This is a genomic window from Dickeya sp. CFBP 2040, assembly GCF_012273755.1.
Lineage (GTDB): Bacteria > Pseudomonadota > Gammaproteobacteria > Enterobacterales > Enterobacteriaceae > Dickeya > Dickeya poaceiphila.
Genome location: NZ_JAAVXH010000039.1, coordinates 1 through 57,671, shown reverse-complemented (window position 1 = coordinate 57,671; position 57,671 = coordinate 1). Strand labels below are relative to the sequence as shown.

The following is a 57,671-nucleotide window of genomic DNA, read 5'->3' as shown; positions in this document are numbered from 1 at the left end:
CGGGCTTACCGCCAGCGCCGTCATCTCCAGCAGACGATCCGCACTCAGCGCTTCGCCATGCAGCGCCAGTCGCCACCGACTACCGGCGGTCAGCTCGGTTTGATCCTCTTTTAGCCGTTCGATACGTTTTTCCATCTGCTTGGCCTTGCGCGCCAGGTCTTCGTTATCATAGACCTTGCCCCACATCGCCAGCCGCCTGGCACTGGCGGTCACACGGTCGATTTCCTTCTGTTCCGCGTTGTGACGCAGTGCATCACTGCGATCACGCTCCGTCAGCGCGGCACGGGCAGCGCTACAGGGCAATCCAAAGTAATGCAACTGTTGGTCACGCAGGATGTAACTGCCGTTGGTGACGTTATCCAGCAACTGGCTGTCGTGAGAAACCAACACAAAGCTGCCGCTCCACTGTTGCAGAAACTGCTCCAGCCACAATAATGTCGGCAAATCCAGATGGTTGCTCGGCTCATCCAGCAGCAACAGATCCGGCGAAGTAATCAGCGCTCTCGCCAGCAGCAGCCGGGTATGCTGGCCGCCGCTCAACGTGCCGGAGGGCAGCAGCCAGTCCTGTTCGCCAAAGCCCATTTCCGCCAGCAAGGTTTCCGCCCGCCAACGTTCGCTGACGCGCTCCATTTCAGGAAGGCGTGCCAGCACCGCCTCCAGCATCGTCAACGAATGCAAATCCACTGGCAGATGCTGCTCAACGCGTGAAAGCAGACAGTGATTAGCGAGCGTCACATTGCCGCGATTTGGCGATAACGTACCGTCCAGTAGTTTTAACAGTGTGCTTTTGCCGCAACCGTTATGACCGATAAGACCAAGGCGGTCGCCCTGATTCAGGGTAAAAGAAATGTCGTTCAGCAGAGGGCCGAAAGGGGTATCCACGCTCAAAGCGTGTACTGTCAGTAAAGTGCTCATTGCTTACTCAAGAGTTACAGGCACAATTGTGCCTCGTCAACACAACGCCGACGATAACCCGGTAAGGCTGAGAGAAGGGAAAATACGGTTTGCTTCGCTCAAGCCACCGTTATCGCAGCACGATATCGATAACGCTTGAGCAGCGGCGATCACCAAGAAGATGTGAAGTGTTAAACATTTCACAGAGCAGCATAATTATCCTCCTTAATTGTTATCCAAAGGTTAATCGATGCCCGGATTGTAACGGCAACGGGCGGGCTACGCCACCCGTTTGCAGATTATTTCCCTGCCAGCATCACCAGCGCCACACCTATCAGCACCAGGCAGAATGCCAGCCGCAACACCACCACCGGCAGTTTGTGCGCCAGCGCCACCCCCCACGACACACTGAGAATGCCGCCAATCGCCAGCGGGATGCCGGTCGCCCAGTCTACATTACCGGCCTGAGCGTAAGATGCCAGCGCGGCCAGTGCGCCGGGCACCACCAGCGCCAACGCAATGCCCTGCGCCTGCGTTTGGGTGAAACCGAACAGTGTCACCAGCGCCGGCACCACCACCAGCCCGCCACCCACGGTAAAAATACCGGACATGAAGCCGCTCGCCACACCGAGCGCAGGAAGATAACGTTTTGATAATACTGAGGTCGGCGTGCGACTGCGCTGGCTGTTGACCCACTGCCAGATGTAGTACGTCGCCAGCACCAGCAGGAAAATGGCAAACGCCTGTTGCAGGTTATCAACCTGAATGGCGGCAGCCATGTGCGCGGCAACATAGGCCGACACCGTAGCGAAAGCGCACAGCATCAGCGTCATGCGGGTATCTATCTTGTTGCGCTGTCGGTAGCGCAAAAAGCCTATCAGCACGTTCGGCGTAATCATAATCAACGCCGTACCCTGCGCGAGGTGCTGGTTCATACCAAACAGCATCCCTAACACCGGAATGGCGATCAGCCCGCCGCCGATGCCTAACATCCCGCCGCACACCCCAAGTCCCATCCCCAGAATCAAACACAACACCACATTGGTCATCAGCAAACTGGCCATAACTCACCACCACACCCGTTATATCGCTTGTTTATTATTCGATTATTTATTATTCAATTGATGGCTGAACGATTGCTCGCTGACCAGCAGCCCAACGGCTCGGCCAGCAGTTGGCCAGCGTAGCTCGAACAATGCGCCGCCTGATGGCGCAGGGCCACAACTCACCTGCCCGCCATGCGCCTGAGCAATCGCCTGCACCACCGCCAGCCCCAACCCACTGCTTTTGCTGTTATCCACACGCGACTGTTCACCACGCTGAAACGCCTCAAAAATCAGCCCGGCGAACTGCGGGTCAATACCAGGACCACTGTCTTCAACCCGCAGATACGCCCACCCACGTTCTACCGCTGTCCGGATGTGTAACGGTCCGGGGGTGGCATGTTTTTGCGCATTCTCCAACAATGCCAGCAGCGCCTGACGAATCCGCACCGGATCACATTGCACCACCCGGTCTTCCAACGCCAGCGACAGGCTAAACCCAGCGCTTTGCAGCGTGGGACCAAACGCATTGACGACCTCGTTCACCTCGTCAGATAAATGGGTTGAAGCCCAGCGCAGTTCAAGATGACCACTCTCTGCCAGCCCGACCACCCGCAAATCCTCAATAAGCCGTCCCAGCCCTTCTACCTGCGTCAGCAGATTGCGAAACAACCCGATATCGGGTTCGAATACACCTTCGGTCAACCCCTGCAGCCGGCCACGTAAAATGGTGACCGGCGTGCGCAGTTCGTGCGCGATGGCGGCATTCCAGAACGCCCGTTCCTGCGCCATGCGCTCCAGTCGCTCCGCCATGGTATTAAAGTCACGCACCAGCAATGCGGCTTCCCCCAGCGAGTAATCGTCGGTTTCGGCGCGCGCATTCAGCTCACCTTCGGCGATTTGGCGCAAACTATGCGCTACCGAATTCAACGGCACCAGAATACGGCGCGACAGACGAACCGCCAGCACCGATGCTATCATCAGCGCCAGTAGCGTGGTGCCCCCCATCCAGAACCACTCTATCGTGGTCGGCATCCACTGATCATTCGGCGACAGGCTTTCTGGCGAAATCGTCAGCATAAATGCATAGAAAATATAAGAGCCAACCACCATCACCAGCGTGACGGACAACGCCAGCAGCGTCATGGAGCGCAGAATTTGTCGGCTTAAGCTGCCTTTGTGCTTCACGATGATTCACCCAGCCGGTAACCAACGCCGCGCACGCTGGACGGCACGCCGATAAGCCCCAGCCGCTCCAGTTTCTTACGCAGTTTGCTGATGTGGCTGTCTACAGTGCGTTCCAGAGAATCCCCTTCCGGCAGGCAAGATACCAGCAGTTCCTCACGGCTGAAGACCCGCCGCGGCGCACGGGCCATATGGGCTATCAACCGAAATTCGGTTAGCGTCAGATCCAACGGCTGGCTAACGCCATTGCATTCCACAACCACTTCATGGCTTTCCAGATCGATTTGAAAAATACCGGTACGCAGGAAACGCGGCGACTGACGCTCGGCTCGCAGCCCGGCGCGGCGCAACACCGCCTGCACCCGCGCCACCACTTCAGCAGGATTGAATGGTTTAACCACGTAATCGTCAGCGCCAATCCGCAAGCCCATCAGTTTGTCGATATCCTGATCCAGCGCAGTCAGCATAATCACCGGCGTATCGCCACGCAGGCGAATCCCCGACAGCACCTGCCAGCCATCAACCTGCGGCATCTGCACATCCAGCAGCACCAGATCCGGTTTCATGGAAAGATGAAGCTCCAGCGCCTGACGCCCGTTGGCGGCATGAAGGGTGCGTAAACCGCTACGTGTCAGGTAAGCCCGGAGAATATCGGCAATTTCTGGTTCATCTTCGGCGATAAGCACCAATCCATGGATCTCGTCAGCCATTGGCATGGATGGCGTATGCACAATCATCAGTCATCTCATTAATAAAAAATGCAAGGTTCTCCATCATATCTCCATATTTCCCCAACGAAAACCGCACACAACAGGCGCACACTCCCGCAGTCTGGCCGCCCTATGGCCGATAACCAGAGATTACGACGTTATATGAATATCAGGAAAACGCCTCCATACCCGGTCGCCTATATTTTATCGGTGCTGCTGCTGGCAACGCCCGGTGAAACGCAGGCGAACGGCGAAGTCACTCGCCTGCCCGTGTCACTGAAGCAGTTGTGCCGCCACGGCGTACTGCTGGCGCTGGTAGGTCTGCTACTGGCCGGCTGCGACCAGCGTGACGCGCCAGTCGAATCACCGCCGGCGAAAGTCACCGTCATGGCCGCTAAACCGATGCCCATCACCCTGACCGACGATCTACCTGGCCGGGTCACCGCCGTGCGCACGGCAGAAATTCGCCCGCAGGTAGGCGGCATCATCCAGCGCCGCTTATTTGAACAGGGTGCAGAAATCCGTGCCGGACAGCCGTTGTTCCAGATTAACCCGGCGCCGTTCAACGCTGATGTCGATACCGCCAGCGCCGCGCTGCAACGCGCCCAGTCGGTGCTGAACCGGGCGCAAATTCAGGTCGCCCGGCTCAAGCCATTACTCAGCACCGGCGCTATCAGCCAACAAACCTATGATGATGCGATAGCACAACGCGACCAGGCTGCCGCCGATGTGGCACAGGCTCGCGCCACGCTGGCGCGTCGCCAGCTTGACCTGACCTTCGCTACGGTCGAGTCCCCGATTGCGGGTCGTATCGACCAGGCGCTGATTACCGAAGGCGCGCTGGTCAGCACCAACGACAGCACGCCGCTGGCACGAGTTCAACAAATAGACCAGGTATATGTTGATGTACGGCAACCCGCGTCTTCACTGGAGCAACTGCGCGACATGCTGAACAAGCACGCCGGCAGCAGTGACGGCATCCCGGTGGTGATACTGCGCAGCGACGGCACCCCCTACCCGATGTCAGCACGTATTCTGTTTTCCGGCATGAATGTGGATACCGGCACCGGCGACGTGCTGCTGCGAATTCTGGTCGATAACCCACAGCGACAGTTACTGCCGGGGATGTTCGTACGCGCTCGCATCCCGTTCGGCCATTACCCGGATGCTCTGCTGGTGCCGCAACAGGCCGTCACACGCAACGGCGGCGAGGCCAAAATCTGGGTCGTTGATGAGCAAAACACGGCGCACGCCATCACGGTTGAACCTGCCGAGCTGATCAACCGGCAGTATCGTATCCGTGCCGGGCTTAATGCCGGTCAACAGGTGGTGATCGAAGGCGGGGAAAGGTTGAGCGAAGGTAGCTGTGTGGCGACCCAACACTGGAAAAAGGTGCCGTCTGCCACTGATGTGGCGTCACGCTAAGAGTCGGGGAGTTTAGGTATCATGCCGCAATTCTTTATCCATCGCCCGGTGTTTGCCTGGGTGATCGCCTTGTTCATCGTCCTGCTGGGAACCCTCGCTATTCCCCAGTTGCCTGTCGCGCGTTATCCGTCCGTCGCGCCGCCGATGATGACAATTAACGCCTCTTACCCCGGCGCAACGCCCCAAACGATGAACGATTCGGTAGTCGGGTTGATAGAACGCGAGTTGTCCGGCGTAAAAAACCTGCTGTATTTCGAATCATCCGTGGATACGTCCGGTTTGGCGCAAATTAATGTCACGTTCAAGCCGGGCACCGACCCGGAATTGGCGCAGGTGGACATACAAAACCGCATCAAATCGATTGAACCCCGGCTGCCGCAAACGGTCAGGCAAAACGGCCTGCAGGTAGAGTCCGCCTCATCCGGCTTTTTGATGTTGGTCAGCCTGACCTCCGATAACACACGTTACGATCAGGTAGCGCTGAGCGACTACATGGCGCGCCACATTGTCGAGGAATTGCGACGGGTTGAAGGGGTTGGCCGCATCCAGTTATTTGGTGCAGAGCAAGCTATGCGTATTTGGGTTGATCCGAACAAGCTGCTGTCTTACGGACTGACCATGAACGACCTGTCAACCTCCATCACCCAGCAGAACGTGCAAATCGCCCCCGGACGGGTTGGCGATGCCCCCACTCTGCCGGGACAGCGCGTGACCATTCCGCTGACGGTGCAAGGGCAACTGGAAACGCCGGAGCAATTCGCCGCGATGATACTGCGCGCCAGAGAAGACGGTTCACGGGTGGTGCTGGCCGATGTGGCGCGCATCGAGCTGGGTGCGCAATCTTACGGCTTTTCCGTGCGTGAAAACGGTAAGGACGCCACCGCCGCCGCCGTTCAACTGGCGCCGGGTGCCAATGCGGTACGTACCGCCAACGCCATCGCACAACGTATGGCCGAGTTGAAAATATCCATGCCGGCAGGCATGAACTATTCATTGCCGTTCAACACCGCCCCATTTGTCAAAATCTCTATCGAGCAGGTGCTCAGAACGCTGATTGAGGCGATGGTGCTGGTGTTTCTGGTGATGTACCTGTTTTTGCAAAATGTTCGTTATACCCTGATCCCGGCGATTGTTGCGCCCATCGCTCTGCTCGGCACCTTCATGGTGATGCTGGCCGCGGGTTTCTCCATCAACGTGCTGACGATGTTCGGCATGGTGTTGGCGATAGGCATTATCGTGGATGACGCTATCGTGGTGGTGGAAAACGTTGAGCGGCTGATGGCGCAGGAACGGCTGTCGCCCAAAGCGGCGACCATCCGCGCGATGAAGGAGATCACCGGCGCGATTATCGGCATCACGCTGGTGCTGTCTGCCGTGTTTATTCCGATGGCGTTCGCCAGCGGCTCCGTGGGGGTGATTTACCGACAGTTTACCCTGTCGATGGCAGTTTCGATCCTGTTCTCGGCATTTCTGGCGCTGACGCTGACACCCGCGCTATGCGCCACGCTGCTGACGCCGATTGCCGACGGTCATCATCAGAAACGCGGTTTTTTCGGCGGCTTTAACCGCCGCTTCGAACAACTCACGCAGCACTACGCTACCGGCACCCGCGCACTGCTGCGCCGTTCCGGCAGCATGTTGCTGCTGTTTGCCGCACTGACCGGCGCACTGGGGTGGCTGTTCCAGGCATTACCGTCCGACTTTCTGCCGGAAGAGGATCAAGGGTATTTTATGGCCTCATTCCAGCTACCGTCGGACGCCACGCAAGCGCGTACGCTGGACATCGTCAAAACCTACGAACACCATGTCGCTTCTCGCCATGGCATTGAGTCCAACATGTCGATTCTCGGCTTCGGTTTTTCCGGCTCCGGCCCTAACGCCGCCATGGCTTTCACCACGTTAAAAGACTGGTCTGAACGCGATAATACCACCACCCGCGCCGAAGTGGCGCTGGCGCAACAGGCGATGTCATCAATCCGGGAAGGCACCGCCATGACGCTGATGCCGCCGGCTATTGATGAGCTGGGCACCTCATCAGGTTTTACCCTGCGCCTGCAAGATCGCACCGGTCAGGGTTATCCGGCGCTCAAAGCGGCGGAGGCTCAACTGCTGACGCTGGCGGCGCAGAGCCACATCGTCACCAGCGTCTACCCGGACAGCCTGCCGCCCGGTAGCACAGTGCGACTGGATATTGATCGCCAAAAAGCGCAAGCGCTCGGCGTGTCGTTCAGCACGCTTAGCGATACGCTATCGGCCGCCATCGGCTCACTGTATGTAAACGACTTCCCGAACGCTGGCCGGATGCAGCAGGTGATCATTCAGGCCGATGCGCCGGCACGTATGCAACTGGATGACGTGCTCAAACTGTATGTGCGCAATACCGCAGGCGGTATGGTGTCGCTGAAAGAAGTGGTCACGCCGGTCTGGAGCGATACCCCGTTGCAACTGACGCGCTATCAGGGCGTTCTGGCGGCGCGAATCTCCGGCATTGCCGCACCGGGCGTCTCCAGCGGCAAGGCAATGGCGGAGATGGAACGGCTGGCCGCGCAACTGCCGCCAGGTTTCAGCATCGAGTGGACCGGGCAATCGCTACAGGAACGGCAATCCGCCACACAAGCGCCGATGTTGCTGCTGCTGTCGATGGTGGTGATATTTCTGGTGCTGGCGGCACTGTATGAAAGCTGGTCGATTCCCCTGTCAGTGATGCTGGTGGTGCCGCTGGGGCTGCTCGGCGCCGTGCTGGCGGTACTGCTGCGCGATATGCCAAACGATGTGTTCTTCAAGGTGGGACTGATTACCGTCATTGGGCTGTCCGCCAAGAATGCCATCCTGATCGTCGAGTTCGCCAGACAGCTGCGCGAGCAAGGGTATGAACTGGCTGATGCCGCAGTGATGGCAGCACGCCTGCGCCTGCGCCCGATCCTGATGACTTCGCTGGCGTTTGCGCTGGGAGTGGTACCGTTAATGTTGGCGTCAGGCGCCAGTGCGGAAACCCAACACGCCATCGGCACCGGCGTATTCGGCGGTATGGTCAGCGCCACCGTACTGGCGGTGTTTTTCGTACCGGTGTTTTTTGTGGTGGTGATGAACCTACAGGAACGCTATGACCGCTGGCGCAAAGCCCGTCGAACTCAAAACATGACCGATCACTAAAACGATGGGAACGGCGACCAGCCCGAAAGTCACGGCAGGTCGCCGAACGGGAAAAGAAACGCAAGCTGTTGCTCGCCCGGCATCCACGTAGTAATCAATGCACGTAGTAATCAATGATAGTAAAAAGCCCATCGGCACCAGTGCCGACGGGCTTTTTACATCAGAACAGACCTCAACGACAAACATTAGCGACCAACCGAGGCACTAGCGGGCAAGCACCCGCCGGGTCGAAGCCGGGTTATTCACCAGTTTTTCCGCAGGCCGGACAGGTCGCCGAACCAGTTCGCCGCCACAGTTGGGACAGTGGCCGTGCAGTCTCTCCTGCGCACAATCAGCGCAAAAGGTGCATTCAAATGAGCAAATCCGCGCCAGCAATGAATCCGGCGGCAGGTCAACATCACAACATTCGCAGTTAGGCCGTAATTCCAGCATAGTGTGTACTCCTGTTGTTCAGGGGTTATCCCGTTATCATGCCTGCCTGAGGTTACGCTGTCAGCAATCGGCTTGCCAGCCAGTCATCCGCGCTTTTTACCCCCGGCAGTACAAAGAAATAACCGCCGCCAATCGGCTTGATGTACTCCTCCAGCGGTTCGCCATTGAGCCGTTTCTGCACCGTCAGAAAACCTTTTTCCAGATCGGCCTGATAACAGACGAACAGCAGCCCCATATCCAACTGGCCGGAATTGGAGACGCCCAGCGAGTAGCTGTAGCCGCGGCGCAGCATCAGGTTGGCGCGGGTTTCCGGGGTACGCGGATTAGCCAGACGAATATGCGCATCCAGCGGAATCACCTTACCTTGCGGGTCGCGGCTGTAATCCGGTTCATCATGTTCGTGGGCCATGCCCAGCGGCGCGCCGCTGTGTTTTTCCCGACCAAAAATGGTTTGCTGCTCCTGCAGTGGCGTGCGATCCCAGAATTCAACATGGAAACGGATGATCCGCGCCGCCTGATAACTGCCGCCCACCGCCCATGCGGGTTCACCGGACTCTGCGCCAACCCACAGGATCTGATCCATCAACGCCCTATCTCTGGTATCAGGGTTAGCAGTGCCGTCTTTGAAGCCCAGCAGATTAACCGGCGTTTCCTTGCCTTTACTGCGTGCCGCGTGCGCGGAGATAAATCCTTCCCGCTTCCAGCGCACACTGAGCAAGTCCGGCGTCTGTTTGATGATATCGCGCAGCGCGTGCAGCACCGTTTCGTTAGTATTGGCGCAAATCTGCAACAACAGGTCGCCATGACACAAGCTGGCGTCCAACGCATCATTGGGAAAGCGGGTCATGCGTTGCAGTTTCAGCGGCTTGAGCGCCTGCAAGCCAAACCGCTCATCAAACAGCGATGCGCCAACCGACACGGTGATGGTGAGATTGTCCGGATAGATCTCCGGTCCCATGATGCCGGAGTCCAACGGCGGCAGGCGCGGATCAACGTCCGGCACCTTGCCGCCCTGCGTCAGAAACGCGATACGCTGAGTCAGCAACTGGAACAACCGGTTTAGATCGGGCTTGCTGGTCGCCAGCACATCAAACGCCACCAGCATCATCGCCGCCTGTTGCGGCGTGACGATCCCCGCCTGATGTTCGCCAAGAAACGGCTGTTTTTCCCAGCGTTCATCCTGCGGCGCCTGCGGTTTATCTTCCGCCTGCGCCAGCCGGTCAGCGCCGAGCGCCAACGCCCCGCCCATCATGCCCAGCCCCTGCAACAAGCGACGACGCGACGGCGAGGCAATGTCCGGTTGCGCCGCCGGACAAGCAGAAGGGTGAGAAGCGTGTGGCCCGTCCTGCGGGCCAGTGGTATGACTCATGATAGCTCGCCTCAGTCCAGTCCAAGCACGCCACGCAATTGCGCCAGGTCTTCCGCCAGTGTGGTGATCGGCCCTTTCAGCGCCGTGCGGTCGGCATCACTCAGTTTTTCGTAGGATTCAAATCCGTCTTTAGTTTTGTACTTCGCCAGCACGCCATCGACTGTTTTGAAGTTGGCGTCGATCTTGCCAAGCAACGGCTTATTGGCTTTCTCCAGCAGTGGGCGCAGCAGGTTGACAATTTTCTGCGCGCCGTCAACGTTGGCCTGGAAATCCCACAGATCGGTGCGGCTGTAGCGATCTTCCTCGCCGCTGATCTTGGTTGCGGCGACTTCTTCAATCAAGCCGGATGCGCCGCCCACCACCTTACTCGGCGGGAATGTCAGGCTGGCGATGCGTTTTTGCAGTTCCTGTGTATCGGCATACAGTTGATCGGCGTAATGCCCCATACCTTTGGTGGAGTGATCGGCAAACAACGCTTTCTCCAGCCGGTGGAAACCGGTGAATTTCGGGTCATCGGCTTTCTTCTCGTAGTCGTCTTCACGGGCATCGATACTGCTGTCCAGATCGGAGAACAGTTCGGCAATCGGCTCAATACGTTCGTAGTGCTGACGGGTCGGCGCATACAGCTTACGTGCCTCTTCCAGCTTGCCGGCTTTGATAGCGGCGGTGAACAGTTTGGTCTGCTGCACCAATCCTTCCACTTCTTTGGTAACGTACACTTTGTATTCGGCAATCGGCCCGACCAGATCCAACACGTTGGTTTTTGCGACGGCGGCATCATCGCTGGCAGTCACTACCAGTTTACCTTTCGGGTTGCTAAGCAGACCGCACGTCATGTCGTACTCTCCCGGCTCCAGGTTGGCAGTCATTTTCTGGGTAAAGCCCGGTGCGATATTCTCACGCTCTTCCACCACCATCACCCCTTTGAGGATTTCCCATTCCAGGTTTTTCTGGCTGGCGTTGGTGACGACAAACTGCGTTTTACCCGCGGCTACCGTGACTTGCATCGGCTCGCACTGCTTGTCATTAACCGTTATCTTAACCTGCGGAATATCCGCGGCCAGCGCATTGAATGCAGGAAAAACCAGCAGGGCAGCGCACAGCGCTGAGCGGCGGAACAATGGTGTAGACATAGAATTATCCCTTTTACATTAATTGTTAACTGTGATAGTTGTTAGTTGTGACAATAATTAATGGTGATGCTTACGCGCCATCGGCGCCGTGGCTGGCTCCATACGTTGCGGCATGAAAAAGAACACCAGCGCCGGAGTCAGATACAGAAAATAGACCACCACTTCGCTAACCGTCGGGGTTTCCTGATAGCCAAACATCCCTTCCAGCAGCGTGCCAGTCAGGGTATGGGTTGACAGCGTGGCGCTAAAATCGAACGCGATTTGCTGAAATTGATTCCACAACCCCGCTTCGTGAAAAGCGCGGATTGCTCCGGCTGCCAGACCGGCGGCAACAAACAGAATGAACAGGCTGCTCCATTTGAAGAACTGGGCCAGCCGCAGTTTCACTCCCCCCCAATAGATCATCATCCCGACCACGACGGCACACAGCAGCCCCAGTACAGCGCCGAGCGGCGCGTAAATGCCGACATCCTGCTGGAATGCCGCCAGCAGAAAGAACACCGACTCCAGCCCTTCACGCGCCACGGCGAAGAACACCATCGCCACCAGCGCCCACCCCTGACGTCGGCTGGCACTGAGCGCCTGATCGATAGCGCCTTCCAGATGAAGGCGTACCGAACGCGACACCTTGCGCATCCAAAACACCATGTAGGTCAGAATGATCACCGCAATAACCGCCACTATCCCTTCAAATAGTTCCTGTTGTTTTTGCGGAAACTCGCCGGTAGTGGCGTTGATGAACACCCCAAGCGCTAAACATAACGCCAGTGCCAGCGCAACCCCTATCCAGACCGCCCCTAACCACTGTTCACGCTGGGTGCGTTTCAGGTAGCTGGCAATCAGGCTGACGATCAACGCGGCCTCCAGTCCCTCTCGGAACATGATGAGTAATGGAACGAACATGGATGAATACTCCTTCAGGCAAACCCAGCACGCAGACGAGCACACTGCGCAGGAATACAAATAGGATAAAGAATGATAATAGTTCTTATTAATGAGAAAATGTAAGGTGGGGTAAAGTAATTTTTTCTAATCAAATATTTCAGCGCCAGCGGGCAACGTTTCGGTTTCATTCGTCGCCGCCCAGCGCTGGGGCTGGAACCATTTACTTAATTGCTAACAGCCACTTATTTCATCGGTAACTGCTTTTCCACTAACGCCACCCACATGGCAACGCCGTGCGGAATCAACGCGTCATTAAAGTCATACCTGGCATTGTGCAATGGGTGGGATGGGGTATCACCATCTGCCCCCAACCAGAAATAAGCGCCGGGACAGTATTCGAGCATACAGGCGAAATCTTCAGATGCCATAGAAGGAGCGATGTCCCAATGTACCTGATTCGCACCAAATATCGTTTCCGCTACCTCGCGTACCGTTTGCGCACTCCGCGCATTATTGCAAGTCACCGGATAACCAGGGTAATAACTCATCGACCCCGTCACGCCGAACACCTCAGGAATTTGCGCCACAAACTGCGCAATTAATGCCTTTACCTGTTCACGCACCGAGGCTTGCAGGCAACGCAGCGTACCACGCAGCACCACTTTTTCCGGAATAACGTTGATGGCCTCGCCACCCGCAATCTGCGTGATACTGATCACTACAGACGACTGAGGCGACAGGCGTCGGGAAGGGATAGTCTGTAACGATAACACCAACTGAGAAGCGGCCACGATAGGGTCAGCGCCATTTTCCGGCATAGCGGCATGACAGCTTTTGCCGGTCAGTACAATTTCAAACGAATCAAGCGAGGCCATCATGGCGCCGCAGTTCAATCCGGCATGTCCAACAGGCAGTCCCGGCCAGTTATGCAATGCATAAATGCCATCCATCGGGAAACGGGTAAACAGCCCTTCTTCCACCATACGACGCGCACCGCCAAGGTTTTCTTCCGCCGGCTGGAAAATGACTCGCACCGTCCCGCTGAAACGGCGAGTCTCGCTGAGATGGCTCGCCGCCGCCAGCAGCATCGCGGTATGCCCGTCATGACCACAGGCGTGCATCACGCCGGGGTGTTGAGATTTATAGGGAAGACTGCCCAGTTCCGTAACCGGTAGCGCATCCATATCGGCACGCAATCCGATGATCGGCCCAGGGCCATTTTCCAGCGTTCCCACCACGCCCGTTTCCGCCAACCCGGTATGGACCTGAAAGCCAAAGCGAGACAGCAACGTCGCTACCATTTCGGATGTCTGGCGTTCATGATAACCCAGTTCCGGATTAGCATGTAATTTGTGCCGCCACTCAATGGCCTGCGCAATCAGCGCCGGAGAAATCCCCATACTCTCCTCCTCATTGATTCACACCTCAGCCACCTGCTCCGATGTGTATTTTGCCCCAGACTCAGTCACCCTAATGATGACTTACTCTACCCCAGCCACCAATACGGACAAAGATTATCTGCCGGACAGTAAAGATACTTTTGGCATAACGCTTCGTGAACAATCCACCCTGCTTTGCGTATAACGCCTATGGCGACTGACGTAGCACAGATTGACATGACGTGGCACAGACTTACGTGGCATAGATTTTTTCAGGAAAAATAAGAGGTGAGTGCGTGTTTCATCGCTATACAAACACAACAACATCAACAAACTGACTTTTCAAATTCACGTTTCTCCCATCGTGCCGTGATGTGTGGTGTGCCACAATGAACCCCACAGTATGGCATTAGCCATCGCATCAGAAGAAAGGAGTAAAAATGAGTGACGCACCTGCCGCTGGCCTGTCTGCCAGCGAGGCGCTGGACCGACTGGAAGCGCTGTATGATGGCGCAGTCAGAGCGCTGCGTACCGCAATCGGCGATTTCATTAACCACGGCACCCTGCCGGATGCCGCCGCTCGCGCCAATGGGCTGTTTGTGTATCCGGAACTGCGCATTACCTGGGACGGACTGTCGCAAAAGCACAGCAAAACCCGTGCGTATGGCCGCCTTACCCACGGCGGCAGCTACCGCACCACCGTCACCCGTCCACAGTTGTTCCGGCATTATCTGGCGGAACAACTGGCAATTCTGGAAAACGATTATTCGGCCACTATCGACGTCGCACCATCGGACAAAGAGATCCCTTACCCCTATGTGATCGACGGTGCCAATCTGAAGCTGGAACGCTCAATGAGTGCTGCTCTGGCGCAGCATTTCCCCACCACATCGCTGGCGCTTATCGGCGATGAAACCGCTGATGGTCTGCTACAGACGCTTGACCATTTCCCCTTGTCACACTTTGACGCGCTGCGTACTGACTTTTCTCTGGCACGCCTGCGCCACTACACCGGCACCCGCGCCGAGCACTTCCAGCCGTTTGTGCTGTTTACCAACTATACCCGTTACGTTGATGAGTTCGTACGCTGGGCTTGTGATCAGATTGCCGATCCCTCCAGCCCGTACCGGGCATTGGCCTGCGCAGGCGGCGCAATGATCACCGCCGACACCGAGAACCCGCAGCAGGCGGTATCCGATCTGGCATGGAAAAATCATCAGATGCCGGCCTATCATTTGATCTCGCGCGAAGGGCGCGGCATTACGCTGGTGAACATTGGCGTCGGGCCGCCTAACGCCAAAACCATCTGCGATCATCTGGCGGTACTGCGACCACACGCCTGGCTGATGATCGGCCACTGTGGCGGCCTGCGGGAAAGTCAGAATATCGGTGATTATGTGCTGGCACATGCCTACCTGCGCGACGATCATGTGCTGGATTCGGTGTTGCCGCCGGATATCCCAATCCCCAGTATTGCCGAAGTACAACGCGCCTTGTATGACGCCACCAAGCAGGTCAGCGGTATGCCGGGCGAAGAAGTGAAACAACGGCTGCGCACCGGTACCGTGGTCACCACCGACGACCGCAACTGGGAATTACGTTATTCCGCCTCGGCGCTGCGCTTCAACCTTAGCCGGGCGGTGGCGGTAGACATGGAAAGCGCCACTATTGCCGCGCAGGGATATCGCTTTCGCGTGCCATACGGCACGTTGTTGTGCGTGTCGGATAAACCGCTGCACGGTGAGATCAAACTCCCCGGTCAGGCAAACCGCTTTTATGAAGGGGCGATTTCTGAGCATTTGCAGATTGGCATCCGTGCGGTAGATTTGCTGCGTGCTGAAGCCGAACACCTGCACTCGCGCAAACTGCGCACCTTCAACGAGCCTCCATTCCGCTAAATAAAATAAAACCGCTCTCAGGCTAACGAGAGCGGTTATCGATTGTTCATTCACAGAATCGTTTTATAAAGGGTTGCTGGCCCGCTGCGCCGAAACGGCGTAGATGAAGTAAGAGTTTCTGGTCTATGATGAAAAATGACCGGCAAGTGAACACCGCCGGCCTGATATTCATAGCGAACCAACATGCGATTGACAGAAAAGGAGAGCGTTATATGTCAGGCAGTAAAAAGAAAAAGAGTCCGATTGGTCTGGATGTGCAGCAGTCTGAAAAGATTGCCGCCAAACTGAACACGTTGCTGGCTAACTACCAGATTCTTTACATGAATGTGCGCGGTTATCACTGGAATATTTCCGGCGCGGCTTTTTTCGAACTTCACGCCAAGTTTGAGGAAATCTACAACGAACTGCTGCTGAAAATTGATGAACTGGCGGAGCGTATTCTGGCACTGGGCGTGCAGCCGCTACATGCCTACAGCGACTACCTGGAAGTAGCGGATATCAAAGAAGACGTCAACGCCACCGATGGCAAAAAAACGCTGCAAGGGCTGCTGGCCGGTTATGCGGTGCTGCTGCAACAGCAGCGGGAAATCCTGCCGCTGGCGGCGGATGCCAGCGATGAAGGCACGGCGTCGCTGATGACTGATTACATCAAAGAGCAGGAAAAACAAATCTGGATGTTCAATGCCTACCTGAAATAACCCCGGCCTGACGCCTCGTCACAATCACTACCCCGTCCAGGACGGGGTTCATGCATTAACGGCGTCCAACTAACTGACCAGCAGGACGCCGTTAGCAAGGCTCAATGACGATTAAAAATCGACATTGACGCCCAATTGGAAGGTGCGTCCCGGCATCACCGCCAGTTCACGGTTGTAACTATCCTGATTAGTGCTCAGCGTCAGCTGGCGGCTGCTCAGATAATCCCAGTATTTCCGGTCGGTCAGGTTATAAACGCCGCCGCTCAGCCGCACATTCGGCAGCACGCGCCAGTAGGCAGTCAAATCCACCAGCCCGTAGCCCGGAACGCGCATGTACTGAACGGTCGAATCGGTCAGCGCCGCGCCAGTATTGTTATACCCCTGACGGTTGGTGGCGGTGGCGCGCTTGCCTTTCTGGAAAGTCGTGGTGATGGCGGCACCGTAGCGGTTATCCGTCTCGTCCCAGGCCAGACCGACCACCGCTTTCACCGGCGCTACGCTGTCGAGGTCAACGTATTTGTCGCCCAGATAGCGGGATTTTGACTTGCCTTCGTTATAGCCGACCGCCAGCGTAGTACTGAACCCACCGAGCGCGTCGAACCAGGTGCCCCACTTCACGCGACTGCTGAATTCCGCGCCGTAGATGTAAGCCTTGTCACGGTTTTCCATCTGGTAAGCGGTATAGATATTCGACGGTACGTTGGCGAATTTTTCCGGATTGGCGGCGCGGGTGTAGCGGGTGCTGGCGATAAAGTTCTTGTAGTCGTTGTAGAACACGGCGGTGCGGAAGTTGACCCCGTCGGTCACGTCGCCTTTCACCCCCCACTCATAGTTGTTGCTGGTTTCGGTTTCCAGATTACTGTTGCCGATCAGCGCGTACTGCGCGCGGCCAGCATAGTTGGAACCCAGGCTCCAGGAACCGTACAGCTGGCTGGCATCCGGGAACTGGGCGCCGCGGCGATACTGCAGGTAAGTACTCAGGCGCGGCGTCAGTTCATACTGCAGGCTGAGCGACGGCAGCACTTCAGTATCACGGGTGGTCTTGCCGTACAGCGACTGCACATCGCTCGCGGTGATCACACTGCTGCCCGCACTCAGGCTGGACAGGTTGCGTGACTTCGTGCTCTGGTGCGCCACCCGCACGCCAGGGGTGATAGCCAGCGTCTTGCCGGCCAGCTCGACCTCCATCTTATCCTGCACGAAACCGCCCAGACTATAACTGCGGCTGTCCGCCTCCGGCTGCATAATGGCGTTGGGACCGGTCTGTACCGGTGTTTGATGGAACGGTCGTTCGGTGTCGGACTGCTGAGCGTTAACACCCCAGGTGAACTGGTGCATACCCCAGGATTTCAGCAGGCTGGTTTCAGCGCCGTAGGTTCTGACGTTGTAGTCGGAGTTGACCTTCTGCATACTGCCGTCGTCCAGCGGCATGTCGGTGTCGTCTTTTGCACTGGAGCGCTGGGCGTAGACACGAGAATCCACCGCATCCACCCAGCCGGTGTTGGTGGCGGAGGTCCAGCTGTGGCGCAGGCTGCCGCTCCAGCGTTCGCTGTCGCTGTCCTGCTGTGAGGTACCGACGATGCTACTGCCTGTGCTATTCCAGCCATCGTAATGGGTGTGAGACGTCTTGTTGTAATAGTCGAGCGTTCCGGTGAAACGGTGCTGCTCGTTAGGTTGCCAGATAGCCGAGGTCATCACCGCCGTCGAGTGCCAGTTGAGCGGATAGGCCGACAGACGATCACTGTTAGTGCGGGTCTCCTGACCATCACGGCGGCTGACCACCGCAATGCCGCGCAGGGTTTGGTCGCCGCCAGCAACGGTAACGCCATTGTGCCAGCTGCGGCTGGCGGAGTCGTAGTCGCTCTGATAACCGACATAGTGATCTTTCTGCGCGGATAAGTACTGATCGGGCGATTTGGGACGGAACGACACCGCGCCGCCGATGGCGTTATTGGCGCGTTCGATCGGGGTCGCGCCCGCGTCGATGCTGACCAGACCGTACATGTAAGGGTCAATGTAATCGCGGCCAATACCAAAGGTATTCAGCCCCGGACGCCCGGCATAACTGCGGCCAGTGGCGTTGGGTTGCGGGATGCCATCCACATCGATCGCCACCCGATTACTCTCCAGACCGCGGATGTTGTAACCGGTATAGCCGCCGCGATCAAACCCGCTTTTACCGGCGCCGGAACCGCCGCTGACGCCGGTGGCGCTCACCAGCGGTTGATAGCGCATGATAGAACCGAAGTCGTTGCCTCCGTTCTTTTGCATCTCACTGTCGGTAATCGTAATAGTGGTACCCGCCTGGGTGACTCGCGGCGACATCACCGTCATCTGATCGCCGGATGAGCCGGTAGCAGCATTGTCCGCCGACGCCGCGTTTTTCTTTCCGGCACCCGTCGTGGCCGAGGCTGCCGTCGTCGATGATGTCGAGGTATTCACGTCCGCCGCCAACGTCGGGCAGGCAAGACCGGTCAATACGCCGGTCAAAATAATTCGGTTTAACCCGATGCGATGCGTTTCTTTATTGTGCAAGAACATACTGCAACCTCAATAGTAGATGTCATTATCTTCTTGCTCAGTGATTGCCAAACAGTATTATTTCAACCCGTTACGGTCGTGTATCCGTTATCGTTCCGGTTGCCGGTGCGCTAACCGCCCTGTCGCAACCGGAGCACTTCCGGGTAACGTTGTTATTATTATGATTGTCGTGCTTTGGGCGTCATCAATGCGCCACCTGCCGCTTAACGCCGCAACGCCACCTGCGGCGTACCGGCATCGAGGTGACGACTGACCCACACTTCCGCCTGGTACCAGCGCTGAATCGCCGTTTCGGTCAGCACCTGCGCCGGCGCGCCTTCCGCCACTTTGCAGCCGCCCTGCATCACCACCACCCGATCAGCCCATAACGACGCCAGATTGAGATCGTGCAATACACAACACACCGCAAGATTTTCTTTTATAGTCAACGACTTCAGCAATCGCAGCAACCGCTGCTGATAAAACAAATCCAGCGCCGAGGTCGGTTCATCCAGAAACAGCCAGCCTTGCGGACCGTGGCCCCGCCAGAGCTGGGCCAGCGCCTGCGCCAGTCGGACACGTTGCTGCTCGCCGCCGGACAATTGGGGATATAACCGACGGCGTAGATGCTCGCAACCGGTCAACGCCAGCACTGCAGACACCACGTCCGGCTCCGGCGTATCACGCCAGGGGGCTCGCCCCATCGCCACCACCTCTTCCACCAGAAATGACGCGGTTAGCGTATTATCCTGGCGCATCACCGCACGCAGACGCGACAGCGCGCCCGGCGACCAGCTTGTCAACGCACGTCCATCAAGCCGGCATTCTCCCCGTTGCGGGGTCAGATAGCCGGTCAACAACCGCAGCAGGGTGGATTTACCCGCACCATTAGGCCCGATCAGCGCCACCAGTTCGCCGGGATTCAGCGTCAGCGACACATCATCAATCAGGAACCGACCGGCAGTCACCCGGTAACTCAACTGATGCGCCTCCAGTGGCGCAAAACGTGGTTCAGCCATGCTGTCGCCTCAGAATCAACCACAAAAACCAGGGGCCGCCGATCAGACTGGTGAGCAACCCTACCGGCATCTCCGCTGGCACCACTAGCGTGCGGGCCAGCGTATCCGCCAGCAACAGCAGCAACGCGCCACCCAGCGCCGCGCCCGGTAACAGCCAGCGGTGATCCGCGCCCAACAGCAGCCGCATCAGGTGCGGCGTGACCAGACCGACGAAAGCAATAATGCCGCTGACCGACACTGCCGCCGCCACCAGCACCGCACACAGAATCACTATGCGGCGCCGGGTGCGATGCACATCCACCCCAAGGTAATGCGCTTCCTCATCGCCCAGTTGCAGCAAATTGAGCGGCGAAGCCAGCCGCTGCAGCCACCACACGCAGGGCACCACCAGCGACGCTACCGCCGCCACTGTTACCCACTGCGCCTGCCCCATACTCCCCATCCCCCACAACGACAACTGGCGCAGTTGCTGATCGTTGCTGATCCACGCCAGCAGACCGGTAGCAGCGCCGCCGATGGCGTTAATGGCAATGCCCACCAGCAGCAGGCGCGACAGGGAACGCTCGCCCGACAAGCTAAGGGAGAACAACAACAGCATGATCAGCAGGCTACCGACAAAAGCGGCCAGTAACGGTAGGTACAACGCCAGCAGTGTCGGCAACGCCAGCGGAAACAGTATCGCCAGCGCCACGCCGACAGCCGCGCCACTGCTGACACCCAGCAACACCGGGTCCGCCAGCGGATTGCGAAACAGCCCTTGCATTCCGGCGCCGGACAGCGCCAGCGCCATCCCCACCAACAACGCCAGCCCCACACGCGGCAGGCGAATATGCCACCACACCTGCCACGCTATGCTGTCGAGCGGTTGGCTCATCAACTGCGTCAATGACACCGACATTGCACCGCTGCCGGCGGCGATCACCGCCAACAGTGCCAGCGCACCCGCCATTGTCAGCAACGTCAAACGTGGAGACTGACTCACTTCGCCGCATCCACGGTTTGACGCAGGCGCAACAGCGCCGCCGGCGTATCCAGACTGAAGCCCAGCAACGCCATGTCATCGACAATCAGTAACCGTTTGTGCTTGCTGGCCGGCGTCAGCGCCAGTCCTGGCAGTTTCCACACTGCCGCCTCGCCCCCCAGGGATTTCGCGCCATCGGTAGTAATCACCACCCAGTCCGGCTGGCTAGTTACCACGCCTTCCTGCGACAGCGGTTGATAACGGTTGAATCCCTGCATCGCGTTCTGCAATCCGGCGGCACGGAACGCCGCATCCGCTGCGGTGCCCTGCCCGGCCACCATCGCGCTCATACCGCCATGACTGAGAATAAACAACATGCGGGCCGTCGTCGGCTGGGGCGGCACCGCCGCCAGCTGTTGTTTTATCTGCTGCGCCAGCGCGTCGCCGCGCGATACCACCCCCAGTGCATTGGCGATCACCTGAATCTTTTCGCTAATGCCTTCGATCGTTTGCGGTTGAGGCACTGTTACCACGCGCACACCCCGGCTGGCGACCTGTTCCAGCACTGTGGACGGTTGCGCCAGTGCGCTTGCCAGCACCAGCGTCGGCTGCATCGACAAAATGCCTTCCGCATTTAGCTGGCGCATATAGCCGACATTCGGCAATGCTGTCGCCGCCTCCGGATGCAGACTGGTGCTGTCACGCGCCACTACCTTGTCGCCTGCCTGCAACGCAAACACAATCTGGGTAACATCACCGCCAATGGTCACTATCCGATCAGCGGCCAGCAGCGACAGCGGTAACCACAGCAACAGCAGGCACAGCCCCCTCATGCTGCCACCTCCGGCGTCACCAGCGACATCACCTGCTCACGCCAGCGCGCCTGCTCCGGCTCGCCTTCCGAACGCTGACCAAACAGTTGGGCGATCGGCGTGCCGTCGGCTGCGAACACCTCCAGGCTGGTGACAATGCCGTCTTTGGTCGGCTTACGGGTAACCCAGCTTTCAGCAATGGCGTCTTCAACCAGATGCAACGTGAAGTCACGGTTGAACACATTCAGCCAGTTTTCCATCAGCGTTACCTTTTCGATCACGCCAGTGAAAATCTGCACACAACCGCGGTTGCCAACAAAAATCATGATTTCATTACCCGCCTGCTGGGCAGCGCGTAGCAACGTCCCTAACGACTGATTGCTCACCTGACAAGCCAGATCGTCGCTCACCGCACGAAACGCCTGCGGACGCGTGACCTGGTGCCGCCTGAGCAACGGGAAGAACTGGTGAACATCGGTCATCGCCCGCCACTCCTGTTCGATCACAGTGGCGTCCAGCACAGCAACTGGGGTATCGACTGGTACCGGTTGCAGCACCAGCGGCGGGTTATCCGCCAGCGTAAAGCGATCAATCAGCGCCAGCCAGACGGTCAGTTTCGTGTTGTCGGTGGCATAGACCTTCAGCACTGCGTCGCCGTGACGATCAAAAAACTGAATGCTATGACGTTCGCCGCGCGCGGTCTGTTCCGTTAACGCAAACGCACTGTCCCACTGTTCGGGAAACAGGCGCAGGTCCAGCCCGCGCGGGTTGAGCACCAGACCAACGTGTTCACCAATGCGCTGGTTATGGTAAACCCCAACCTGTTCATGTACTGCGTACTCATTGCGGGTAATGGACTTGGTTTCACCGACGGACTCCAGCCCGGCCAGCAGTGCACGTTTGTCGCCGGATAAGCGTCGGGCATCATGCCCGACGCGCAGCGATGTCAGCTCCGCTTCTCTCAGCCCCATCATGTGGGCCAAATCACGGGCATACTTGTGTGGATGCTCAACTTTTAGTTGCAGGTAGTGTGTGTAGTGATGCTGCATATGCCAAAACTCCCTCGACAGCGCCGTCCGCTGGCTACGGTATTGATGTGTGAATTCCCCACAAAAGATAATAATTATTATTATCATTATAAATAAATGAAAACAAGACACATTCGCAACAAAAATTTACTAATTCATTACATTCCGCAGGGATAAATCCGGGGGTACGCCGTGTCTGGATGATAAATCAGAGTGGTGAGCAAAAAATCAGCTGCGGTTTTCAAATTCAATTTTCATTATTATGGAATAATACCATTCACATTTATCTTGCCATTTAATTTACCAATGATAATCAATCAATTAAAAAATCAATTAATAACCTCATAGCATTACCCATCAGCCTATTAACAACGGTAAAATTCAAATGGCATCAATTGGCCAAAATACCCTTCACCGGCATCTATGATAAGCACACTCAACAGAAAAGAAGTTATAACTCCTTTATTCCATGGCAATTTCCTGTCGAAAATAAACATAAATAGCTTAACTATGCCCCAAATAATTCGAGTTGCAGGACAACACGCTCGCGTGTTGAACAACGCAACGCGTTGGCTCATTAGAGCCTTGTAACGCGGCAACCGCGTGACAAATTCGTTGGGAACGAATTTGACCAGCCAACGGCTGGCCTCTGGTGAGAGACAGGATGTCTCTCATTTCATTCCCAGTCACTTAATAAGCAAGTGACTGGGGGGAATGGCAAATCGGCGAAAACTAATTTGAACGCTGCGGACAGCAGCACCGAACTATGAAATGGTCCGGGTAGCGCAGCAGCTGACACACCTTGCTGACGCCACGGTCCGCTCGTTTGCCAGCATTATGCAAGACATCTGTTTCATTATCCCCGAACGCACCAATTTTATGCTGATCTTTTATTATACGTCTCTCCTGGGTATTAAGTTTAAATCAATCCCCAACAGACCTGCGATGAACCAATATTTATTATTTTCACTAAATCAATACTCAACAGCACGGGGGTTATGATTTCTCTTTTCATTGCCCTCGCTATAATCGTTAACCATAGAATGATGCAAGGCCAGCGATAAATGCCAGTCTCGCACGTGAATATGACAGGGGTTTTAAGTTTATTTTATGGTGATACGTTATTGCTCCCCTGTGGTTATTTTTAGCATTATCACTGGGGATTAAAATGGAAAAAAAATCTGCATTGTCACTTTTTTATCATCTGTTAAAGGGCAATTTTTTCTCTGAAAAAATCTGGTGTGCGACAGATATAAAAGCCAAATTTCTATTGCGCTCATTGCTAATGCCGTCAATAACTTTACGTCACCTGCAAAATATTATTGAGATTCCCGCAATGCAGAAGGCAGTAAGCATTCGCCCCATGCTGCCAACCAAGGTGCATCGCCCTTATCTGTCCGCCACGCTACGTGCAGACGAACGAGCTGAGGCGATTCGTAGCCATTATCTTTTCGTGCAACAACTTGCCAACCCGTTTCTGAAACAGGCATTGCTCAGTCAGGATGACTATTGTCTGGCCCGTTTTTCCGGTAAAAACGGCGAGATTTTTTCGCTGATTTGCAGCAATTCGCGTTACGACAAAGAGGGTGAGGCTACGCTGCGCATTCGTTTCAATGACATGGTGCTGGCGTCGCTGACGTTTTCCGTCATTCGCAGTCAGGACCAACTCACCATCATGATTGGCGGTTTACAGGGAAAAGGCCGTGAGCAGACCCGTGAACTAACCAAAGACGCCTCGAAAGCCTGCTTTGGGCTGTTCCCTAAACGCCTGTTGCTGGAGTGTCTGCTGGCTATTGCCCGTCTCACCGGGATCACGCGTATTCTGGCGGTAGGCGATGAAAACCATGTTTACCAGAATTTGCGCTACTCCTACCGCAAAAATAAAGTGCGTTTTTCCAGTTACAGCGAATTCTGGCTGTCAATCAACGCAGACAGAAACGCACAGGGGTTGTATCAACTCCCGCTGGCTATTACACGCAAAACGTTGGATGAATTGCCAAGCAAGAAACGGGCACAGTATCAGCGCCGTTACCAGTTGCTGGACGACATTCATGCCCAGGTCAGGCAAAATCTGGAGCACACCGCGTCATCGGATACAACGGCATCGCCCCGCCAACCAGACAGCCAGTTCAACCGTTCGGTTGATAACAATGGAACCATGAAAATGTCACATCCACACCAACGGGAAGAGGGTCACAGGCAACCGTGTCAGGTTGCTGTGCCGCCGGCCTGATAACCGGTTCATGATGTAGCGACATGACAAGCCATCCTTGCCTGACAAGGATGGCCCCCCAGACACTCACTATGATGACCGGTAATCAGCAAGTGACCAGCCTCAGTTCGCGCATATCCAGATAGTCGCCAACTCTGGCGGCAGAGAGGTTGAATGAGAGTGCGAACAGCCAGGCGCTGCGCGGGATCTTCCAAATGGTGCCTGAACTGCCTTTCTGCAGTTGCTCGCTGCTCTGGATGTAATCGTTACCATCACGCGACAAATCCACCATCACCTGACCGAGGCCGTTTACCGCGTACGCATGGAGTTTTTTGGCAATGACCACCTTAGCGTTAACGGAGGTTCGAGCCTGCCAGGTCACCCCAATTTGATTCTGCCCACTGATCGGTATCAGGAATTGTACCTGTGCGTCACCGCCCTCAGCGATTCTCACAAATCGCCCGTTCTCTTCTTTGATACAGGCGGGATCATAATGGCAGGCGCAACCCGCCACACCGGGATAAACCAGCGTGCTACCGCCATCGTTAAGGGCGATCAACTCCGCCATCTGGTTGGAAAAAATCAGATTGTTTTTCCAGCAGGGGCGATTGGAGATAACGCAGGAGGGTACATTGACGCCATCGGTGGCAAAGCAAACATTGGTCAATGTGGTCTGATAATCAAACGCTTGTTCGAAAATCAGGTAGGGCCGTTCCGGATTCTGGCGCACAAAAATCGCCCCACCGTTGAACACAAAGCTGGCGTTCTTTTTCCTGAGCACCACCGCAGGTTGCTTTCGCTTCACATACTCAACATGACCGTTGATTTCAACATGGCCTTCATTTATTAACGCAATCCCTTCACAGTAATCAAAGCTGCCCGCCTGCCAGTACACGACGCCGTTCGGATTATCGATTTCGAACGCATACCCACCGTTTTGCCAGATACAGCCGATGAAGGTAAAACGTTCGTAGGAATCTGGCTGACGGGTCAGGTACAGCAGGCGATCACAGTTATTAAAACCACAGGAGAACCAGTTCCATCCCCAACCGCCCGCACCGTTGGAAAAGACCCTCCTGAACCCGGTAAACCGGCAGGAATAAATACTCAACAGACAGGAGGCATTACGGTTGGAATTGCTTTCTGGGTTATAAGCAAAAAACAGATCTAACGTTCTCTTTTCAGAAATAAAATGCACACCAGAAAAAAAGCTGTCCACAATATTACTGTAAGCCGCATCCACATCCGGATTTCCGGTCACCACCATCGCATATTTATCAAATTTACCATTTTTGGTAAAAATAATTGTCAGAGGGCCATGAATAGAAACTTTCGATGCATCTATTTTTATCGTAGAAGAAACTAAAACAACGCCTTGCAACATTAACCTGACTTTCTGCTGTGAATTTGATAAAGATTTCGATTCTTCCAACATATCATTAAGAAGCATCTGAAAAGAACCCGTAGAATCTTTCTTTCCAGAAAAATCAATATTGTAACGAGCGAGATCATTAGTGAACGCAACTGTATTATTGCTCTGAGTGTTATTATCCCCCCCCGCCGCCACAGAGGTCACTGCAAATGATGCCAGGCTGCCCACCAGGAAATTTCTTCTGTTCATAAAACCCTCCTACTCCAATAAATTCAATGAATTAAAAATAAAAACCCTCTAGAACCACGGAATGAACGATCAGCACCGATAGATATATCGAAAATAAAAAAATAAAAACATAGCGTTAGCCCACTGTCATAACTTTCTGCAAAAATAATTAAAAATAAAAATTCATTTGTTTTATCATCCATCGGTACAACACGTTTACTGAATAATGGGAGTTGAAAATTGGACGCAACCATAAAATACGACCCGCTTTATTGGACAATGCTTTGCATTTTCCTGATACCGCAGTTTGTGTTTGTATTTTTCCAACAATCTTCACTGGCGTCAGGCATGATGGTAGCGATAATACCTATTTATATTTATGGCTTGCGCTATATGAAAAACCTGGCATTTCCCAGCGGAAGAATCTTACTTTTCTCAATAGTGATATTTATGTTGCTGGCGCAATCTGGCTATATTGCGGCGATGTATGACAATTACAAACCGCTTTTCACATTACCGGCGCTGGTTATTGTGTTATTCGGCGCCATATTATTCTCCAACCGCTTGTTGACCACTGATCCAGACACCCTTGCCTCTGCTTTTCGTGCTGTTACCTATACCTTGTTGTTACTTGGCTGGCTCTCGGTTATCTATCGCATTGACATCGGCAATTATGCGGCAAAACCTAAAGCGGTGTTTCCTTTTTCTGAGGAGAGCCATTACGCGCTGACGGTAGGCATCTTTGTCTGCGCCAGCGGTATCCTGATGAAAAACCGGGAACGCATGATATTGATGGCGAACCTGCTGTTACAGGCGTTGATTTTCCCCAGTCTGACGCTGCTGGTGTTCTGTATGATGGCGATTTTTGTTTTCTGGATGTCGCGCCGCATTACGCTGATGCTTACGATCATTGTCGTACTGGTCGCAGCAGTGTATGTCATGCTGACCTATTTTTCCGACCTGCCCGCCATCGCCTATTTTGGTTCACGTCTGGCTATCAACGACGACACCGACAACCTGACCACACTGGTATTTCTGCAAGGGGTGGATGACGCTAAAAACGCCTTGTTGGAAAGCCATTACCTCGGACTGGGGCTACAAATGGCAGGCACCAATAGTGTCGGCAAATACGGTTACATCATCCAGTCGCTCGCAGGCAACGACTTCAACCGTACCGACGGCGGCTTTTTGGCTTCGAAAATCGTCAGCGAATTCGGTGCCATTGGTCTGTTGCTTAGTATCGGCTACCTGTGGGTTCTGAAAAAAGCCGTCAATACTATCAATCACATCCGTGATAATACCGATACCGAATCGACACTACTGAAAATCGCCATGGCGGTGATAATCGCCTACGCCGTCGAATTTTTCCTGCGCGGCTATGGCTATTTTTCGCCAGGATTATTTCTGTTCGCCACCATGATGATGGTCAGCAGCAAGCTGTATTACCAGCAGACCAGCGTCGAGCGCCCGCAGGTATCTCCAGCATCGATCCGGCCTCAGTCCTGATAGCCGTCAGCGCCTCCTATGTTGCAAGAGGCGCTGACATCCCCAATCGGCTATTCCCGGTCTACCATGTCGTACAACACATCGCGCCGATTCAGCATCTGCCCACCATCACGAGTCAGTGGTACCCAACCGATGGAGCCGTGGCGGGTAGTCGGCGAGTTAAACAGCAAATCAAACGGAATAGTGAAATAGATGCCTTTGGTGAAGCTGCCTTCACCATAGTCTTTGGCGCTGACATTGGTGACAGTGGCAAAGGCACCAGCGACGATCCCGCTGTCGAAACGGCGCGACAGATCCAGCGTGACGCCTTTATCGCCGGCCAGATAGCGCCCGACACTGATTTTCGCCAACCCGCCTTCAACGAACGGCAGTGACCAGTAGGTAGTCAGGTGACCGGTAGTAACACTGTAATCGCTCAGGCGCTGCGGATCGTTCCAGTCTCGCTGCTTGACGTGGTTGACGTCTATACCCACCGCCCAACGGCTGCCAAAAGGCCGATACAACACCTCGCCCCCTACCCCGGCATACATCATTTCCAGATAGCCGCCATAAGCCTGGGTATACCAGTCGCGTGCCGGATGATCATAACGCGACAGCTGCAGATTGGTCAGTAAGACATCAGAAGCGGTCACGTACTCACGAATATGCGTTCGAACCCGCGGCAACGCCGCACCATCCAGCGGGGGAGATTTGTAGTTGAACCGGTCATAGTTGTTGAGCAAATTGATATTCACCGTACCCCCCAACCGCCAGTTCTCCGTCATGCGGAAATCGGCGCTGGCATTGGCTGACAACTGGTACATATAGAACGATTCCGGGCCGCCAAACGACTGCTGAAGCGAGGGGTCGATGCCATAAGAAAAGCGCGGTGGAGCCGTGTGCAACACCTGCCGGCCACGTGGTTCCGGCAACGGTTCGACGTGATAGGGATTCGGTTCATCCACACCCAACGGCGTACTGCCGGACTCCAGTTGACGCAACGCGCTGGCATCCACTCTGGTGCTGGTGGTCGTCAGCGGGCCGCTGCGGGTAACTATATGGTACTGAGTAACCTTGTCCGGCAGATTATTCGCCAGTACCGTTGCCGCACGTCGGCTGGCTTCGGCATCGCTATTATATTTATATTGCTCCGCCACCACGGTGACCTGCTGATCATCAGCATAAATATCCGGTTGGGCAAAGCCGGCCTTTTTATCCAGCTCTTGTGAAACACGCTGCCAGTCGGTTCCACCCGGTGTATTTTTCGCCGGCAAATACACCGGTGGTTCGTCATCAGGATGAAAGGGCCGCAACCGGTTAAAGTTGGTATTCAGCGTGAACCCCCACATCAGGGTGTTGCCACGTTCCCACGACAGCGAGGTATCCAGCCAGTCAGTGGCGCGATACACCAGCCCAACGTTAATCGGCGAATCCTGCTTGATGTGCTGCGATGCAGGGCGCGTCTGATCTGCCGCTTCCTGGCTGTAATCGTTGCTGTCATATTCCAGCTTGAGCCGCAACGGGTCCCACGGCGTTTGGTACTCCAGCCCGGCAAACAGCGCCGCAGGCCCGTGAAAAAAGTTCTTCACCGCAAACTGCCCGGTTTCGGTAGAGGTAGGACGGGTACAGAATCCTGATGCCAGACGACAGGCTGGGTTAGTAATATTGCCGCTCTGTGCCATGTTGCCCCAGCCCATACCCAGCGTGAAATCGACAGGTCCCCAGCGCTTGCTGGCCACCAGATATTCACTGTCGAACAAGCCCGTACCGGCAATATCACGCAACCCCAGCGAGACTTGCGGTAGCCAGCGACTTTCCTGCCAAAGTCGCGCCTTGACGTCAAAACTTTTGTCTTTGTAGGTCTGATCACCGCTGAAGCCGGGAACGTTGCTGTAAGGCCGGGTGCGGATGTCGGTATATCGTAGCGTCGCCTCCAGCCAGTCGAGCACCTGTAACGAAATGGCGTAGCGACGATATTCCTGGTTATCGCGGTAACTGGCGCTGAACTCGCCGGTATCGGCCATACGTGCCGTCGGCATCTGCCATAACCCAACGCCGCCAAAGTCCATCTGCGATACCCCGGCAGGCTGATAATAGCCGCTGCGATTCGCCGCTTCGCTACTGTCCGCACCCGTTGCCCACGCGGGCGCCCCTAATGCGCTGCCTATCGCCAGCGACAGACAGCGTAATGTCAAAGTTGTGTTATTAGTCATTAGTGTGGAATCCGGTTGGCAAGATAGTCAGCAATCTGCGCATTCAACGAGGTGAAGCCCTCAGGCAGAATAGAAGGATCGAAACCGATAAATAGCGTTTCCCCCGCCGCCGGCTCATGGTGCCGGCGGTTCCAGATGGCCAGCGGAACATTGCGCCAGTGACCATCAACCGAGATCAGGTAACCCGTGTTGCTATCGCCACCCGGTAGAAAACGCCGTTTACCGATGTACTGCTCAACCGACCAACCGGGCCGCAGGTCAATATCCTTGAACACATTCGGCGTGCCGATATCGATACCGGTGCTGATTAACCCGAACAAAAAGAACTGCTGCCGGTAAGGCGACAGGTAAAGGGTATAGTTCCCCACCAACGGACGATTATCCCGCTGAGAAACGCGCACGATATCCGGGTCTATGCTGGCGTGAATCCGCCCCGCGATACTCACCTGCTTCAATGCCTGCGCCATATACCAGGCGGCGATAGCCCAGTCGCCATTGCCTTTAACCTGCCAGATCAGTTGCAACTGATAGAGTCTGGCCTGCAATTTTTCGCCTTCTTCGGTGACTTTTTTCGTCACCATCTCATTGGTAAGTAGTGCGCTCTGCCAGTTAATCTGGTCCGGAAACGTTATCTGGTCATAAAACCGATCCAGACGAGTACCATCACCCAGTACCACGGCAGGCCGTGTTTCACCCGCATAATTTAGCGTTAATTGTGCCGCCCCTGATGTTCCAGCCACCAGCAATAACAAGGCGACAAATCGATTGAATAACGACATAAAGTAACCTTATTGAATGTATGGCTTAAGGACAGTGAACTGGACCAGAGCCATGTTGGGTCCCATATACTGATGACTTTGAACGACCTGACCAGAATCCGGGTCAAGCCAGTATTGGTTGGTATAATGTTGGTTCAGCGTGGGTACGGTCACCTGTTCGTCGAAACGTACCGTTTGGCGCGGTTCATTCAGTATCGTCAGGATTTCTGGGCCTTTGTTCTCAAATACCGACTGCACGTCATAACCGCCGCGTAATACTTGCGACCAGCTGACAATGGTGTGCCATTGTTTCGGCGTATCAGGTTTCAGCAAACCGAGACTAAGCGGGTCGGAATCCAGATTGCCGACATGCTGAATGTCTTCTCCGAACCCTTGTGTTTCCACCAGTCGCCCAAAACGAGTGACGACTCTATTTTTATCCGCCGTCAGCCATTTCAGTTGCTGGTTATCAACAAACGCCAGCACCACAAAGACACGCGGAGCTTCACCCACTTTCAGATACGCCGACGCATAAGGGATTTGTTCGACCTGTTGTGGCGTCATGCTGGTGTCTTTCGGTCCTGATAATGCCGACAGGAAGGTCTGACTCCATTGGCTGAACTGCTGAGAACAACCTGTCAGCCCCAGCAGGATTAAGGGAATGACCAACAGCACACAAAATAAGTCTAATCCAATGATTTTTTTCATTGTTATGGGTCTCGCCTGAACATCCCGAAGCAGAAAAAAGGCCACCGAAGTGGCCTTGGTTATTAGCCCATCATTAACCGCGAGTTGACGTCGTGGTTGAAGTGCTGGTGCCAGTGGAGGTACTGGTAGAGGCAGAAACTACGCCACCTACAATGGCAGTACCCACCCCATGACCATAGCCGTAGCCATAGCCCGAACCGTTACCACTAGCCGAACTCGACGCGTGTGAACCAGCCGAGACACCACCACGATTGATGGAACTCCCAGCGGAGCTCCCAACTGCCAGGGCGCTTACCGGTACGGCTAGCGCCAGTGTCAGGATCGCCAACGTTTTCTTCATCATTACCATTTCCTTTCATTTCCCGTTAAGGACATCAGGCAGGGAAAACCGAAAGTTATTCCCTGTCCCCCGACTGGCTGAATTAATCAGCCAGGTTGGATCTTTCCCATGACCGGTGAAAAAATTATTTCAGCTTATCCTTCATGAAATAATTCCCGCGCATGGGTAAGATCCGAACAAAAATTCAGATAGAGAATAAGAAAAACAAGTTTGAGTGATTAATAAAATAAGAAAAATCGCAAGAGCGTTATTATTTTCCAATAAATTACAAGGAGATGAGGTATTATCAGAAAGTTCTTAACTATTAACGAAGAGATACTGAGAAATAAAAACCGGATATTTCTACCCGGTTTAATAAAATAAATAATACTCTGAGAATATTATTCTAACCATTCGGTGTGGAATACACCTTCTTTATCAATACGCTTATAAGTATGCGCACCAAAATAATCACGCTGAGCCTGAATCAAGTTCGCGGGTAATACCGCAGAACGGTAGCTGTCATAATAGGCGATTGCCGCAGAGAATGTCGGCGTTGGAATTCCTTGTTGTACCGCATAGGACACGACATCACGCAGCGCTTGCTGGTATTCGTCGGCTACCTGGCGGAAATACGGTGCCAGCAACAGATTAGCGATGTCGGCGTTTTCGGCGTAAGCATCGGTGATTTTCTGTAAGAACTGCGCACGGATGATACAACCGGCACGGAAGATCTTGGCGATTTCGCCGTAGTTCAGGTTCCAACTGTTTTCGTCAGATGCCGCTTTCAACTGGGAAAAACCCTGCGCATAGGAGACGATTTTCCCCAGATACAGTGCACGGCGTACTTTTTCCACGAACCCGGCCTTGTCACCGCTGAATGCCTGCGCAACCGGGCCGCTCAACACCGTAGACGCCGCCACGCGCTGGCTCTTCAGCGAGGAGAGATAACGAGCAAACACCGACTCGGTAATCAGAGACAACGGCTCACCTAAGTCCAGTGAACTCTGGCTGGTCCATTTACCGGTGCCTTTATTAGCCGCTTCATCCAGAATCACATCGACCAGATATTTACCCTCTTCGTCTTTCTTGGTGAAAATATCGGCGGTGATTTCGATCAGGTAGCTACTCAGCTCACCTTTGTTCCACTCGGAGAAGGTATTCGCCAGCTCATCATTGGAGAGCGCAAGCGCCTGTTTCAGCAGCGCGTAGGCTTCAGCAATCAGTTGCATGTCGCCGTACTCAATGCCGTTATGCACCATTTTCACGTAGTGACCGGCACCGTCAGCGCCAATATAAGTCACACAGGGCTCACCATCGGCACGGGCGGCAATCTGCTGCAAAATCGGCGCCACCAGTTCATAGGCTTCTTTCTGACCACCCGGCATAATAGACGGGCCTTTAAGCGCCCCTTCTTCACCACCGGAAACACCGGTACCGATGAAGTTAAACCCTTCTGCAGACAGTTCACGGTTACGGCGGATAGTATCTTTATAAAACGTGTTGCCGCCGTCGATCAGGATGTCGCCTTTTTCCAGATACGGTTTCAGCGACTCGATGGTTTTGTCCGTCGCTTCACCTGCTTTAACCATCAACAGGATGCGGCGCGGTTTTTCCAGAGATTCAACAAACTCTTCAACGGTGTAACACGGTACCAGTTTTTTCCCTGGATTCTCTGCAATCACCTCATCCGTTTTGTCTGCGGAACGGTTAAAGACGGATACGGTATAGCCACGGCTTTCAATGTTCAGCGCCAGATTGCGCCCCATTACCGCCATACCGACAACGCCAATTTGCTGTTTGGACATTAAAACAACTCCTGTCTGAAGGTAACCTGCCTGCGGCTAATTGCGCCTCAGGCAACAAAAAGCAGGCTGACATGGTAACCCAGCTAAGGCTGGGTGGGTAGTTATTGGTACAACAGGGGATCAGACAGGAATTCCACAAAAGGAATGGATGACACATAAACGGAATAAAAATCAAAAAAGCGGCACAATAAATTACAATGCTATTGATTATACGGATAACTACCTGAGCAACGACCGGAAAAAACCCGATAACACCGACGCATTATCGGGTTTGAACGGTTGATTAATACTTGCTCAGCAACGCCTTGATTTTGGTTTTGAAGGCATCACCCAGCTCCGGGTTGCGCAAACCATAGGAAACAAACGCCTGCACATACCCCATTTTACGGCCACAGTTGAAGCTACGCCCCGCCATCTGAACGGCATCAACCTGCTGGGTTTTAATCAGTTCGGCAATGGCGTCGGTCAGTTGGATACGTCCCCACGCGCCCGCCAGCGTTTTTTCCAGAATCGGCCAGGCTTCGGCAGTCAGAACATAACGCCCAACCGCAGACAGATCTGACCCTTCCACCGGAGCCAGTTCCGGTTTTTCGATCATCGCGGTGATAGCCGAGGCGTCGCCCGCCTGATTCAGCGACGTTTCGCACTCCACGATGGAGTATTCCGGCAGTACCTCGTACGGACGGTGTTTTACCAACACCTGGCTGTGCCCGGTCTCTTCAAAACGGGAGATCAACAACGCCAGATTGTCTTTTGACTGATCGGCGGAACTGTCATCCATCACCACATCCGGCAGCACCACCACAAATGGCGAATTGCCGATAATCGGGTGAGCGCAGGATACTGCGTGCCCCAGCCCCAGTGTCTGCCCCTGACGCACATTCATAATGGTCACGCCCGGCGGACAAATAGACTGGACTTCTGCCAGCAACTGGCGCTTGGCACGTTCTTCCAGCATCGATTCCAGCTCGAAAGAGGTATCAAAATGGTTTTCAATGGCGTTCTTAGAGGCGTGCGTTACCAGCACAATCTCTTTAATTCCCGCATTAACGCATTCGTTGACAATCTTTTCGATTACCGGCCTGTCAACCAGCGGAAGCATCTCTTTCGGAATCGCTTTAGTAGCCGGCAACAAATTCATCCCTAAGCCGGCAACGGGGATAATCGCTTTTAATGCTGTCATTTCGTGTTCTCTCAAAAACATGCTGCTGTTTGCCGCGACGAGGCAAAGACCACGCCACATTAATTTTTCTGATGCCAGAATACACCTAATCAGCCCCAAAGAGATCGCGGGTATACACTTTTTCCATCACATCAGACAATTCCGGCGCCATTCGGTTCGACAAAATCACGTCAGACATCTGTTTGAACTCATCGAGATTGTGAATAACGCGCGAACGGAAAAACTCTGACTCTTGCAACGCCGGCTCATACACCACCACATCGATCCCTTTAGCCTTGATACGCTTCATGACTCCCTGAATCGCGGAGGCACGGAAGTTATCAGACCCGGTTTTCATCACCAGCCGGTAGATACCGACAATCTTCGGATTCCGTTTGATCACGGAATCGGCGACGAAATCCTTGCGGGTGGTATTGGCGTCAACAATCGCCCGAATCAGGTTGTTCGGTACCGACTCATAGTTAGCCAGCAGTTGCTTGGTATCCTTCGGCAGACAGTAGCCGCCATAACCGAACGACGGGTTGTTGTAGTGCTGGCCGATGCGCGGGTCCAGCCCGACGCCTTCGATGATCTGCTTGCTGTCCAGCCCCAGCGTCTGAGCGTAGGTATCCAACTCGTTAAAGTAGGCCACGCGCATCGCCAGATAGGTATTGGCAAACAGTTTGATCGCTTCGGCTTCGGTGGAATCGGTAAACAGTACCGGAATATTGGTTTTGATGGCGCCGTCCACCAGCAGGCGGGCAAAACGCTCGGCACGTTCAGAACGTTCCCCCACCACGATACGGGAAGGATACAGGTTGTCATACAACGCACGGCCTTCACGCAGAAACTCCGGCGAGAAGATAATGTTTTCCGTCTCGAACTGTTCGCGGACCTGCGCGGTGTATCCCACCGGGATGGTGGATTTGATGATCATGACCGCATTCTGATTCACCTCCAGCACCTTGCTTATCACGGCTTCCACCGAGCGGGTGTTGAAGTAATTGGTCTTCGGATCGTAATCCGTTGGTGTAGCGATAATGACGAACTCCGCATCCTGATAGGCGGAATTAGCGTCCAGCGTAGCACGAAAATTCAGCGCCGGGTTGCGCAGATAAGCTTCGATTTCCTTATCCACAATAGGAGAAATGCCTTTGTTAAGCATTTCTACTTTTTCGGCGACGATATCCACCGCGACGACCTCATTATGCTGCGCCAGCAGCATAGCGTTGGACAAGCCAACATAACCGGTACCCGCAATTGCAATTTTCATTATCTGTCCACATTCATTCTACCGGGTAACATGCTGTACCCGTCACAGAACAATAGCAAAGCCGCAGAAACGTCCGCCGCATCATGCCGTCCAATTTCTCTTTAATTCGTTCAGGCTTGATAGAAATCCTGGTACCAGTCCACGAAAGCCCGTACCCCGTCTTCCACCCCAACCTGTGGTCGATAGCCTGTCACAGCGAACAGATCGCTGGTATCGGCATAGGTCTGATAAACGTCGCCAGCCTGCATCGGCATGAAATTTTTCACCGCCTCTCTCCCCAGCGCCGACTCCAGTGCAGTCACGAAATCCATCAGCCGTACCGGGCTGCCGTGACCAATATTGTAGAGTCGATATGGTGCAGAACTGGTGGCTGAAGAACCATTTTCCACCGTCCATTCAGCGTTGCGTTCGGGAATTTTATCCACCACACGCAATACGCCTTCTACGATATCGGTGACATAGGTGAAATCACGCCACATATCGCCCCGATTGTAGATATCGATAGGTTCGCCAGCCAGAATGTTGCGGGTGAACTTGAACAGCGCCATATCCGGACGCCCCCATGGCCCATACACCGTGAAAAAGCGCAGCCCGGTCGCAGGCAAGCCATACAGATGCGAATAGGAATGCGCCATCAGTTCGTTGGATTTCTTGGTCGCGGCATACAACGAAACCGGATGATCAGTCGAATCCGTAGTGGCAAACGGCGTTTTGCTGTTCAACCCATATACCGAACTGGAAGAAGCATAAATCAGATGACCGACACCATGGTGACGACACCCTTCCAGCACATTCAGGTGGCCGATGAGATTGCTTTGCGCATACACCATCGGGTTTTCCAGCGAATACCGCACCCCAGCCTGTGCAGCAAGATGGATAACACGCTCGAATTTTTCCGCCGCGAACAGCGCCGCCATCGCCTGACTATCCACAATATCTATCCGCTCAAAACGGAACCCCGGCAGCGCACGCAATTTCGCCAGCCGCGCTTCCTTGAGCGATACATCATAATAACTGTTGAGGTTGTCTATCCCCACCACCGTATGGCCGGCAGCGCAGAGTGACTGACAGGTATATAAGCCGATAAAACCGACCGCACCAGTAACAAGAAATTTCATTCAGGAACTCTTAACGTGACTTGAATGGCGGAGATAATACCATTCACTGCCTTGATTCAGCACCCGCTAACCACCGAAAAAGCCAGAGGGTGCCCAAAATCACCTCAACACTGGCGCAACAGCGCTAAAATTGTTCGGGTTTTTTCCTCCATTAATCGGACATTCTGGCGCGACTCGACATTGAGCCGCACCACCGGTTCCGTATTAGAACAACGCAAATTGAAACGCCAATCAACGAACGTCAGACTGATGCCGTCAGTTTCATCTATCGCCAACGCCTGCGGCTCCAACGCCGCACGCACGCGGGCAATCGCTGCAACCGGGTCAGTCAACAAGGAGTTGATCTCTCCAGAGGCGGGATACGCCATCATGCGCTCACTGACGAGTTGCGACAGCGATTGCCCACGCACGCCGATCAACTCCGCCACCAGCAGCCATGGAATCATGCCGGAATCGCAGTAGGCGAACGAGCGGAAGTAATGATGTGCGCTCATTTCACCACCATAAATGGCATCTTCCTTGCGCATCCGTTCTTTGATAAAGGCATGGCCGGTTTTAGACATCACCGGATTACCGCCTTTACCGATGACGATATCCACCGTATTCCAGGTCAGGCGCGGGTCGTGGATGATGGTGGAGCCCGGTGCCTTGTTCAGGAACGATTCCGCCAGCAAGCCGACAATATAGTAACCCTCGATAAAACGCCCCTGATGATCGAACAGGAAGCAGCGGTCAAAATCACCATCAAACGCCACACCGAAGTCTGCCTGATGTTCAACCACTGCACGAGCGGTATCCTCCCGACACTCCGGCAGTAGTGGGTTAGGAATACCGTTGGGAAACGAACCATCCGGCTGATGATGAACCTTGATAAAGGTTACCGGTGCGCCATGGCGGTGCAACTCGGCCTCAAGGGCGTCCACCACGTGACCAGCCGCCCCATTCCCGCTATTGATAACTATCTTCATCGGCGTCAGATTGCGCGGATCAATGTACGCCATCAGATGCTCGACATACGGCTTCAATATCTCCAGAGGCTCATACCCCCCACGACGCGGCAGGTCTATAGCTGCAAAGCGATTTTCTTGCGCCAGACGCTGGATATCCTTCAGCCCGCTATCACCGCTGATAGGTTTAGCACCGGCACGCACCAGCTTCATTCCATTGTAATTAATCGGATTATGGCTGGCGGTCACTTCTATCCCACCGTCCATCTCAAAATGGAACGTGGCAAAGTAGATTTCCTCGGTACCGGACAAACCTATGTCATACACATCCACTCCGGCATCGCGCAGGCCATCCGCCAGCGCACGTTTTAGCGCTTCGCTGGTCAGCCTCACATCGCCGCCCACCACCACACGCCGGGGTTGAATCACCTCGGCATAGGCTCGGCCGATGCGGTAGGCGATATTTTCATTCAGTTCAGATCCCAGTTCACCGCGAATATCATAAGCTTTAAAACAGGTTAATTCGGACATCGGCTTTTCCCCCTTCATACCCGACCATAGCGGTCATGCAAACGGACGACGTCGTCCTCTTCCAGGTAACGGCCTGAACGCACCTCAATGATCACAAGGTCGATCAGGCCAGGGTTTTCCAGCGTATGTACCGCGCCTGGCTGAATAAACGTGGACTGGTTTTCTGCCAAAAAATAGGTTTTGTCATCGACATTAACCCTGGCCGTACCCGACAGGACTATCCAATGTTCCGCTCGATGAAAATGTTGCTGCAGCGACAAGCCCTGACCCGGACGCACGGTGAGTTTTTTCACCTGATAGTGATCACCCGCGTCAATATTGTTGCTCTTACCCCAGGGGCGGAACGACTCGGCGTGATCACGAACCTGATGCCGGTTTTGCGCTTTCAGACACTCCACGACCTTTTTAACGTCCTGCGCCCGTTCTTTGGCTGCTACCAGCAGCGCATCCCCAGTATTCACGATGATGGCATCGTCGATACCGATGGTCGCCACCAGCGACGAAGAGGCGCAAACGTAGTTGTTATGGCTATCCAGCGCAATGACATCACCGACATTGACGTTACCCTGCGCATCCTTCTTCGATACCTCCCACAGTGACGACCACGACCCCACATCACTCCAGCCTGCATCAAAGGCAATCACCACTGCATCATGGGTCTTTTCCATCACGGCGTAGTCGATGGAGTTAGCAGGACAATCGGTAAACGCACGCGACTCCACGCGGATAAAGTCCATATCACGCTGGCTACGCGCCATGGCTACACGAGTAAATTCGTAAATATCCGGTTGATTTTTTTTCAGCTCATCCAGATATTTTGCGGCACGGAACAGGAACATGCCGCTGTTCCAGCAATATTCGCCAGATTTGAGGTAACGTTCCGCTGTTGCCAGATCCGGTTTTTCCACAAATTCGTCTACCGCAAAACCGCCATCAGACAACGCTGCACCGGTTTTGATATACCCATAACCGGTTTCAGGGGCGCTCGGTATAATGCCAAATGTCACCAGTTTGCCTTTGTGGGCATAAGGCAACGCCTGCCGGATCGCCTGATGAAAATTCTCAGTTTTTTGGATCAGATGGTCCGCTGCCAGCACCAGCAACACACTGTCGGGGTCAGTCTTGATGCTCAGGTGAGCCGCCAGCGCAATCGCCGGCGCAGTATTGCGCCCAGCAGGCTCCAGAATAATGTTGCCTTCCAGTTGTTGTTGTTCACGCAGTTGTTCAGCAACCAGAAAGCGGTGCTCCTCGTTGCAAATGACCAACGGTCGCTGCTGCGTCAAAAACGGCGCACCCGTTAATCGCGCCAGCGTATTTTGCAACAGGCTATAGTGACTCTCATCGCCCAACGGCAAAAACTGTTTGGGGAATAATTCACGAGACAATGGCCATAGTCGGCTGCCGCTACCGCCAGCCATAATGACAGGAATAACGTTAGACATATCGCACCTTTAAATATGCGTCATACGTCGAGCCGCAGGTATAATAGTTCTCCTGCAGCTCGGATTATTTTGGGTATATTGGTGTCATTCCCGCCGACTAAACGGAAATAAACTCACCCCTTTGTATTAGACCTCAGGCGTTATCAGAAATAAGTCAACCTAATGCATCGACATATTTATTAATAATAACGAGTAGAAAAAAATTAACTACAGCGAGGGTGTTTGCCACGAAAAAAAGCCAGCATGGCAATTATTACAATTTTGAATCGCAGCTGAACAAATTGCTTCAACAACCGCCAGCCCAGGTGATAATACAAATGAAACTGAGGGTAACGACGTGCCGAAATAGCCAGGTCGATCAAGTTTTCCTCTATTCTGAATTCGCTTTCCTTTTTTTTCGAACGAGAAAGCTCATGCTCCAGATAACAACTACTTCTCAGTACAATTTTCTCACCGCACGCGCTCAAACGATGTATGCGCCGGAACACGCTGACATCAACGCCGTACAACGCATAGTTTTCATCAAACAGCGATAGACCATGCCGCTTAAAAACATCCCATAATCGGCGATGGATAATCAGCCCCGAACCGATAGAGAAAGCCGTTGCCGGGTCCAGATCCTGATAATTCAGTACAATTTCCCCCTCAGACACCGGATAATAGGTTTTATAATTAATGCTGGAAATAATCCGTGGACATTCAATATCCGCCTGACTATGCTCGACCTGAAACCAGAAAACCTCGTTAATGGTTGTATCATCATCAAGAATAACCCATCGTTCCACCTGCAAATTATTAGCAACAAACTGATTATATACCTGGCTCAATGGCTTATTTTCCAGACAATTTATCAACTCCACCTGCTCATAAATCGTTTTCAAATAAATAAAAAACTTATCTTCTTCAGATACACGAAACGGACCATTATTATGGATGGTCAGCTTGATATTTTTAAATGGATGCTGAATCAAAGTTTGTAATGTTGTGGATGACTCCAGTCCCTTGTTGTAGAGCACCACCAGAATAGCGTTCTTAATCATCACACCTCCTAAGTCATAAGGACCCATTTCCTTACAACTGGATTATAACTTCTGCAGAAAAATTATTTTCATTCAGGATAACACCCATCATGCTTTAGCTTACATATGTGTTAGTTGCGTGACTCTCCTTGCCCTGAAGGGCCAACACGTTACATTGCTCAACACGCAAGCCGGAATGTTCTACAACTTGAAAATGTTCTGCAACTCGAATACCTGGCGTATAAACATCAAAAAATTTTTATGCTTTTGAAAATTTCCTTCTTGAAAGGCGGGATACACCATGCCGAACTTCAGCATCTACTAAAAACATCATAACACCGTAAATAAAAACCCCAATAAAAACAGAGAATATCAGCCGATAGAGCATGTCAAGATGAGAAATAGAATACTGACTGAAAAAGAAAACCACTAATACCATCATTAGCGATGATATAAAAATTGGCATAACCTTCTTTATCAGAATCAACACGGAAAAATGTATGACATATCTTATAAAATATAAAACCGGGAAAAAATTAATAGCATTAGACAGAAAATAAAATTTAGAAAAGACAATAATTCCGTATTGAAATCCAACGATAAATGCAGATACCTGAAGTATCGTTGAAAAAACCCCCAAAAACATAAGAATATCCGTCCGCCCCCTGGACATAAAGATAGTTCCTGACGGATTCAGTATCGCCTGAATTATCGCTGTCGGTGCCAGCCAGACTAATATATCCGCCGTCAACCTCCATTTTTCACCAAAAACCAGAAATATAAATTCTTTATTCAAAACGGCCAAACCCAACATAAGCGGCATAACGAAAAACAGAATCCAATAGATAATCTTGTAATATACCTCCCGTATTTTTTCTGGGTCATCCTGATACTGACTCAAAATAGGAAACAGTGCTCTTGATATAACAAATGTTAAACTCTGCGTCGGAAAGAGCATAATTCTGTACGCAAGCGTATACGCCCCCAACACTGCTGCAGAAAGATAGTGACCGATAATCATACTATCTGCGTTACGGGAAAAGTAATTAATGAGATTAAACATGGTTAAATTGGAGCTAAATCCAAAAATCGACTTCAACTCTTCCTTATCCCAGATTTTATGCAATGAAGGTCGCCAATTTGAAGCCAACCATAATTGGACGGTAGACATGAGGTTCATACATAAAAGCTGGAAAACCAGACTCATCACGCCATATCCCAACATTGCTGTGATGATGGCAACAATAAAAGAAAGAAGAGATGAACTGATTTCTATCAATGCAACTTTTTTAAACTTTGATTGCCTCTCAAGCAACGCCAGATGCGCGGCTGAGCAGCTTCCTAATGGAAAACCTAAAGATATTAAGCAAAGTATAGTAACCAGCCGCTCCTGATGAAAAATATAAGCAAAAACGGGGGATGATATCATTACAAATGCTGCAACAAATATCCCCATGGATACATTCAACCAAAAAACAGCGTTAACCGTTCTATCACTCAATTCTTTTCGTTGAATGATTGCTGCCGATGTCCCCAGATCTCTTACCAGTACTGCCAGGTTCACCACCACCATCGCCATACCCATTATCCCATATTCATCAGGGGGAATAAGCCTGGCCAGAATAACCATACTTAGCAGTTGGACGAGTATTTTGAATCCCTGAGAACAACCTACCCATGTTGTATTTGACAAAATCCCCATATATCACTTCTTTTCAAAGGTTAATGACAGGAGGAGTCGGAGAACCTATCTGACTCAATACATGACTCAATGCCTGCATCCATAACGAGGGGGATATGCCATATTGCTTTATCTTCTTACATGACAATACCGAATACATCGGCCTACATGCCGGAGTGGGATACTGAGACGTAGTAATGGCAGTTAACTGAGGAATCTGATTCATCACACCCAGCTGTAGAGCACGATTAAAAATTATCTGTGCAAATTCAAACCATGACACTTCTTCATCACCACAAAAATGATACAAACCACCGTCACCCTGCTGCTGCAACAGGCAAATGATGGCACCCGCAATATCGCCGGCATAAGTAGGACAACCACGCTGATCGGCTACCACACCGAAACTATCCCGCTCCCGGCCTAGTCGCAGCATGGTTTTGACAAAGTTGTTGCCATATTCGCTAAACACCCAGGCGGTACGCACAATCTGCGCCGCCGGATTTACCTTCAGCACGGCGCGCTCGCCATCCAGCTTGGTCTGACCATACACGCCCAGCGGGTGAGTAACATCCGTTTCGCTATATGGCTGGGTCGCCGTACCATCGAACACATAGTCGGTAGAAACATGGATAAAACGAGCGCCCCGCTGGCGCGCCGCTCTGGCCAGATACTCCGGACCCGCAACATTGATGCGTGCCGCCAACTCCGGTTCTGATTCCGCTTTGTCCACAGCGGTATAGGCCGCCGCGTTAACAATCGCATCCGGCTGCCACGATGCCACTGTCGCCTGCACCTGCGCCTCGTCGGTGATATCCAGCGAGTCGCTGTCCGTTGCCAGTACTGACCATCCTTGCGGTAACCGATCCTGAAAGCAGCGCCCCAATTGACCATTAGCGCCGGTTAACAAGATTTTCATACCCATAACTCCTTAAATTTTTTACCTTTATTATCTTTTTCCGACAATAGAGGGGATGTAATCGGCCAATCGATGCCGACATCCGGGTCATTCCATAGCAGACAACCTTCGTGGGCCGGGTTGTAATAATCAGTGCACTTGTATTCAAAATCCGCCAATTCGGAGAGCACCACAAAACCATGCGCCAGACCGGGCGGAACCCAAAACTGTTTCTTATTTTCCTCCGACAGGATGACGCCTTCCCAGCGACCGTAGGTTGGGGAGTCAGTGCGAATGTCTACCACGACATCGAACACCTCACCGCGCACCACACGCACCAGCTTGCCCTGCGGATTGACTGTCTGAAAATGTAAGCCACGCAGTACGCCTCTGGCCGAGCGGGAATGGTTGTCCTGCACAAAGTCGAGATCGATATCCAGCATCTTCTGATAGCGATTTTTCTCAAACGTTTCCATAAAAAAGCCTCTGGTATCACCAAAGACTTTTGGCTCAATAACTTTTACGCCCTGAATAGCAGTATCACGAACTTGCATGTTCTATCCCTGTCAGTAACTGAGCCAGATACTGGCCGTAATGAGTCTTGGCGAGATAACGCGCTTCATCCGCCACCTGTTCATGGGTCAGCCAACCGTTGCGAAAGGCGATTTCCTCCAGGCAGGCCACCTTGAATCCCTGCCGCTTCTCAATAGTGCTGATGAATTGAGACGCTTCCAGCAGGCTGTCATGGGTACCGGTATCCAGCCAGGCAAAGCCGCGTCCCAGTACTTCCACGTTCAGATTGCCCTGCTGAAGATACATTTCGTTGATCGTGGTGATTTCAAGTTCACCGCGCGATGAGGGTTTAACCTGTTTCGCCATTTCCACCACATGACGGTCATAAAAATAGAGTCCGGTTACCGCCCAGTTAGACTTCGGTTTGCTGGGTTTTTCCTCCAGCGAAACAGCCTGATTATTTTCGTCAAACTCCACTACGCCGAAACGTTCAGGGTCCATGACCTGATAACCGAACACGGTGGCACCTTCAGTGCGAGCGGCAACCTTCTCCAGTTTCTTGCCAAAGCTCTGCCCAAAGAAGATGTTGTCGCCCAGCACCAGCGCGCAGGGGTCACCGCTGATAAAGGTTTCGCCAATCAGAAACGCTTGCGCCAAACCATCCGGCGACGGTTGTTCGGCATAACAGAGATTGATACCGAACCGACTACCGTTGCCCAGTAATCGACGATAAGCGGATAAATCCGCTGGTGTGGAGATAATCAGAATGTCCCGAATACCGGCCAGCATCAGTACCGAAATCGGATAATAAATCATTGGCTTATCGTAAACGGACAACAGTTGCTTCGATACCCCGCGGGTAATCGGATAGAGCCGCGTTCCGGAACCACCAGCCAGTACAATGCCTTTCATTGAACTTTCCTTAACGAGAAGACGATTAAAGGGGCAAACCTAAGCGTTCACCGGTATAGGAACCATCTTTAACGCTGCGCCACCACGCCTCGTTCGCCAGATACCAGATCACCGTTTTGCGAATTCCGGATTCGAAGGTTTCCTGTGGTTTCCAGCCCAGTTCGCGGTAGATTTTCGACGCATCAATCGCGTATCGCAGGTCGTGACCCGGCCTATCAGTCACATGGGTGATAAGCTCAGCGTAGTGGCGGATGCCCGCCGGTTTCTCAGGCCGCAGTTCATCGAGCAACGAGCAGATAGTTTGCACCACCTCAATATTTTTCCGCTCGTTGTGCCCACCGATGTTGTAGGTTTCGCCTACCTCACCGGTGGTCACAACGGTATAGAGCGCCCGTGCATGATCTTCGACGTATAGCCAATCGCGGATCTGGTTGCCCTTGCCGTAAACCGGCAACGGTTTGCCTTCCAGCGCGTTGAGGATCATCAGCGGGATCAGTTTTTCCGGGAAGTGATACGGGCCATAGTTGTTGGAACAGTTGGTCACCAGCGTCGGCAGACCGTAAGTCCGAAGCCAGGCACGCACCAGATGATCACTGGCGGCTTTGGAGGCGGAGTATGGGCTGCTGGGTGCGTACGGCGTGGTTTCCGTAAATAAATCGTCCGTGCCGTGCAGGTCGCCATACACTTCATCCGTCGAGATATGATGAAAGCGGAACGCCGTCCTGCGCGTCTCCGGCAATGTTGACCAGTACTGCCGCGCCGCCTCCAGCAGGGTGTATGTCCCAGTAATATTGGTTTCAATAAAAGCGGAGGGACCATCGATAGAACGATCAACATGGCTTTCCGCCGCCAGATGCATGACCGCATCCGGCTGAAAAACCCTAAACACCCGATCCAGCGCATCCCGGTCACAGATGTTGACTTTCTCAAACAAAAAGCGGGGATCAGAGGCTATGTCTCTCAGCGACACCAGATTACCGGCATAGGTCAGACTGTCCGCCACCATTACCCGATCCTGGGTATGCTGAATGATGTGGCGCACCACAGCTGAACCAATGAATCCAGCCCCACCCGTTACAAGAATATTCATGAATAATGACCTTTCCAGAAATGAGTTAATACGCAGACTTGCCTACAAATCCTTTGAAAATTGTCAGAAAGATGATTTTGATATCCAGCCAGACACTCCAGTTTTCGATATAGAAAAGATCACACTCCACACGCTTTTCCATCTTCTCCAGTGTGTCGGTTTCACCACGCCAGCCGTTGATTTGTGCCCAGCCGGTAATGCCTGGCTTCATTTTGTGCCGCAACATGTAGCCCTTGATCAGCTTGCGATACTGTTCGTTGTGCGCCACCGCATGTGGACGTGGCCCGACAATCGACATTTCGCCACGGATGACGTTGAAGAACTGTGGCAACTCGTCCAGCGAAGTACGGCGTAAAAATGCCCCCACCGGCGTGATACGCTTATCGCCCTTACGGGCCTGAATGACGGTGTCACCGTTTTCCATCACCGTCATACTGCGAAATTTCCACACTTCTATCGCTTTGCCATCTATGCCGTAACGCGTCTGCCGGAAAATCACCGGCCCAGGCGAGGTCAGTTTGACCATCAGCGCAATACCCAATAGCAGCGGGGAAATAAGCACAACAATCATCGACGCTGTGACGATATCTTCCAGCCGCTTTAGCAGGCAGTTCACGCCGCTCATCGGCGAGTCATACAATGACACCACCGGAATGCCGTTGATGATGTCGCTACGCGATTGCAACACATTGAACGCCAGAATATCGGGCACCAACATCACGGTGCAGGTGGTATCCGCCAATTCCGACATCAGATAGTTGATAAGCTCCGCCTCCTGCAATGAGAGCGCGATATAAATCTTGTCCATTTCCCCTTTATGCGCCCGTTGAATCAGCTCTTCTACATTCCCCAGACAGCGCACGCCATTACGCTCATAGCTGTATTGAAACTGGCTGTTTTCGGAAAAATACCCAATGATATTCAGCCCCAGCCAGGGTGCCCGGTTAATGCTTTGCGCCAGATAAGGCCCGGCAGGTTGCGTGCCGATAAACGCCACGTTGACCGTGTTGTAACCCAGCTTGCGCAGATAATAGGTAATACCCCGAATCAGGGTGCGTGATATCACAAACCCCACTACGGTCAATAAAAACCAGACCGCGTGAAAATGGTAACCAATATATTGATTCGGTACTAAAGACAGAATACCGGCACCGAATGTGATACTGAGTCCCCAATTAATAATCAGCGTGCGAATTTCAGTATAAAGCCCTACGCCACGCCATGAGCGATAAAAATGGGTAAACCCCGCCAGCAATTGAAAAACAGAAAAGCTAATCAAGGCAATCAAATAAGACGACATTGATATGTCTTTTCTTGTCACCAGACACGCTAACACCACGCCAACAAATATTACAGCCATGTCAGAAAAACGCTGTAATACTGAAACCAGAGAGGGAATTGCATAAACTACATTTTCTTTTTTCCTGACCATAGTCGTTCACCTGTACGAGTAGAAGTTATTGCCAGAATCTTTTATGCATACTCAGTTTTCTGATTAAACCATGAGGTATTTTTCGATAATTCTGCCCCAGCTTATATCCTGCAATTTTCAGGGTATTGTGCACACAAGCACGAGGTATCCACAGATAGTGATTCTCCTTCATCAAATAACGCAGCTCTGAAAAAATAAATCGCATTCCTTCGCCGCCCGCGCTGCCAAATTCCTCCCTAATCCATTGTTCATCGTGATGAAATACACCGATATCAAAATAACGCTTAAACTCTTCCATCGGCGTGTAATTATGTGAGTGTTTAACCGCTGCCTGCGCCACATAGGCCACCCGGTATCCGGCCAATACCGCCTGAGCCGCCAGATACATATCCTCACTGAGAATGGTGTTGGACGGGAAGCCGCCCAGTTGATGGAATACCGTCTTCCTGTAGGCCGCAAACGAGTTCGAGTTAAACACCGTCTTGATGCCATAGTGCGACTTATCCATCAGCCCCATAACATGACTGCGGGTGCTGTAGTTGAAGCGGCGCGCATGACGGGCCAGCGGATTAGCATCGTCATGCGGCAACTGGCGGCCATAGGCAACGGCTACCCTACCGTCGTCAAATGTCAATAACATCTCACGAATGAAATGGTGCTGAGGAATGGCATCCTGGGTCAGGAATATCACCACATCGCCACGACTCATTTCCACACCGAGATTGCGCGTACTGCCGTGATTAAATTCGGCAGGGGTAATCGTGTGACAACGAAAACCGTATCGGGCAGCCACGTCACGCGAGTTATCTCGCGAGGACGAATCAATCACCAGCACCTGCTGGGATGAGAGTTTCTCAGCCGTCAAACAGGCATGAAGCGCTGCCGCACTCTTTTCCCAGATATCTCCGCCGTTATAAACCGGAATCACAAAATTGACTTTCATATCGATTCTCTTGCACACCTGAAAAGTGAAAAGCAGCTGTCGATTTGGTTACACCGCGCGTTGGCCTCAGTGTTCCAGTACACGTAACGTTTCAGATGCACAGCGCTTCCATGTCAGCGATTGAGCAAACGCTTTACCTTTTTCCCTCATCCCAGCCGGTCCCTGATCGGTGACCAGTTGATAAATACCTTCGGTGATAGACTCCACCGACAGTGGGTCAACCAGAATCGCCCGCTGCTCACACAACTCCTTCATTGATGTGGTGTTGCTGGTCAGCACCGGCAGCCCGTAGCACATCGCCTCCAGTGGCGGCAATCCGAACCCTTCATACATGGAGGGGTAGCAAAAACCCTGCGCATGTTGGTATAAATTCACCAGCTCCTTATCACTGACGTGGCCGGTAAACATCACCGCGTCGTTGTCGGCTCGCGCCTTTGCACCATCGTCTGCGAAGACCCGCGATACCCCTTTCTTACCAACAATCACCAGTCGAATGTCGCTATTGCACTCCTGCCTGAAACGCAGAAATGCCTTAATTAATCGGGGAATGTTCTTACGCGGTTCCAACGACCCCACCGACAGTAAATATGCGCCGTCCACCATCGGTGTGCTTTTCTCCGAAACATCGGGGTCAGCCGGTGGGTGTAGTACATCCACACCGTTGTAAATCACTGAAATTTTGCTCTCCGGCACCCGTAAATGGTGCATGATGCGTTCTCTGGAAAACTCAGAAATGGTGATAATATGCTCCACTTTTTTTGCCAGTCGCGGCTGCATAAATTGATACCAGGCAACAAACTGCTTATTCAGCCATTCAGGATGGTCAAACGGTACGGTATCGTGAATAGTGACAATTTGCTTTTTAATTAATAATGGCCCGGTATTGCAGGGGGACCATAATACTTCTTTAGAGGCTATTTTTTGTGGCAGAGAAAGTTGCTCCCACAAATGTCCTTTTATGCCATAAATAATATTATCAGGCTGTATTGAGGTCACTTTAATACCAGCACTGGAAATATAGTCGATGATTTTTCTGGTATAGCGCTGCACGCCGGTAGTATGCCCCAGCAAATTACGTGTATTCACATACATTAATAACATCCCCTTCCGGTTACGCCGAATGGCGTAATCGTTGAAATATAGATAAAGTGATTGTTTTCAGACTCCCTATCCAAAAACCAGCCAATCAGAATGTATACTCGTCATACTTCAAGTTGCAGGAAGGCGGCAAGAGAGTGAATCCCGATGAGCTTACTCTAGTAAGTGATTCGGGTGGGCGAACGCAGCCAACACACCTGCAACTTGAAGTATGACGGGTATATATCATTTATTCTTTCCCTGTGGCGGGAGATAAATTTTTCCGACAGCATTCAGACATGGAAATATCCATATAAACCTTTTCGAATTCTCCAACAATGGCATCCGGCGTAAAGGCATTGACTATTTCTGGAGAAAGGGGTTCCACCTTTTTATTGATAACCTCTTCAAACGCGCACTCTTCCATAAAATAGATATTTGGCAGCAAGGTGGATAATTCGCTGACAGCGCCCATGCGGTTAGTCAGTACAATCTTTCCATAAAAGACACTTTCCACGACTACCCGGCCAAACGGCTCATGCCATTTCACCGGCAACACCACAATATCCACCTGTTGCATGAACGCTTCCATGTTGATAAACCCCAGCAGCTTCACACCACTGCGCCGAGCTTCCTCTACCAGCGGATTACCCGGTGCGATGCGTCCCGCAGCACAAAAGACATAGTCTGGATGACGACGGTAATGCCGGGCCAGCAAGCAAAACTCGTCAAATCCCTTATCCTCAGACAGCTTACCGATAAAGCCGATACGCCATTGCCTTCTGGTTACCCCACCAGCGTTATCAGAATCAGGCCGCTGAGCGGCGGGCAGTACAATGTCATAAATAAACGACTGATGTACGCCAGGGAAAAAACCCGCCTTATGATGACGTTCCAGAATAAACCGACTGATGCCAACATAGCCGTCTACCAGGCGACTGTAGCGCTTTTTTAACCAGGACTGCAGATGAACATCAGTGGCGTCTGGATCTTGATTCCGACCTCGTCTAAACAAGGTTGTATTAGGGTGAAACAGGTAATAATCCCGACTGGTATGTAGAATTTTTACCCCACAGGCTTTCGCCGCCGACCAGGCCGACACAGAGAATCCGGCAATATTATTGGTGTGTACTACATCAGGCGCAAAGTCCCGAATCACCGCCATCACGGTATTACGCATGTCGGTGTTGTAATAATCTTTCAGATGCCAGCGAAGCTTCTGGTAGAAAGACTTTTTTTCCCCATCAAATGGCCAGTAACAGTTCGCCAGCGGCACATAGCACACGGCAACACCGTTAATCACCTTTTCACTACGCTCTCTTTCCGGCGTCAGACACAATACCTGCACCTGATGATGTCGCCGGACCAGCGCCTCTGCCATGAGTTGCACGGATACTTCGGCACCGCCCACTTTGTACGGATGATACAACGTGTTAATAATCAAAATTCGCATATGAGAGTTGTCCATGACGAATACGGAATGTCGTGTTCTGCCATAAAATGGCATGGTCGCCATGTCCGTAGTAAATAGTGATGATGGATAGAGATAGAGTAACCCAGAGCTACAAAACAGCCTGGCAAGGGCAACGTCCTTGATAACGGCACGATGATTTCCCGTGCAGCTTTATGCGCTTCCTTACTTTCGGCAATCTATCGACAGAGACAGCGGTGTGCATCTTGTCCATCGTTATTTGTCAGTCAACCAGGGACTAATCGCCATAATGCGAAATCCGCCAGCACGTTCTATCAGGCACCAAGCACGTTGCGGTAAGCCTGTTCATATTTCTGCGCAATCCAACTGGGTGTGAAATGCGCCAGCATGTCAGGGCCAATCGGTTTGGGGCAAAGTGGTTTGGCGTTCTTTATCACCTTGTCCACCGAGGTTTCCTCCATGAAATAGATATTCGGCAGCAGAGACGCCAGTTCACCAACACCCCCCATCCGGTTGGTCAACACCACTTTTCCATGAAATATGCTTTCTACCACCACCCGCCCAAATGGCTCATGCCATTTCACCGGAAGCACCACCACATCCACCTGTCGCATGAATTCTCCAGGGCTGGCAAATCCCAGCAATGTCACACCGCACTGCCGCGCTTCACTCACCAGTGGATTATCCTCTGTAACACGCCCCGCAGCATAAAAGGCATAGCCGGATCGGTTACGGTAATGCCGTGCCAGCGCGCAAAAGTCATCGAACCCTTTCTCTGGCGAAAGCTTGCCGATAAAACCTATCCGCCGGAGATTATCAGCTCCAGCCGTCCCGCTTTCCCCAACACGCTCTACTGCCGGCACCGTGTTATAAATAAATGAATGGTGCGCATTGGGGAAAAAACCGGCTTTTCGATGCATATCGCAAATGAACTGACTAATACCGACATAGCCATCGACCAGACAACTCAACCGTTTTTTCATCACCGACATCATACGAATAGCCGTTGCATCAGGGTCCTGATTCTGCCCTTCAGAAAACAGGGTCGCATTATGGTGAAACAGGTAGTAATCCCGGCTGGTGTGCAGAATTTTCACCCCACACGCTTTTGCCGCCGACCAGACCGACACGGAAAATCCGGCGATATTGTTGGTGTGCACGATATCAGGCGAAAATGCCAGAATTTCGTCCATCACCGCCATGCGCATGTCGCGGTTATAGTAATCCTTTATGTGCCAACAAATTTTCTGAGCGCAAGAGCGCGGTTGTCCGTCAAACGGCCAGTAACGATTCGCCAACGGCAGATAGCACACCGATACACCGTTAATAACCTGCTCACTACGCTGTGGGTCGGGCGTCAGGCACAGTACCTGTACCTGATGCCCACGTTGCGCCAGCGTTTCAGCCAATAGCTGGACCGAAACTTCAGCGCCACCCACTTTATGAGGATGATATAAGGTATTGATAATCATGATTTTCATATTAGCTATCCTTGTATTTAATCCCTTTCTTTCAGAACCCACTTTCGCCTCCACGAAATAGGCTAACGGCCCTTCCTGGGGCGAGAGATAACTGTCAGGCACTCCTCCATAAAGCTATCCAATACAGCTACTGTCTTCTCTTGTTATGCGATACGCGCAGGCTCTTCTCATTTAACACGCGGTTTTTCACCTTCCGCCCTGTTACTACCTTGATGAAGCGTACCGGTGTGTTCTGCCATGACGTGTCTCGCCATCATGATGTGCAACACCCGCTAGTTTTTATCCGCGCCGTAAGAATATTGATATGAATCATAACCATAACTGTAGTAACTCAACGCCCGACGGATCACCGCATTCAGGATCACTCCCTTTATCGGCGCGCCATTCTGTTCAAAGCGTCGGATGCTGATCTCCACTTCTTTCGGCGTATTGGTTTCAAACCGCGCCACCAGCAGCGATGTGCCCGCCTGTCGGCCAATGATCGCGGCATCGGTCACAGCCAGAATTGGCGGCGTATCCAGCAGCACGATATCGAATTGCTGAGTAGCCCAGTCGATAAAAGCGGTAAAGTTGCCGTGCATCAGCAGTTCTGATGGATTGGGCGGAATCTGTCCGCGCGGGATAAAAAACAGGTTTTTCACCGCCGTGGTTCGCAACGCCTGCTGCGCGTCAATTTGCCCGGACAGCACATCAGATAGCCCGTTTTCAGGCGTCACTCCCATCAAATGATGGGCATACCCCTTGCGCATATCACAATCGACTATCAATACCCGTTGCCCGGCCTGAGCAATCACTGCGCCCAGGTTGACGCTAATAAAGGATTTGCCGATCCCCGGACTGGCGCCGGAAATCATCAGGACATTGTTTTTCGCTTCCATCATTGCGAAATGCAAGCTGGTGCGCAGACTGCGGATAGCCTCAAGCGCCATATCGGCTGGGTTACCTACCGCCAGCAGCGAATCAGAACGCGCGTTGCGTTTGCGGTTCCTGCCGACAAATTCGCGGTCTTTCTTCTGTTGCCATTCCGACAACGGTACGCTGGCATAGACATTAATACCGCGTTCTTCCAACTGTTCCGGGCTTTCAATGCCCTGGTGCAACAGGGTTTTCAATAGCACGAACGCGATAGCCGCCACACCGCCAAGAATAGTTGCCAACACAATCACCAACGCTTTCTTCGGCTTAACCGGTTTTAACTGCACGACAGCCGGATCAATAATGCGAACATTACCGATGGTGCTGGCCTTGTTGATGCTTAATTCCTGCTGCTTATTCATCAACTGGACATACACTTCCTGTCCGACATCCACATCCCGCGTCAGTCGCACAATTTCCTGCTGCGTTTTCGGCATACTGCTGATACGTCGGTTCAGATTGTCCCGCTCTTTTTCCAGCGTGACGCGTTTTTCCAGCAATGATCGGTAGGCAGGATGTTCGCGGGTATACAGCTTGGAGATTTCCGCTTCGCGGAACGTCAGTTGGTTAAGCTGAGACTCGACATCCACCATGGTGTCTAGCACCGACTTGGCCTCCAGCGACAAATCCACCGAATCTTTCTGCTGACGATACTTGTTAAGTTTGTCTTCCGCCGTTTCCAACGATGCTCGCACCAACGGCAGCTGTTCTTTCAGAAATGCCAGACTCCTGGCCGCCTCTTCCGACTTTCTGTCCACATTCTGTTGCAGATAGTTATTGCTGATACTCGCCAACGTTTTTCTCACCAGATTGGGATCGCTCCCTTCCAGCGTCAGTTGCAGTACGCCGGTATCTTTGCCTTTATCCATAACGGTCAAATTGTCCTGGATATCGTTGATAGCGGTCAGCATGTTCTTTTTAGTGACCGAAAATACCGTTCCCGGCGTAGCCGTGGTGTCACTGACCAGCAGGCTAAAACCACCATGAGACTCCAGTTGCCCGATATGACCGATAAAGTCCGCATCTTTACCGGCGATAAATCGGTAGGTCCCCCCTTCCTGGATAGTCACGGTCATTTTTTCATCCAGCCAGCTGTTTGGCACCGACAGCCGGGACAACGCGATTTGGGCGGGTTCTTCATCCTTTAATTCATCCCTTAACCGAGCGATACCTTTGCCCACTATCGGGAAATACTTCTGCTCGACCATGATTTCCAGCCCCAAATCCTGTACCGTTTTGCCCACTACCATTCGGGAACGGAGCAGCTCGACTTCTGGAGCGGATTGCGGCTTGCTATCCGGCAAGACTTTGGAAATATCGTTCATCAACGAATCGCTGATGTTTTGTTCTACCTGCACCATCGCATCTGCCTGATATACCGGCGTTGCCAGCAACGCATACAGAATACCCAGCATGGTGAAGATGGCGGTGATGCTGATAATCAGCCAGCGGTGGTCCAACACGGTTCCCAGCAAACGACCCAGGTCAATTTCATCCGCCTTGCCCGCTTCGGTTTTTTTCACGGTAATTCTCTCTGACATCGTAATCCCTGACTGGTTAACGGCTCAGCGCCTGCGCCCACTTGCGGGCAGATTGTTCAAGTTGGGTGTAAACAAACTCAAAGGCTTCCCGGCTTTTGCGGTACGGGTCAGAAATCTCCTGCTGGTTAAACCAGTGCCCGAACAGCAGTGTTTTCCCACGCACTTCCGGTGCAACGCGGCACACCGCATCGATGTGCTCTTTTTCCATCACCAGAATCAAGTCGTAGTGCCGACACAGCGATCTGGTCAGTTGACGCGCAATATGCCCGTCCAGCGACAAACCGTGGTCGGTGGCTACCAGGCTGGCCATTTCATCAGCCGGTTTTCCTTCCATCGCCCGCCAGCCAGCCGATGCCACCGTTTTCTCTGGCAGAACCTGCTTCAGCAAGCGCTCACCGGTCGGCGAACGGCAAATATTGCCCTCACAAATGACAAGGATACTGTTGAACATCGTCACATCCCCCACTACGACTAAGGCCAGGTACGAACGCGCAGGCTGCCTTCGCTCAGTTCATTAAACCCACTGATGGTCGGTACCAGTTGCGAAATCAGGCGGTTCCAGCGCGCTACCGGCGCAGAGGTGACATACACCACGTCATAGGGTTGCAACGGGAAATCCGATCCCATCACCAATGCGGTGGCGTCTTTCGTATTGAGTTGATAGATGTTGGCCAGTTTCGGTCCTTGCTTACCGCGCAGAGGACGAATGACAAATACGCCTGTGGCATCAGCCACCATTTGGTTAATCCCTTCTGCGCTGCCCAACGCTTCAGCCAACGTCATACCGCTGCGATCCATCCGGAGGGTGGACTGCTTATTCACTTCCCCCATCACAAATACTTTCAGATCATCGTTGCGCGGAATGAACAGAATATCGCCGGGGTACAGCAACCGGTTCTGAGACAGGTCGCCGTTCTGCATCAACGCCTGTAGAGAAATCCGCTCATCTTTGCCGTTATGCGTCAGCACCAGATTGCGCCAGTCAGCGAGTTCACTCAGCCCACCGGCATTGTTGATAGCATCCATAATGGTCAAAGGCACGTTGGTGATGGGCTGCTGACCAGAATGCATCACTTCCCCAGTCACATAGGCTTTCTGTGAACGAAACGCAGCGATACTCACTTCCACCTGCGGCGATTCGATATACTGCGCCAGCCGGTGCATGAGTTCGTCGCGCACCTCGGTGAGGGTTTTATCCACGACGCGCATCTTGCCGATATAGGGATAAAAAATAGTGCCATCAGAGTGAACCCAGTTACCGGTGTCGGCGGCGGTGCGGTAAGTCCCTGCCGGCGTGGTCAACTCCGGATGATCCCAGACGGTAACCATCAGTACATCGCCGATACCGATATGGTATTCGTAGCGTTTCAGTTCCTCTTCCAGTGCAAGATTAGTTTGGGCAATTGCTGGTCGAGGGCGCATTTTCTCTATCAGAAACGGAGTAATGGGGTAAATATTAACCAGCTTGTTGATATTGAAATCATCATCTGGTTGTTCTACGACCTCTTTTCCACTGGTAGAAAGGTGCGTACCTGGCACTAGCGTACAACCCGCCAGGAATGTCGCCGACAACATCAGCGGTATAACTTTCAGTGTTGGTTTTAACATCCGTCATGCCATCGCTTTTTAGTAAAGTGAGAAACAAAAGAACAGTCTTGCTTGACCGATACCCCATTAGATGGGCAGGCACTGCTCGTTAATGGGTTGCTCGATAAAGATTTGAGTAGAAATGTTTTCACCCGCCCTAAAATCTAACGACTTATAGCTACCCTCCCCCGCCCTCATCAGATGACGGTTCAGAATGAAATAATCCGTTGTTTCAGATAGCAAACTGCTGGCAGAGCACAACTTGCTGTCTGCGCTCTGATGCGGGACAACGCCAAATACGCATAAGCCATGAGGCTATTTTTTGGTCTGGATAAGGGAGAAAAAGCGTCAGCATCGATCGGTTGAGTACAACCTGTTTCGTCAGGCTGAGCGGTCACATCGCTGTAGGTAGAATAAGAAGGCACGAGCGCAGACAATGCGTCGGCCTGGGGAAATGTTGCTAATTGTATCTGCGGTATGAACTGTAGTGTCAGGTTTAACATCCTTACGCCATCGCCTTTCAATCAAGTGAGTAACAGACAGCCCACACATCAGAAGTTCACGGTGGACCCACCGACATTGTTGCCATCTCGCCCATAGCCAGACAGGCGGCAGCACCTGCTCTGTGGCGGCTAAACGGTTTCAATGCCCTGAAGGCATCGCCTGAAACACCAGCTTGTGCTGTTGGGTAAATCGACTCAGGTACGCTACCGCCCTTGGCTTGTAGCTACCAACTCGCTGTCCCATTTTTGTTCCAGACTCGCCCAGCTATTGCTGTGACTCGTCATTAACTGATTCGTAAAGATGACCCGCAAAAACATTAACAAATCTAATGATTTGGGTTGGATATTTTTAAAGTTATGTCAATATCGCCACCCCGGAGAGTAGTAAAAAATATTTGCTTATAACAAGACAAATATCTTTCTGACGTTTCTTTTCGGAAAAAGACTAATCCCCCATGTTGTAATCATTATGAAAAACAATGTTTATTTATAAATAAAACATAAACTTGAATTAATAGGGAATGTCT

46 protein-coding genes (1 of these 46 running past the window's edge) are annotated in these 57,671 nt (G+C 52.8%); 6 read left to right on the top strand and 40 right to left on the bottom strand.

The window, feature by feature from the left end:
• From Dpoa2040_RS05715 to Dpoa2040_RS05700, 4 genes are all read right to left on the bottom strand, one after another.
• On the bottom strand, positions 1-915 hold the 5' portion of the coding sequence (locus Dpoa2040_RS05715; protein ID WP_168640604.1) for an ABC-F family ATP-binding cassette domain-containing protein. Its footprint begins 822 nt before the window's first position; only the first 915 of its 1,737 coding nucleotides appear in the window; the start codon lies at positions 913-915; its stop codon lies beyond the left edge, outside the window.
• A 278-nt stretch (positions 916-1,193) separates the two neighbouring features.
• The gene (locus Dpoa2040_RS05710; protein WP_168640603.1) at positions 1,194-1,958 is read right to left on the bottom strand and encodes a sulfite exporter TauE/SafE family protein; all 765 of its coding nucleotides are present in this window, start codon (positions 1,956-1,958) and stop codon (positions 1,194-1,196) included.
• 42 nt (positions 1,959-2,000) lie between these two features.
• Positions 2,001-3,125, bottom strand: a complete 1,125-nt coding sequence (locus Dpoa2040_RS05705) for an ATP-binding protein (protein ID WP_042869689.1) — start codon at positions 3,123-3,125, stop codon at positions 2,001-2,003.
• Complete coding sequence (locus Dpoa2040_RS05700; protein ID WP_050569425.1) at positions 3,122-3,859, bottom strand: response regulator; 738 nt, start codon at positions 3,857-3,859, stop codon at positions 3,122-3,124. The genes Dpoa2040_RS05705 and Dpoa2040_RS05700 overlap by 4 nt, the downstream gene beginning before the upstream one ends.
• Positions 3,860-3,994: 135 nt before the next feature.
• Here Dpoa2040_RS05700 and Dpoa2040_RS05695 point away from each other — a divergent pair, with 135 nt between their 5' ends.
• Together Dpoa2040_RS05695 and Dpoa2040_RS05690 are read left to right on the top strand one after the other, a co-directional pair.
• A complete protein-coding gene (locus Dpoa2040_RS05695; protein WP_128569698.1) occupies positions 3,995-5,257 on the top strand; it encodes an efflux RND transporter periplasmic adaptor subunit in 1,263 nt (420 codons plus the stop codon).
• 21 nt (positions 5,258-5,278) lie between these two features.
• Positions 5,279-8,410: an efflux RND transporter permease subunit gene (locus tag Dpoa2040_RS05690; RefSeq protein WP_168640602.1), complete on the top strand. Its 3,132-nt coding sequence runs from the start codon at positions 5,279-5,281 to the stop codon at positions 8,408-8,410.
• A gap of 204 nt (positions 8,411-8,614) precedes the next feature.
• Here the strand turns inward: Dpoa2040_RS05690 and Dpoa2040_RS05685 are convergent, their stop codons facing one another.
• The 5 genes from Dpoa2040_RS05685 to Dpoa2040_RS05665 form a co-directional block, all read right to left on the bottom strand.
• Positions 8,615-8,842 (bottom strand): DUF1272 domain-containing protein, encoded by a 228-nt coding sequence (locus tag Dpoa2040_RS05685; protein ID WP_042869687.1) that lies wholly within the window; start codon positions 8,840-8,842, stop codon positions 8,615-8,617.
• Positions 8,843-8,894: 52 nt separating this feature from the next.
• Positions 8,895-10,211 carry an iron uptake transporter deferrochelatase/peroxidase subunit gene (efeB, locus tag Dpoa2040_RS05680; protein WP_168640601.1) on the bottom strand — a complete coding sequence of 439 codons (1,317 nt, stop codon included), beginning with the start codon at positions 10,209-10,211 and terminating at the stop codon, positions 8,895-8,897.
• 11 nt (positions 10,212-10,222) lie between these two features.
• Positions 10,223-11,344, bottom strand: a complete 1,122-nt coding sequence (gene efeO, locus Dpoa2040_RS05675) for an iron uptake system protein EfeO (RefSeq protein WP_168640600.1) — start codon at positions 11,342-11,344, stop codon at positions 10,223-10,225.
• Positions 11,345-11,401: 57 nt separating this feature from the next.
• Positions 11,402-12,247: an iron uptake transporter permease EfeU gene (gene efeU, locus Dpoa2040_RS05670; RefSeq protein WP_168640599.1), complete on the bottom strand. Its 846-nt coding sequence runs from the start codon at positions 12,245-12,247 to the stop codon at positions 11,402-11,404.
• A 224-nt stretch (positions 12,248-12,471) separates the two neighbouring features.
• Positions 12,472-13,629: a M20 aminoacylase family protein gene (locus tag Dpoa2040_RS05665; protein WP_168640598.1), complete on the bottom strand. Its 1,158-nt coding sequence runs from the start codon at positions 13,627-13,629 to the stop codon at positions 12,472-12,474.
• 419 nt (positions 13,630-14,048) lie between these two features.
• Here Dpoa2040_RS05665 and Dpoa2040_RS05660 point away from each other — a divergent pair, with 419 nt between their 5' ends.
• Both Dpoa2040_RS05660 and Dpoa2040_RS05655 read left to right on the top strand, forming a co-directional pair.
• Positions 14,049-15,506: an AMP nucleosidase gene (locus Dpoa2040_RS05660; RefSeq protein WP_168640597.1), complete on the top strand. Its 1,458-nt coding sequence runs from the start codon at positions 14,049-14,051 to the stop codon at positions 15,504-15,506.
• 212 nt (positions 15,507-15,718) lie between these two features.
• A complete protein-coding gene (locus Dpoa2040_RS05655; protein ID WP_042873851.1) occupies positions 15,719-16,204 on the top strand; it encodes a Dps family protein in 486 nt (161 codons plus the stop codon).
• 111 nt (positions 16,205-16,315) lie between these two features.
• On the opposite strand, the gene Dpoa2040_RS05650 is transcribed toward Dpoa2040_RS05655, so the two are convergent.
• The 5 genes from Dpoa2040_RS05650 to Dpoa2040_RS05630 form a co-directional block, all read right to left on the bottom strand.
• Positions 16,316-18,745 (bottom strand): TonB-dependent receptor domain-containing protein, encoded by a 2,430-nt coding sequence (locus Dpoa2040_RS05650; RefSeq protein ID WP_168640596.1) that lies wholly within the window; start codon positions 18,743-18,745, stop codon positions 16,316-16,318.
• Between the two features lie 203 nt (positions 18,746-18,948).
• Positions 18,949-19,743 carry a heme ABC transporter ATP-binding protein gene (locus Dpoa2040_RS05645; RefSeq protein WP_168640595.1) on the bottom strand — a complete coding sequence of 265 codons (795 nt, stop codon included), beginning with the start codon at positions 19,741-19,743 and terminating at the stop codon, positions 18,949-18,951.
• Positions 19,736-20,692, bottom strand: a complete 957-nt coding sequence (locus Dpoa2040_RS05640) for an iron ABC transporter permease (protein ID WP_168640615.1) — start codon at positions 20,690-20,692, stop codon at positions 19,736-19,738. Before Dpoa2040_RS05640 ends, Dpoa2040_RS05645 begins: the two co-directional genes overlap by 8 nt.
• A gap of 29 nt (positions 20,693-20,721) precedes the next feature.
• Positions 20,722-21,537: a hemin ABC transporter substrate-binding protein gene (locus Dpoa2040_RS05635; protein WP_168640594.1), complete on the bottom strand. Its 816-nt coding sequence runs from the start codon at positions 21,535-21,537 to the stop codon at positions 20,722-20,724.
• The gene (locus tag Dpoa2040_RS05630) at positions 21,534-22,565 is read right to left on the bottom strand and encodes a hemin-degrading factor (protein WP_168640593.1); all 1,032 of its coding nucleotides are present in this window, start codon (positions 22,563-22,565) and stop codon (positions 21,534-21,536) included. Before Dpoa2040_RS05630 ends, Dpoa2040_RS05635 begins: the two co-directional genes overlap by 4 nt.
• 1,147 nt (positions 22,566-23,712) lie before the next feature.
• On the opposite strand from Dpoa2040_RS05630, the gene Dpoa2040_RS05625 reads away from it, so the two are divergent.
• The gene (locus Dpoa2040_RS05625) at positions 23,713-24,777 is read left to right on the top strand and encodes a VirK/YbjX family protein (protein ID WP_168640592.1); all 1,065 of its coding nucleotides are present in this window, start codon (positions 23,713-23,715) and stop codon (positions 24,775-24,777) included.
• Between the two features lie 85 nt (positions 24,778-24,862).
• On the opposite strand, the gene Dpoa2040_RS05620 is transcribed toward Dpoa2040_RS05625, so the two are convergent.
• Positions 24,863-26,356, bottom strand: a complete 1,494-nt coding sequence (locus Dpoa2040_RS05620) for a hypothetical protein (protein WP_371810581.1) — start codon at positions 26,354-26,356, stop codon at positions 24,863-24,865.
• Between the two features lie 44 nt (positions 26,357-26,400).
• Complete coding sequence (locus Dpoa2040_RS05615; RefSeq protein WP_168640590.1) at positions 26,401-26,559, bottom strand: hypothetical protein; 159 nt, start codon at positions 26,557-26,559, stop codon at positions 26,401-26,403.
• A 247-nt stretch (positions 26,560-26,806) separates the two neighbouring features.
• On the opposite strand from Dpoa2040_RS05615, the gene Dpoa2040_RS05610 reads away from it, so the two are divergent.
• Positions 26,807-27,862, top strand: a complete 1,056-nt coding sequence (locus Dpoa2040_RS05610; RefSeq protein ID WP_246867256.1) for a hypothetical protein — start codon at positions 26,807-26,809, stop codon at positions 27,860-27,862.
• 50 nt (positions 27,863-27,912) lie between these two features.
• Here Dpoa2040_RS05610 and Dpoa2040_RS05605 read toward each other — a convergent pair whose 3' ends face one another.
• The 24 genes from Dpoa2040_RS05605 to Dpoa2040_RS05490 form a co-directional block, all read right to left on the bottom strand.
• Positions 27,913-30,054 carry a YjbH domain-containing protein gene (locus Dpoa2040_RS05605; RefSeq protein ID WP_168640589.1) on the bottom strand — a complete coding sequence of 714 codons (2,142 nt, stop codon included), beginning with the start codon at positions 30,052-30,054 and terminating at the stop codon, positions 27,913-27,915.
• Positions 30,054-30,833, bottom strand: a complete 780-nt coding sequence (locus tag Dpoa2040_RS05600) for a capsule biosynthesis GfcC D2 domain-containing protein (RefSeq protein WP_168640588.1) — start codon at positions 30,831-30,833, stop codon at positions 30,054-30,056. Before Dpoa2040_RS05600 ends, Dpoa2040_RS05605 begins: the two co-directional genes overlap by 1 nt.
• A 9-nt stretch (positions 30,834-30,842) precedes the next feature.
• On the bottom strand, positions 30,843-31,520 hold the full coding sequence (locus Dpoa2040_RS05595; protein WP_168640587.1) for a YjbF family lipoprotein: 678 nt from the start codon (positions 31,518-31,520) through the stop codon (positions 30,843-30,845).
• Positions 31,521-31,593: 73 nt separating this feature from the next.
• The gene (locus Dpoa2040_RS05590) at positions 31,594-31,860 is read right to left on the bottom strand and encodes a hypothetical protein (protein WP_246867255.1); all 267 of its coding nucleotides are present in this window, start codon (positions 31,858-31,860) and stop codon (positions 31,594-31,596) included.
• A gap of 380 nt (positions 31,861-32,240) precedes the next feature.
• Positions 32,241-33,647 (bottom strand): NADP-dependent phosphogluconate dehydrogenase, encoded by a 1,407-nt coding sequence (gndA, locus tag Dpoa2040_RS05585; RefSeq protein WP_042869655.1) that lies wholly within the window; start codon positions 33,645-33,647, stop codon positions 32,241-32,243.
• A 283-nt stretch (positions 33,648-33,930) separates the two neighbouring features.
• Complete coding sequence (locus tag Dpoa2040_RS05580) at positions 33,931-34,830, bottom strand: sugar phosphate nucleotidyltransferase (protein WP_042873847.1); 900 nt, start codon at positions 34,828-34,830, stop codon at positions 33,931-33,933.
• Positions 34,831-34,915: 85 nt separating this feature from the next.
• Positions 34,916-36,082 (bottom strand): nucleotide sugar dehydrogenase, encoded by a 1,167-nt coding sequence (locus tag Dpoa2040_RS05575; protein ID WP_042869652.1) that lies wholly within the window; start codon positions 36,080-36,082, stop codon positions 34,916-34,918.
• A gap of 110 nt (positions 36,083-36,192) precedes the next feature.
• Positions 36,193-37,200: an NAD-dependent epimerase gene (locus tag Dpoa2040_RS05570; protein WP_168640586.1), complete on the bottom strand. Its 1,008-nt coding sequence runs from the start codon at positions 37,198-37,200 to the stop codon at positions 36,193-36,195.
• A gap of 104 nt (positions 37,201-37,304) precedes the next feature.
• The gene (gene cpsG / locus Dpoa2040_RS05565) at positions 37,305-38,678 is read right to left on the bottom strand and encodes a phosphomannomutase CpsG (protein ID WP_168640585.1); all 1,374 of its coding nucleotides are present in this window, start codon (positions 38,676-38,678) and stop codon (positions 37,305-37,307) included.
• 14 nt (positions 38,679-38,692) lie between these two features.
• Positions 38,693-40,120 (bottom strand): mannose-1-phosphate guanylyltransferase/mannose-6-phosphate isomerase, encoded by a 1,428-nt coding sequence (locus tag Dpoa2040_RS05560; protein ID WP_168640584.1) that lies wholly within the window; start codon positions 40,118-40,120, stop codon positions 38,693-38,695.
• 203 nt (positions 40,121-40,323) lie between these two features.
• Positions 40,324-41,160 carry a glycosyltransferase family 2 protein gene (locus Dpoa2040_RS05555; RefSeq protein WP_168640583.1) on the bottom strand — a complete coding sequence of 279 codons (837 nt, stop codon included), beginning with the start codon at positions 41,158-41,160 and terminating at the stop codon, positions 40,324-40,326.
• Positions 41,161-41,398: 238 nt separating this feature from the next.
• Positions 41,399-42,841 carry an MOP flippase family protein gene (locus Dpoa2040_RS05550; RefSeq protein ID WP_168640582.1) on the bottom strand — a complete coding sequence of 481 codons (1,443 nt, stop codon included), beginning with the start codon at positions 42,839-42,841 and terminating at the stop codon, positions 41,399-41,401.
• 13 nt (positions 42,842-42,854) lie between these two features.
• Positions 42,855-43,739, bottom strand: a complete 885-nt coding sequence (gene rfbD / locus Dpoa2040_RS05545) for a dTDP-4-dehydrorhamnose reductase (protein WP_168640581.1) — start codon at positions 43,737-43,739, stop codon at positions 42,855-42,857.
• Entirely contained in the window at positions 43,736-44,272 is a 537-nt protein-coding gene (gene rfbC / locus Dpoa2040_RS05540) for a dTDP-4-dehydrorhamnose 3,5-epimerase (protein ID WP_168640580.1), read from the bottom strand. The genes rfbD and rfbC overlap by 4 nt, the downstream gene beginning before the upstream one ends.
• Positions 44,259-45,143: a glucose-1-phosphate thymidylyltransferase RfbA gene (gene rfbA / locus Dpoa2040_RS05535; RefSeq protein WP_168640579.1), complete on the bottom strand. Its 885-nt coding sequence runs from the start codon at positions 45,141-45,143 to the stop codon at positions 44,259-44,261. Before rfbA ends, rfbC begins: the two co-directional genes overlap by 14 nt.
• A gap of 25 nt (positions 45,144-45,168) precedes the next feature.
• Positions 45,169-46,233 (bottom strand): dTDP-glucose 4,6-dehydratase, encoded by a 1,065-nt coding sequence (rffG, locus tag Dpoa2040_RS05530; RefSeq protein WP_168640578.1) that lies wholly within the window; start codon positions 46,231-46,233, stop codon positions 45,169-45,171.
• 25 nt (positions 46,234-46,258) lie between these two features.
• Positions 46,259-47,665 carry an undecaprenyl-phosphate glucose phosphotransferase gene (gene wcaJ / locus Dpoa2040_RS05525; RefSeq protein WP_168640577.1) on the bottom strand — a complete coding sequence of 469 codons (1,407 nt, stop codon included), beginning with the start codon at positions 47,663-47,665 and terminating at the stop codon, positions 46,259-46,261.
• 25 nt (positions 47,666-47,690) lie between these two features.
• Complete coding sequence (locus Dpoa2040_RS05520) at positions 47,691-48,608, bottom strand: glycosyltransferase family 2 protein (RefSeq protein WP_168640576.1); 918 nt, start codon at positions 48,606-48,608, stop codon at positions 47,691-47,693.
• A 66-nt stretch (positions 48,609-48,674) separates the two neighbouring features.
• A complete protein-coding gene (locus Dpoa2040_RS05515; RefSeq protein ID WP_168640575.1) occupies positions 48,675-49,700 on the bottom strand; it encodes a glycosyltransferase family 1 protein in 1,026 nt (341 codons plus the stop codon).
• A gap of 235 nt (positions 49,701-49,935) precedes the next feature.
• On the bottom strand, positions 49,936-51,138 hold the full coding sequence (locus tag Dpoa2040_RS05510; protein ID WP_168640574.1) for a glycosyltransferase family 4 protein: 1,203 nt from the start codon (positions 51,136-51,138) through the stop codon (positions 49,936-49,938).
• Between the two features lie 293 nt (positions 51,139-51,431).
• On the bottom strand, positions 51,432-52,598 hold the full coding sequence (locus tag Dpoa2040_RS05505; RefSeq protein ID WP_168640573.1) for a glycosyltransferase family 4 protein: 1,167 nt from the start codon (positions 52,596-52,598) through the stop codon (positions 51,432-51,434).
• A 272-nt stretch (positions 52,599-52,870) separates the two neighbouring features.
• A complete protein-coding gene (wzc, locus tag Dpoa2040_RS05500; RefSeq protein WP_168640572.1) occupies positions 52,871-55,054 on the bottom strand; it encodes a tyrosine-protein kinase Wzc in 2,184 nt (727 codons plus the stop codon).
• Positions 55,055-55,070: 16 nt separating this feature from the next.
• The gene (locus Dpoa2040_RS05495; RefSeq protein WP_168640571.1) at positions 55,071-55,505 is read right to left on the bottom strand and encodes a protein tyrosine phosphatase; all 435 of its coding nucleotides are present in this window, start codon (positions 55,503-55,505) and stop codon (positions 55,071-55,073) included.
• Positions 55,506-55,525: 20 nt separating this feature from the next.
• Positions 55,526-56,662: a polysaccharide export protein gene (locus Dpoa2040_RS05490; protein WP_168640570.1), complete on the bottom strand. Its 1,137-nt coding sequence runs from the start codon at positions 56,660-56,662 to the stop codon at positions 55,526-55,528.
• Positions 56,663-57,671: the final 1,009 nt, after the last annotated feature.

What these genes read in the sequence shown, in the direction of transcription:
- Dpoa2040_RS05590 (WP_246867255.1), bottom strand. Translation starts at nt 31,860, where the DNA reads ATGAAGAAAACGTTGGCGATCCTGACACTGGCGCTAGCCGTACCGGTA.
- Dpoa2040_RS05700 (WP_050569425.1), bottom strand. Translation starts at nt 3,859, where the DNA reads ATGATTGTGCATACGCCATCCATGCCAATGGCTGACGAGATCCATGGA.
- Dpoa2040_RS05555 (WP_168640583.1), bottom strand. Translation starts at nt 41,160, where the DNA reads ATGATTAAGAACGCTATTCTGGTGGTGCTCTACAACAAGGGACTGGAG.
- Dpoa2040_RS05685 (WP_042869687.1), bottom strand. Translation starts at nt 8,842, where the DNA reads ATGCTGGAATTACGGCCTAACTGCGAATGTTGTGATGTTGACCTGCCG.
- cpsG (WP_168640585.1), bottom strand. Translation starts at nt 38,678, where the DNA reads ATGTCCGAATTAACCTGTTTTAAAGCTTATGATATTCGCGGTGAACTG.
- Dpoa2040_RS05495 (WP_168640571.1), bottom strand. Translation starts at nt 55,505, where the DNA reads ATGTTCAACAGTATCCTTGTCATTTGTGAGGGCAATATTTGCCGTTCG.
- Dpoa2040_RS05570 (WP_168640586.1), bottom strand. Translation starts at nt 37,200, where the DNA reads ATGAAATTTCTTGTTACTGGTGCGGTCGGTTTTATCGGCTTATATACC.
- gndA (WP_042869655.1), bottom strand. Translation starts at nt 33,647, where the DNA reads ATGTCCAAACAGCAAATTGGCGTTGTCGGTATGGCGGTAATGGGGCGC.
- rfbA (WP_168640579.1), bottom strand. Translation starts at nt 45,143, where the DNA reads ATGAAAGGCATTGTACTGGCTGGTGGTTCCGGAACGCGGCTCTATCCG.
- Dpoa2040_RS05520 (WP_168640576.1), bottom strand. Translation starts at nt 48,608, where the DNA reads ATGAAAGTCAATTTTGTGATTCCGGTTTATAACGGCGGAGATATCTGG.
- Dpoa2040_RS05710 (WP_168640603.1), bottom strand. Translation starts at nt 1,958, where the DNA reads ATGGCCAGTTTGCTGATGACCAATGTGGTGTTGTGTTTGATTCTGGGG.
- Dpoa2040_RS05510 (WP_168640574.1), bottom strand. Translation starts at nt 51,138, where the DNA reads ATGCGAATTTTGATTATTAACACGTTGTATCATCCGTACAAAGTGGGC.
- efeU (WP_168640599.1), bottom strand. Translation starts at nt 12,247, where the DNA reads ATGTTCGTTCCATTACTCATCATGTTCCGAGAGGGACTGGAGGCCGCG.
- Dpoa2040_RS05695 (WP_128569698.1), top strand. Translation starts at nt 3,995, where the DNA reads ATGAATATCAGGAAAACGCCTCCATACCCGGTCGCCTATATTTTATCG.
- Dpoa2040_RS05595 (WP_168640587.1), bottom strand. Translation starts at nt 31,520, where the DNA reads ATGAAAAAAATCATTGGATTAGACTTATTTTGTGTGCTGTTGGTCATT.
- rfbC (WP_168640580.1), bottom strand. Translation starts at nt 44,272, where the DNA reads ATGCAAGTTCGTGATACTGCTATTCAGGGCGTAAAAGTTATTGAGCCA.
- Dpoa2040_RS05575 (WP_042869652.1), bottom strand. Translation starts at nt 36,082, where the DNA reads ATGAAAATTGCAATTGCGGGTACCGGTTATGTTGGCTTGTCCAACGCT.
- Dpoa2040_RS05640 (WP_168640615.1), bottom strand. Translation starts at nt 20,692, where the DNA reads ATGGCGGGTGCGCTGGCACTGTTGGCGGTGATCGCCGCCGGCAGCGGT.
- Dpoa2040_RS05490 (WP_168640570.1), bottom strand. Translation starts at nt 56,662, where the DNA reads ATGTTAAAACCAACACTGAAAGTTATACCGCTGATGTTGTCGGCGACA.
- Dpoa2040_RS05610 (WP_246867256.1), top strand. Translation starts at nt 26,807, where the DNA reads ATGTTGCTGGCGCAATCTGGCTATATTGCGGCGATGTATGACAATTAC.
- Dpoa2040_RS05560 (WP_168640584.1), bottom strand. Translation starts at nt 40,120, where the DNA reads ATGTCTAACGTTATTCCTGTCATTATGGCTGGCGGTAGCGGCAGCCGA.
- efeB (WP_168640601.1), bottom strand. Translation starts at nt 10,211, where the DNA reads ATGAGTCATACCACTGGCCCGCAGGACGGGCCACACGCTTCTCACCCT.
- Dpoa2040_RS05630 (WP_168640593.1), bottom strand. Translation starts at nt 22,565, where the DNA reads ATGCAGCATCACTACACACACTACCTGCAACTAAAAGTTGAGCATCCA.
- Dpoa2040_RS05625 (WP_168640592.1), top strand. Translation starts at nt 23,713, where the DNA reads ATGGAAAAAAAATCTGCATTGTCACTTTTTTATCATCTGTTAAAGGGC.
- Dpoa2040_RS05505 (WP_168640573.1), bottom strand. Translation starts at nt 52,598, where the DNA reads ATGAAAATCATGATTATCAATACCTTATATCATCCTCATAAAGTGGGT.
- Dpoa2040_RS05615 (WP_168640590.1), bottom strand. Translation starts at nt 26,559, where the DNA reads ATGGATGATAAAACAAATGAATTTTTATTTTTAATTATTTTTGCAGAA.
- Dpoa2040_RS05660 (WP_168640597.1), top strand. Translation starts at nt 14,049, where the DNA reads ATGAGTGACGCACCTGCCGCTGGCCTGTCTGCCAGCGAGGCGCTGGAC.
- Dpoa2040_RS05550 (WP_168640582.1), bottom strand. Translation starts at nt 42,841, where the DNA reads ATGGGGATTTTGTCAAATACAACATGGGTAGGTTGTTCTCAGGGATTC.
- Dpoa2040_RS05600 (WP_168640588.1), bottom strand. Translation starts at nt 30,833, where the DNA reads ATGTCGTTATTCAATCGATTTGTCGCCTTGTTATTGCTGGTGGCTGGA.
- Dpoa2040_RS05655 (WP_042873851.1), top strand. Translation starts at nt 15,719, where the DNA reads ATGTCAGGCAGTAAAAAGAAAAAGAGTCCGATTGGTCTGGATGTGCAG.
- rfbD (WP_168640581.1), bottom strand. Translation starts at nt 43,739, where the DNA reads ATGAAAATCTTGTTAACCGGCGCTAATGGTCAATTGGGGCGCTGCTTT.
- Dpoa2040_RS05605 (WP_168640589.1), bottom strand. Translation starts at nt 30,054, where the DNA reads ATGACTAATAACACAACTTTGACATTACGCTGTCTGTCGCTGGCGATA.
- Dpoa2040_RS05690 (WP_168640602.1), top strand. Translation starts at nt 5,279, where the DNA reads ATGCCGCAATTCTTTATCCATCGCCCGGTGTTTGCCTGGGTGATCGCC.
- Dpoa2040_RS05645 (WP_168640595.1), bottom strand. Translation starts at nt 19,743, where the DNA reads ATGGCTGAACCACGTTTTGCGCCACTGGAGGCGCATCAGTTGAGTTAC.
- rffG (WP_168640578.1), bottom strand. Translation starts at nt 46,233, where the DNA reads ATGAATATTCTTGTAACGGGTGGGGCTGGATTCATTGGTTCAGCTGTG.
- Dpoa2040_RS05650 (WP_168640596.1), bottom strand. Translation starts at nt 18,745, where the DNA reads ATGTTCTTGCACAATAAAGAAACGCATCGCATCGGGTTAAACCGAATT.
- Dpoa2040_RS05580 (WP_042873847.1), bottom strand. Translation starts at nt 34,830, where the DNA reads ATGACAGCATTAAAAGCGATTATCCCCGTTGCCGGCTTAGGGATGAAT.
- wcaJ (WP_168640577.1), bottom strand. Translation starts at nt 47,665, where the DNA reads ATGGTCAGGAAAAAAGAAAATGTAGTTTATGCAATTCCCTCTCTGGTT.
- efeO (WP_168640600.1), bottom strand. Translation starts at nt 11,344, where the DNA reads ATGTCTACACCATTGTTCCGCCGCTCAGCGCTGTGCGCTGCCCTGCTG.
- Dpoa2040_RS05515 (WP_168640575.1), bottom strand. Translation starts at nt 49,700, where the DNA reads ATGTATGTGAATACACGTAATTTGCTGGGGCATACTACCGGCGTGCAG.
- wzc (WP_168640572.1), bottom strand. Translation starts at nt 55,054, where the DNA reads ATGTCAGAGAGAATTACCGTGAAAAAAACCGAAGCGGGCAAGGCGGAT.
- Dpoa2040_RS05635 (WP_168640594.1), bottom strand. Translation starts at nt 21,537, where the DNA reads ATGAGGGGGCTGTGCCTGCTGTTGCTGTGGTTACCGCTGTCGCTGCTG.
- Dpoa2040_RS05665 (WP_168640598.1), bottom strand. Translation starts at nt 13,629, where the DNA reads ATGGGGATTTCTCCGGCGCTGATTGCGCAGGCCATTGAGTGGCGGCAC.